The following is a 57,671-nucleotide window of genomic DNA, read 5'->3' as shown; positions in this document are numbered from 1 at the left end:
GCGCTCGGTCTCGGCGACACCGAATTCGAACAGGAAGCGCGCCCGGGCTTCGGAGATCATCGCGATCATCGATTCGTTGCCAAGGTGATTGGCGGCGTTGATGTCGGTGACCCGTACTGTCAGCTGCGTCGAATAGTAAAACTGGTCTTCGGGAAGATTGAGTTGTAAGCGTGCCATCTGTTTATTCTAAACTCATTGCGGGGCACTGCGTCCAATTTTATGGATGGCTCCGCCACCCGTGAGTAAGTACAGCTCGCCTTCGGCATCCTGGCCGAAGGAGACGACGCGGCCGATATCGTCGATGTCCCAGTCGCGCTGTTCGGCGACGCCGCTGCTGTTGGCAAGGAAACTCTTCAGGTAGCCGCCGCAGAAATCGGAGTAGAAATAACGGCCCGCCAGCTCGGGCAGGGCGCGGCCGCGGTAGACGAAGCCGCCGGTGATCGAGCAGCCGTTGGCATTGCCCGTGCCGTGGTCGTATTCAAAGACCGGCAGGGTCAGGCCGGTGCGGTCGCAGGTGGACGCGCCGTGGCATAGCGTGCCTTCCATGGCGTTCCAGCCGTAGTCCACGCCGGCCTGGCCGGCGGCAACGATATTGACCTCTTCGCGCCGGTCCTGGCCGACGTCGGGCAGATACAGCCGGCCGCCATCGAAGCTGAACCGCCATGGGTTGCGCAAGCCAAAGGCCCAGATTTCGGGCCGGCGTCCGGCCATGTCGCGGTAGGGATTGCCGGCCGGGATCGTATAGGGTTGGGCCGTCGTGGCGCCCGCCACGTCGATGCGCAGCAGCTTGCCAAGCAGGTTCGACAGGTTGCGCGCATTGCCCTGCGGGTCGCCCGCGCCTCCGCCGTCGCCTGGCGCCAGGTACAGGTAGCCGTCCGGGCCGAAGGCGAGCTGGCCGCCGAAATGGTTTTGGTAAGTGGGGTGCGGGATGCGCAGGATCACCAGGCCTGACGTGGGATTGGCCGCCGTCGGGGTGGCGCCGGCGCTGAAGCGCTCGACCACGATATTGCGCTGCAAGTCGGTGTAATAGACGTAGAAATAACCGTTGCGATCAAACTGTGGATCGAAGGCGAGCGACAGCAGGCCGCCTTCGCCGCCGGTGGATACGCGCGCGCGGATGTCGAGGTAGGGCAGGTCGCGCGTGCTGCCGTTCTCGATGATGCGCACCCGGCCCGGGCGCTCGGTGACGAACAGCCGCCGGTCGCCGGGCGGCGCGGTGAGCCAGGTCGGATTGTCGAGGTTGGATGCAACCAGGGTAAGGGCGAGGCCGAGCGCGCCGGTGGCATAGCGCACGCTGGCGCTGGCCGACCGCGGCGGCTTGCGCGCCCGGCGTGGCGTGGTAGACGACGCCGCCGCTCGTCACCGGCGAAGCGGCGATGGCATAGCTGCCGGGCGCCAGGTTGCCGAGGGTTTGCGACTGCGTGAGGTCTTGCTGGTAGTTGGCGGGGCCGGTGACGCGCACGATGGCATCGACGCCGGCAGGCAGGCCGCTGACGCTGATGGCCAGCGATCCGGTGCCGGCCGGTGGTGTGACCGGCCCGGGTGCGCCGGGACTGCCGCCGCCGCCACCGCAGGCAAGCAGGCTCATACTGATGAGCAACGCTCCGAACAGCGACAGCATCTTTTGCCAATGCCCGATCTGCATGCCCGCCTCCATGAGGTAGTGTTCGCTTGCGCCATTGTGCCAGCGAATGCCGGCACTGCCGTGGCGCGCCGGCTACAAGGCGCCGCTCAGTCCTTGATGTCGGGCTCGACCAGTTTCTCCAGCTGTGCGAACGACTCTTGCCAGCCAAGGTAGCACAGCTCGGTCGGGATCTGCGGCGGAATGCCGTCTTGCGTGACGTGCACCTCGACGCCGCCCAACACCTCGCGCATGTCCACCGTGGTCTGCATCCGGCCGGGAAACTGCGGATCGTCGAATTGGGTCCAGTAACGTACGCGCTTGCCAGGGTCCAGCTCCAGGTACTCGCCGCCGAAGGAATGGCTGTGCCCGTTCGTGAGGTTGGTGAACGCCATGCGGTACCGGCCGCCGACGCGGGCATCCATCTCGTGGACCGTGCCATAGAAGCCGTACGGCGGCAGCCATTTGGCGTAGGCGCCGGCTGTGGTGAACGCGCGGTACAGGCGGTCGGGCGTCGTCTTGATCACGCGGTGCAGCGCGACGGTATTGGTGGACATGCTGATGATCTCCTTGTGTGGTAGCGGCAGAGGACGTTCCTCTGATACTACGACGAAGCAGCGGTCCAGGATTCGACATCGGCGCACGATTTTTGATGCACCAAACGACAAATGGTTTGGAACAGCACATATCGCGCCATCCCAAACCATTGTTTTTGCCCAATAACAGGCAGCTGACAGTGCTGGAAGCTTATTTCTTCGCTTCAACGCCCGGGGTCGCCGAACGTGCCAGGAAGGCCTGGGTCACCTGCGGCAGGTGATCCAGCAGCCAGGCCGCCATCGCCTTCTCTTGCTCCAGGATTTGCTCCAGCTGGGCCTGGGTCGCGGTATCGCCGACGGATTTCGCCGCCGCGATCAGCGCGGTATAGCTCGAGATCTCGACGTTCTCGAACACATAACCCGCCATGGCGCCCTTGACGACCTCGTCGCTCGCCGCCATGCCGCCCACGGCCTGCCCGAAGGCTGCGAGGCGGCCGCCGATATCCTTCAGGACCGAATTGTCGGTGCCGCGGCGGGCCAGGATCTCGTCGAGCACGCTATGCTGCCAGCGGGTCTCGTCGATGTGCTGCACGATGCGCGCGCGCAGCTCGGGATAGTGTTCGAGACGCTCGGCTTGCGCCGTCAGCATCTGCTCGGCCTGCTTTTCCATCGCGTGGGCATCGCGCAGCCAGTCGTTGAAGTTGTCGTCTGCAGTCGTCGTCATGATTCCTCCGTGAATGTTTGTACAGGTGGCGTTGTCGCCCTGCCGATACCTTCGCAGAGTTAAGTAATCATGTTTGTTAAGTGCTACACACTGACGCTGAATCCGGCGCACCGGATCTTCATTTTCGAGATGGCGCGCGTGTGCGCGTCTTGCTGACGATGCCCGACGGGTCGATCAGCACGACGAACTCGGCAAATTGTCCGCCGCCGACCGGCGACTGATAGACCCAGGCCTCGTAGCCGCTGTCGAAGCGTACGTTTTGCGTCGGGCCGAAGGCGGCCAGCAGTTCGGCTTTGGTGGTGCGCCCAGCCACCACGGTCGCGGCCAGCCGCTCGGCGGCGACGACGGAACCCGGCGGCGCCGGCTGCGTCACGCAGCCGGACAGCAGCGCCGCGCCTAAAAGCAGGCCCAGCTTCATGGCGCCACCTCGCCTGGCGCGTCGACCATGTACGCGAATTCGACCAGCGTGTCATCGGGCCAGCTCGCATCCCATAGCGGCACATAATAGGTGCGGTCGAGCAACACCTGGCAATCGCAGAAGGGCAGCATGTCGGGAGTCTGGTCGCCGCCGGCATACAGCATATTGAAAGGCAGGGTTTTGACCCGCTCGCCCGCACGCAGGGTGACCGCGAAGATCGGCCGTTCGGCGAAGAACAGGTAGTTGCCATCCGGGCTGGTACACACGCCCTCGGGCGTGTTCAGGGCGTCCGAGATCCAGCCGAACAGCGGCGAGCTGTTCGACACCAGTCCGGCCTCCTTGCCGACCCGGCATTCGAGGCGCAGGTCGCCCAGGCGCCGCGTGCCGGCCGGCAAGCCGGGCGTTTCAATGCGCGCGCGCCAGGTCATGCTGGCGGTCTTGCGGCTGGCGAGCACGGCGGCGTCTTCCTGCAGGGCCTGGGCATTGCGTGGCAGGACGAAATAATTGTGTTCGTCGATCTCGACCGGCACCGACACGGTATCGCCCGCGATGCGCAGCGTGATGCCGCGCATGTCGACCGACGGCAGGCGCGGCAGCAGCTGGAAGCGCAGGGTGGCGTTGGGAGCGAAGGCGCGTTCGCGTTCGAAGCGCTCCATCCCCCTGATCATTTTTCGGTAGGACTTGTCGACCGGATCGCGGGTGGACTTGACGGTGACGGTGCTCTGCCCGGCGGCATGCGCAGGCAGGCACAGCGATGCCGCCATGAGCACGGAGCCCATGGCGACTGACGCGGCGACGCGGACGACGTGCCGCGCGCCCATCTCACCAATACCGGACGCGGCCGGTATCCATGTGGACGAACTGCGAGCTGGCGTAGTAGCCCACGCCGCCGCCCTTGAGCGACATCGCCGCTTTTTGCAGCGTGCGCAGGTCGGTGCCCGGCAGGCGGATGTCGATGGCCTTGCCGTCCATGTGCAGGCTGCGCTTGGCGACGCCGCCGCTGCCGTGGCTGCGCAGGAAGGCGTTCGACTCGGGTGCGCGGTAGCCCGAGATGATGTGCAATTCCTTGCTGTTGTCGAGCTTGCCATTGAGCTGGCCGAGCAGCAACAGCAGTTCAGGGTCGATTTCAGCAATCTTGTTGCTGCGGTGGTCGCGCAGCACTTTATTGATGTCTTTCAGGGCATCCTGGTCGAACTCGCCTTCAGCCCAGAACGTGCTCTTGAGCTTCTCGCCAGTGTGCGTGTTATAGAAACGCAGGCAGCATTCGCCGGACAGGATCCCGGTGTTGGCTGATGTATTCTTGGCAAGGGTTGGAAGGGCGAGGGAGGATGAAGCGAGGAGGAGTGAGCTCTTGAGGAAGGAGCGTCGTTGAATCATTGAAGGAAGTCCTTACGCTGGTTCATTGAACCGTCAATGATACGCCCATTACGCCGATCGTGCAGATAAAGTGAAGGAAATTGCGGCAAATCGGCTACGATGTCAAGTGTTCAATGTTTTTAAGGAGACATCATGGTGCCGAGTATGATCCCGAAGTGCGTGAGCTTGACACTGGCCCTGGCCACCACGCTGGCGTCGGTCGGTGCGACCGCCATCGCGCAGGAAGTGACGCCGGTCGACAAGCCGCCGCTCGCCAAGGGCTGGAAGCTTGAAACCGTCGCCACCGGCGCCCCGCAACCCTGGGGCATGGCCTGGCTGCCGGATGGCCGCATGCTGGTCACCGGCAAGCAGGGCAGCTTGCATCTGTTGAACGGCAAGAGCTTCCAGCAAATTCCTCTCGACGGTTTGCCGAACCTGTACACCAGCGGCCAGGGCGGCTTGCTCGACATCGTGGTCCATCCCGCCGATACGACGAATCCGCGCATCTACATGACGATGTCGAGCGGCACCGATGAAGAAAACCGGACCGTGCTGGTGCAGGGCGTATTCGACGGCAAGCGCGTGACCGACATCAAGCAGCTGTTCGCGGTCAACCTCGGCAAGAGCGGCGGCCAGCACTTCGGTTCGCGCCTGTTGTTCTTGCCTGATAACACGCTCCTGATGAGCATCGGCGATGGCGGCAATACGCCCCAGCGCATCGGCAATATGCTGGCGCGCGACCACGCCCAGAGCCTGGCCTCGCACACGGGCAAGATCCTGCGCCTGACGGATGCCGGCCAGCCGGTCGGCCAGGGCGCATTTGCGGGGCAGGCCAATGCCCGTCCTGAAATCTTCAGCTACGGCCACCGCAACGTGCAGGGCCTGGCACGCGATCCAAGAAGCGGCCGCGTCTATGCCAACGAACACGGTTCGCGCGGCGGCGACGAGATCAATGTGATCGAGGCAGGCAAGAACTACGGCTGGCCGCTGCAAAGCTACACGCTGGACTACGGCACCCGCGAGCCGATCGGCATGAAGGTAGTGCCGGGCACGGCGCAGCCGATCGTCGTGTGGACCCCGTCGCCGGCGCCGTCGGGCCTGGCTTTCTATACGGGTAAGGCTTTCCCGCAGTGGCAGGGCAGCCTGTTCAGCGGCAGCCTGGCCGGCCAGGACGTGCGCCGCGTGCAGCTCGACGCCCAGGGCAAGGTGACGGCCCAGGAGTTGCTGCCGGTGGGCAAGCGCGTACGCGACGTGCGCCAAGGCCCGGATGGCCAGCTGTATGTATTGACCGACGAAGCCAAGGGAAGTTTGCTCCGGATTGTTCCTCGCTGAGGTCGCGCAGTGATGCGCGGCGCATGAAGTGACGCCGGCGCGGTGTATGCAAGCGTATTTTTGTTTGTTGGCAACGTGAAACCTGCCTAGAATGAATATTGGGCAAGGCGCGTCTCCCGAGGCGCGCCTTGCCGTTTCATTCCCGTCCTTCCCCGACTTTTCCAGGAGGAGCAGCATGGCAGTTTCCGTTCGTCGCAGCATCCAGTTGGCGGCAGCATTCGCGCTCGCCACCGGCGTATCTTCGCTCCACGCCGCGCCAGTGAAACCGGCCGCCGCGCCGGACATCCCGATCCCGGATATCAAGTACACCAAGTTTACGCTCAAGAACGGGCTGACCGTGCTGGTGCACGAAGACCGCAAGACGCCGGTGGTGGCGATCAATACCTGGTACCACGTCGGTTCCAAGAACGAGAAAGTGGGCAAGACCGGCTTCGCCCACCTGTTCGAACACCTGATGTTCAGCGGCAGCGACAACTTCAACCACACCTACCTGAACGCGATGGAGCGCATCGGCGCGACCGACCTGAACGGCACCACCAACCAGGACCGCACCAATTACTTCCAGAACGTGCCGACCTCGATGCTCGACTACGCGCTGTTCGCCGAGAGCGACCGCATGGGCCACCTGCTGGGCACGGTCGACAAGAAAAAGCTCGACATCCAGCGCGGCGTGGTGCAGAACGAGAAGCGCCAATACGAAAACCAGCCCTACGGCATCGCCTGGGAACTGCTGACCACCAACACCTACCCGGCCGGCCACCCGTATTCCTGGACCGTGATCGGCAAGATGGAAGACCTCGACGCGGCCTCGATGACCGACGTGCAGGACTGGTTCAAGCAGAACTACGGCCCGAACAACACGGTGCTGGTGCTGTCGGGCGACATCTCGCCCGAAGAGGCGCGCAAGAAGGTCGAGCAATACTATGGCGCGATCCCGCCGGGCCCGCCGCTGGCCAAGCATGACGCCTGGATCGCCAGGCGCAGCGGCACCCACCGCACGGTGGCGCAGGACCGCGTGCCGCAATCGCGCGTCTACCGCACCTGGAACGTGCCCGGCGCCCATACGCAAGAAGAGGCGCTGCTCGACCTGGCCGCCCGCGTGCTGGGCGGCGGCAAGACTTCGCGCCTGTACAAGCGCCTGGTGTACCGGGACCAGCTGGCCACCAGCGCCACCGCGAGCGACAGCTCGTCCGAGATCGGCGGCCAGTTCAGCATGACCCTGACCGCGCGTCCGGGCGGCGACGTCGCGCAGATGGAAAAGGTCGCCGACGAAGAGCTGCGTGCGCTGATGAAGAGCGGCCCGACGGACGCCGAACTGCGCCTGGCCAAGACCGCGATCCTGGCCCAGTACACGCGCATGATCGAGCGCGTGGGCGGCTTCGGCGGCAAGAGCGACCTGCTGGCCTCGTGCGAGACCTATACCGGCAATCCGGATTGCTACAAGGTCTACCTGCAGCGCATCAAGGATGCGACCCCGGCCACGGTCAGGAAAGCGATGAACGACTGGCTCGGCGACGGCGACTTCGTGCTGCAGATCGATCCGTTCCCGACCGGCCTGGCCGCCAGTGCGCCCACCCTCAACCGCAGCAAGGCGCCGGAAACCGGCAAGGCGATGTCGCTCAAGCTGCCGCCGATGCAGCGCACCACGCTGTCGAACGGCCTGAAAGTCGTGCTGGCCGAACGCCATGAAGCGCCGGTGGTCAACCTGCAACTGCTGGTCGACAGCGGCTACGCCTCGGACAGCGCCGACATGCCCGGCGTGGCCAGCCTGGCGCTGCGCATGCTCGAAGAAGGCACGCGCACCCGCAAGTCGCTGCAGATCGGCGAAGAGCTGGAAAGCATAGGCGCGAGCTTCGGCGCCAGCACCAACCTCGATGGCGCCTTCGTGGGCATGAACGCGCTCAAGGCCACCTTGCCGCAGGCGCTGAACCTGTACGCCGACCTGGTGCTGAACCCATCCTTCCCGCAGAATGAGTTCACGCGCCTGCAGCAGGACCGCCTGGCCGCGATCGCGCGCGAGAAGGCCGATCCGCAGTCGATCGCGATCCGCCTTGCGCCGGCGCTGCTGTACGGCCAGGACCACGTGTACGCCAAGCCGGGCACCGGCAGCGGTACCGAGGAAGCCGTCAAGCGCATGACCCGCGCCGACCTGGCCAAGTACCACGCGACCTGGTTCAAGCCGAACAACGCCACCCTGCTGGTCGTGGGCGACGCCACGCTGGCCGAGATCAAGCCGCTGCTCGAGAAGGCGTTCGCTTCGTGGAAAGCGGGCGACGTGCCGAAGAAGGCGATCGCCGAGGTGGCGCCGCGCGCCGCGCCGGTGGTGTACCTGGTCGACCGTCCGGGCGCGCTGCAGAGCGTGATCCTGGGCGGCCAGCTGGCGCCGCCGCGCAACAGCGCTGATGCGCTGCCGCTGGAACTCGTCAACGACGTGTTCGGCGGCACCTTCAGCTCGCGCATCAATATGAACCTGCGCGAGGACAAGCACTGGTCGTACGGGGTGCGCAGCCTGGTGTCGCCGGCGATCGGCCAGCGCCAGTTCATGAGCATCTCGCCGGTGCAGACCGACAAGACCGGCGACGCGCTCAAGGAACTGGTGGCCGAGTACCGCAATATCGCCGGCGCCAAGCCGATCGCGAACGACGAGCTCAAGTTCGCGCAGGACAATAAAACCCTGCGCCTGCCGGGCAGCTTCGAGACCGCGGGCCAGCTGGCCGGGGCGTATTCGACGATCCTGCAGTACGGCCTGCCAGAGGACTACTACAATACCTTTACCGAGAAAGCGCTGGCGCTCACGCCGCAACAGGCGAATGCCCTGGCGGCGCGCAGCTTCGTCGCGCAGCGCCTGGTGTGGGTGGTGGTGGGGGACATGGCCAAGGTCGAGAAGGACATCCGCGCCCTGAACCTGGGCGAGGTACGCCGGATCGACGTGGACGGCAAACCACTGCCGTAAATGTCATCATGACGGCCTGCCCGGCCTGTGCGCCGGACAGGCCGGGTTTCGGGGACACTATCGGCAGGAGGACTGCCCATGGACCAACAACTCACCCTGGACCCGGCGCATACCGCGCTGGTCCTGATCGATCTCCAGAACAGCAACGTCAAGCATGACCTTGCGCCGCACAGCGCCGAGGACGTGGTCGGCAACTGCGTGCTGCTGGCGCAAGAAATGCGCGAGCGCGGCGGCCTGGTCATCTACGTGCACGTGCTGTTGAACGAATTGCCGCAAGTGCCGGCCGATGCGCCGCTGCGGCCGCAGGGAGCGCCGGCGGCGCCACCGGATGCGTCATGGCTGGCGCCGGAGGCCGGCGTCGAGGCGCAAGACCTCGTCATCGTCAAACGCCAGTGGGGCGCCTTCTATGGGACCGAACTCGAGCAGCAACTGCGGCGGCGCGGCATCGATACGCTGGTGATGGGCGGCATCGCCACCAATTTCGGCGTCGAATCGACGGCGCGCGCGGCCTACGATCTTGGCTTCAAGCTGGTGTTCGCCGAGGATGCGATGAGCAGCTTCGAGGCGGACGCCCACCATTTCGCGTGCGGTACGATGTTCCCGAAAATGGGGAGGGTGCGCGCCACGCGCACCCTGATCGACGTCTTGCAGGCGGGGACCGGCGCCGCGTGACGCCGGGCGCTGATGGTCAACCGGCGCGCTGGATATCGGCCGTGATCTCGTAAGCCCGCAGGCGCGCCGCGTGGTCGTAGATCTGCGACGTGATCATCAGCTCGTCGGGCTTGGTCTTTTCGATGAAAGCACGCAGCTGGTGCGCCACCGTCACGCGCGAGCCGATCGCCGAGCACGACAGCACGCTGTCGAGCATCATGCGCTCGGGCAGGTCGAGCGCTTCGAGGTAGCCGCTCACCGGCGGCTTGAGCTTGGCCGGACGGCCGGTGCGCAGGTTGACGAAGGCCTGCTGCATCGAGGTCGCCAGGAAGTGCGCTTCCTGGTCGGTCTCCGCGGCGAACACGTTAAAGCCCAGCATGATGTACGGTTTGTCGAGCTGTTCCGATGGACGGAAGTTGCTGCGGTACATATCGATCGCCTGCATCATCATTTGCGGCGCAAAATGCGACGCGAACGCATACGGCAGGCCGAGGTGCGCCGCCAGCTGTGCGCCGAACAGGCTGGAGCCGAGAATCCAGACCGGCACGTCCAGGCCGGCGCCAGGCACGGCCTGCACCGGGCGGCGGGTCGAACCGGCGAAATAATCCATCAGCTCCACGACGTCTTGCGGGAATTCGTCGGCATCCGATGCCAGGTTGCGGCGCAGCGCGCGCGCGGTGGTGTGGTCGGAACCGGGCGCGCGGCCCAGGCCGAGGTCGATGCGGCCTGGATGCAGCGCCTCGAGCGTGCCGAATTGTTCGGCGATCACGAGCGGCGAGTGGTTCGGCAGCATGATACCGCCGGCGCCCACGCGGATGCGCGAGGTGCCGGCCGCCACGTGGCCGATCAGCACCGCGGTGGCGGCGCTGGCAATGCCCGGCATGCCGTGGTGTTCGGCCAGCCAGAAACGGTTGTAACCCCAGCGCTCGCCATGTTGAGCGAGGTCGAGCGAGCGTTGGAACGAGGTGGCCGCATCGCTGCCTTCAGCGATCGGCGAGAGGTCGAGTATCGAGAAAGGAATCATGGATCCATGATACGCCGATGGAAAAAAACGCGTGCGCGACCACCCAAAAACGCCGCGTCCGCTGCTTGGTAGTACTATTTCTTCATGATGCTGAGATATTCTTTTCGTATTCTTCCCGCTGCCATGCTGCTCGCCAGCTGCGTTCACCCATCGACGCCCGCCACCATGACGGCCGACACCCATGTCGAACCCGCTCGCGTGACGGCGGTCGACCACGCCATCGAGGCCGCGATCGCCGCGCGCAAGCTGCCGGGCGCGGTCTACCACCTCGAGCGTGGCCCGGCCATGCGTGGCCCGGCCATGCGTGGCCCGGCCCTCTACCAGCGCGGTTACGGAAAGCTCAGCTATGAAGAAGGGGCGGCTGCCGTCAGGCAAGACACCGTGTTCGACGTCGCCTCGCTCAGCAAGGTGCTGGTGACGGCGCCCGCGGTGCTGATGCTGGCCGAGGAGGGCAGCATCGACCTGGAGGCGCCGATCACGCGGTACTTTGCGCAATGCACCGGCGGCGGCAAGGAAGCGATCACGGTGCGCCAACTGCTGACCCATACCTCGGGCCTGGCGTCCGGCCTGCCGGCCAAGCCGGCATGGCAGGGCAAGGCGGCCGCGCTGGCGCTGGCCTGCGCGCAGGAAGTCACCCATCCGCCCGGCAGCTTCTTCCGTTATTCGGACATCAATTACATCCTGCTTGGCCTGCTGGTCGAGCGCACGTCCGGCATGCCGCTCGACCGTTTCGCCCAGCAGCGCATTTTCGCACCGCTGGGCATGGCCAGTACGGGCTACCGGCCCCTGGAACGCATGCCGGCGGCGTCGATCGCGCCGACCCAGCGCGGCACCACCGAAGCGTCACAGCTGCCGACGGCGCATGGCGACCTGGCGCCGGGTGCGCTGCTGCAGGGCGTGGTGCACGATCCGACCGTGCGCCGCATGGGCGGCGTCGGCGGCTCGGCCGGGGTGTTCTCGACCGTGGGCGATGTCGCCCGCTTTGGCCGCATGCTGCTTGGCAATGGAACACTCGACGGGACGCGCATCCTGGCCCCGGAAAGCGTGCGCCTGCTGACGACGGTGCAGTCGCCATCCGGCGTCGCCTCGCTGCGGGGGATGGGCATGGACATCGATTCGCCGTATGCCAAGCGTCCGCGCGGCACGATCTACCCGGTGGGCAGCTATGGCCACACGGGATTCACCGGCTGCATCCTGTGGGTCGATCCGCAGTCACAAAGTTTCTACGTCTTCCTGTCGAACCGGGTTTATCCGGACGACCGCAGCGTGGTGCTGCCGCTGTACACGCAGCTCGGCACACTTTCCGCGCTTGCAGTAGTGGGAGCTCTGCAATAAGCGAAAGATGAGCTGAAGATAAAAGAAAATAAGCGACGATAATGTATTTCTGTGCGGCTATCGTGCGCTCCCATCTGTAGCTTGTTCATACACTGGATTCCTCACTCGACGCAAAACGCCAACCAATAATTGCGTTAGCGCCGGGTACCGCCCCTGATACTTTATGAAATTGAGGAAATCGCCATGAAAATGAATACGCTACTCAAAGGAATGCTCGGCGCATCGGTCGCCGCCGCCATGTTCGGCGCCACTGTGGTGCACGCCCAGACCAGCACCACCGGCACGTCGGCAACCGGCAGCACCAGCGGCAGCACCAGCGGCAGCACTACCGGCCAGTCCAATACCATGCGTGACCGCAGCGGCACCATGAGCGACCAGACCAGCGGCAGCTCGTCGACCGGCGCGACCGGCAGCATGCAGAGCACCGACCCGCAACACCAGCGTGACCGCGACCGCCGCAGCAAAACCGGCACCAGCAGCGGCACGTCGGGCACGAGCGGCACCACCGGTACGTCGGGCATGACGGGTACCTCGGGCACGACCGGAGCGACCGGCACGACCGGTACTACCGGCACCTCGGGAGCCACCGGCACCACGGGCCGGACCGGCACTACCGGCACTACCGGCACGACCAGCGGCTCGAGCGGGTCGATGGGTACCGGCACCAGTGGTTCGAGTGGGTCAAGTGGTTCGACGGGCACCGGCGCGAGTGGTTCGATGGGCACCGGCAGCAGCGGTTCGAGCGGCACCATGGATGACACCAACCGTAGCGGCACCTCGACCGGCACCTCGGGTACGACCGGTACCACCGGCACGGGTACCGGCACTACCGGCACCACCGGTCGCGGCTATTGATCCAGTCGTAGCGCTTCAAGCAGCAAGGGCGGCATCCCCGGCCGCCTTCCCGAACACCGGCTCGCGCCGGTGTTCACGCTTTTACGTTCGTGGCGCAGCGTTCACCGCAGGCCCCGCCGCGCAGCGCCGCGCCGCTCTTGTGGCGCAGAAACATCTGCCGGCGCCAGCGCGATGGTTGCCAGCGGCGCCGGCGCCGGCCCATGCAGCACATTGCCTTCGATGTCGAAGCGCGAGGCATGGCAGGGGCAATCCCACGATTGCTCGGCGCCGTTCCAGTGCACCGCGCAGCCAAGATGGGGACACCTGGCCGACAGCGCATGCAGTCCGCCGTCGTGATCGCGATACACCGCCACCTTGCGCAAGCCTTCGCGCAGCACCGCCCCTTCGCCGGGCGCGATCGCCTGCACCGAATCGACTTCGCCGCCGCTCAGCCATTCTCCGTAGCGCGCCGCCACATCGGCTTGCGCGCTGGCGAATTCGCCGAACCCGTGCACGGGCTTTCTCGCCGGATCGTACAGCGCGCTCCATGGATTGGGCCGTTCCATGATCAGGTCGGTCACCAGCATGGCGCCGATGGTGCAGTGGGTCATGCCGTTGCCGGAGTCGCCCGTGATCAGGTAGACGTTGTCGTCGTCCATCGGATTGCGGCCCAGGAAGGCCAACCCATCGTTCGGTTCCATCACTTCGCCCGACCAGCGCCACGCAAGCTCGCGCGCCAGCGGGAAGCGTTCGCGGGCCCAGCGCTCCAATTCATCGTAGCGGTGGCCGGGATGCCCGTCCTGGCCCGTCTTGTGGTCGGCGCCGCCGACGAGCAAGACCTCGTCGCCGTCGCTGCCGGCCGCCAGCCGCACATAGTGGTAGGGATCGCCCAGGTCCCACAGCAGCAGGCGGGGCAACATGCCCTGCGGTACGCGCAAGCCGATCACATAGGTGCGGTAACCGGCCTGCTTGGTATGGATCACCACGCGGTCGTTGAACGGCGTGTGCGTGGCCACCACCACGTGCCGGGCCCGGATTTCGCCGTGGTCGAGCGAAACGACCTGGCGCCGGTGGTCGCCCCGGATGCGGCGGGCGTGGCTCGCGCCGTGGATGCGCCCGCCGCGCCGGAGGAAGGCGCGCGCCAGGCAATCGAGGTATTTGAGCGGGTGGAACTGGGCCTGGCCCGGATAGCGCACTGCGGGGCCGGTGTCATAACCCAGCCCCGGCACGCGTGCGACGATTTCGGCCTGCACGCCGGCGCGCACCGCGGCCTCGCATTCGCGCTCCAACGTCGGCTGATCGTTTGCATGCTGCGCGACCAGATAGCCGTCGAGGTGTTCGAATTCGCAGGCGATGCCTTCGCGGCGCACGATGGACTCGACCGTCTGCAGGGCATGGGCATAGCTGCCGGCCACCAGTTTCGCCTGCGCGCGGCCGAAGCGCCGCTCGATGCCGTGGTACCACTCGTCGGGCGGGAAGAAGTGGGCTGTGGTGCGGCCCGTCTCGCCCGCGCCGATGCCGAGGGCGTCGATGACGACCACGTCCAGGTCTTGCAGCGCCAGCAGATAGGCGGCGGTGAGGCCGGCGATGCCGGCGCCGATCACGCAGACCTGCGCCTCCTGCGCACCCACGAGGGGAGGGAAGACAGGCACCGTCGCGGTGTCCATCCAGACTGAAGTCGAGCTGCCGTTCGTCGCGCCAAGCATGGTCGGACCTCCCGGTGAGTGCGGACCAATCGTCAAAGCAGTTTAACGCGTGGACACGAAGCAGGTAGCACGATGTGGCGCCAATGCCCGCATGCCGTGCCATTTATGGACGGGGACACATGGGTGTGCCGAATTCACCGGGACGATCCTCGGCCGCATCGGGGCGTTTTTGCGAACTGGCGGCGATCGCCGGCGACCATCACGAGCGGCTCGATCGCGGCCCGTTGCCCGCGACCTGAGCTGCAGCGCCTGCCTGGTCCACCCGGCAGGCAGGGGGCGCCCGCGTGGCCAGGCCGCCACGTGCAGCTGTCATCCGAATGAAAAATTGCAGATTGGATAGCAAGATTTGACAAAACCGCCATGTCCGATGCCGCCAGAATGCGTTCATAACAGACACCAAGAGACGCCCGAACGTCCAGCAAGTCCGACCGCAAGGGTGTAGAACAACCAACCTGGTTTTGGAGAGGCACATGAACGAGTTGATGGCACGGCAGTACCAGCGCACCGCGATCGCGGCGGCGGTGGCGGGGGTGGCGATGTCGATGGGGCAGGCGCAAGGACAGGAGGCGCCGATTGCCGGTCCCCAGACCGTCGTGGTGACCGGCGTGCGCGCCGCGCTCGAGCAGTCGCTGCGCCAGAAGCGCAATGCCGACGCGGTGGTCGAGGTCGTGACGGCCGAAGACATCGGCAAGATGCCGGATAAAAACGTGGCCGATGCGATCCAGCGCCTGCCGGGCGTGAACACGCAGTCGTCTGCGGGCGGCGAGGGCGGCTTCGGCGAGAACGACCGCGTCAGCCTGCGCGGCACCAGCCCCAGCCTGCAGCAGACCCTGTTCAACGGCCACGCGATCAGCACCGGCGACTGGTTCGTGCTGAACCAGATCGGCGGCAACGTCGGCCGCTCCAGCAGCTTTTCGCTGCTGCCGTCCGAACTCGTGGGCTCGATCGTGGTCCAGAAAAGCCCGACCGCCGACCTGGTGGAGGGCGGCGTCTCGGGCGCCATCAACGTCATCACACGCCGTCCGCTCGACTTCAGGCAGCAGTTGACGATCGAAGCGTCGGTGCAGGCCAATTACAACGATTTGTCCAGCAAGACCGAGCCGCACCTGTCGGGCCTGGTGAGCTGGAAAAACGCCAGCAATACCGCCGGCATCCTGATCCAGGGCTTTTCCGAGAAAGCCGCCGTGCGCCGTGACGGCCAGGAAATCCTGGGTTACACCCCGATCAGCGCCACCAGTGCGGCGGCCATCGCCAACCCGGCGCTGGCCGGCGTGGTCGTCCCGACCTTCATCGGCGCGGCGCTGTTCGAGCAGACCAAGAAACGCGAAGGCGGCGCCTTCGACATCGAGGTGCGTCCGAACCGCGACCTGACCCTGGACCTGAACGGCTTCTATTCGAAACTGGAAGCGCCGCACCAGAACACCAACTCGCTGGCGGCGCCGGCCAACTCGATCAACAGCCTGGGCCTGATCCCCATCAATCCCGTGGTGCGCAACGGCACCCTGGTGGGAGCAGGATTTACCCGCAATGCGGGCGAGGTCGACAACATCTACCGCCCGGATGCGGGCGGCGAATCCTGGTATCTCGACTTCAACGGAAGATGGCGCGTGAGCGAGCGCCTGAGCCTGTCGGGCAAGGTCGGCAAGACCCACGGCGTGGGTTGGGACCGGGATGACGTGTATTACCAGAACAACGTCGACGGGGGCATGGTGTATGCGTTGAATGGCCTCTCTCCGGCATCGGTCGGCTACCCCGGCGGCAATACCGCCGTACCCGGCTCGACGGCCTGGGCCGGCGGCGGCGAATCGCAGTCGGTCGACAAGGAAGAATACGCCCAGCTCGACGGCGAACTGCGCCTCGACAACCCGACCTTCCAGGCGCTGCGCTTCGGCGCGCGCTGGACCGACCACCAGCGCACCGCCGAGCACCCGTTGGAAACCCGTCCCGGGCCGGTCGGCTTCACCAATCCGCAGCCGGCCTGGAACGGCCAGATGTACCCGGGCGACTTCGGCAGCGACATCGGCGGCTACAGCGGGATCCCTTACTTCAAGTACGACGGCGCGGCGCTCGGCGCCTGGGGCGCGATCCCCGGCAACCGCCTGCTCGACTACGTTCTGCGCCATAACTGGATGAACGAGTTCCAGGTGGCCGAGAAGACGGCGGCGCTGTACGGCATGGTCGACTTTGGCGGCGACGGCTGGAGCGGCAATATCGGGCTGCGCGCGATCGAGACGCGCCAGACCACGACCGTCAACCTGCCGGGCGGCCCGACGCCGGTCACGGGTTCTGCCTTCGGGCCCTACACCCCGACCACGTTCAAGCGCACCTACCGCGACTACCTGCCGAGCGCAAACTTCAAGTACAACGTGACGCCCGACCTGACCATCCGCACCGCGCTGGCCAAGACCATCGCGCGGCCCGACTACAGCGCGCTGGGCGGCTCGGTCTCGCTCAACGATGACGCCCTGAGCGGCAGCGGCGGCAACGTCAATCTCGACCCGGTGCGCTCGACCAATTTCGACCTCGGCGCCGAGTGGTACTACGCGCCGAAGGCGCTGTTGTCGGCCGGCCTGTTCTACATGGACCTGCGCTCGATCGTGGCCCAGGGCACCTCGACCGGCAGCTACTACAACAACAAGCGCGAGACCTTCACCGAGTACCAGATCACGTCGCCCTACAACACCAGCGGCAAGAACAGGGGCGTGGAACTGAGCTGGCAGCAGCCGTTCCTGGACAACTTCGGCATGCTGGTCAACTACACCTATGCCGACGGTGAGCTGGACGATGGCGGCGAGCTGCTCAACTCCTCGAAGAACACCTATAACGTGACCGGCTACTTCGAGAACGAGCGCTTCTCGGCGCGCCTGGCCTACAACTGGCGTTCGAAGTACAAGGCCGGCGTGGACCGCGGCGCCAGCCAGCACGTGGACGACATGCCGTCGCTGGCGGCGTCGGTCAACGTCAAGCTGACCGACAAGCTGACCCTGACCTTCGATGCGCTGAACCTCACCAACGAAACCATCAAGATGTACGCCGAAAACGAGGACCGGCCGCGCGCCTTCTACTCGAACGGCCGTACCTTCTATCTCGGCCTGCGCGGCAAGCTGTAATCGAACGGGGAGGCGGCCACGGCGGCCTCCCCGAATCTGGAATCACACCCATGACGGACCGACCCAAAGACGGCCCGGCGATCGCGATCGCCTGGGAATGCCTCTCCAACTTCACGCGCGACGACGCGTTCACGGCGCGGCTCACGCTGCGCAACGACGGCCAGGCCGCGATCGCCCCCGGCTGGACCCTGTGCTTCAATACCTGCCGCAAGATCCTGCCCGAGACGGTGGGCGGGGGTTTTCGCGCCACGCACCTGAACGGCGACCTGTTCAGCCTGGAGCGGCCCGGCGGCGGCGCCTGGCAGCCCGGCAAGGAATACGAGATCGTCTACGACTCCCTGCACTGGGCGATCAGCGTCACCGATGCGCCGCTGGGCTTTTATTTGCTGGACGCGGCCGGGCATGCGTTCGACCTGGGCGACCCGGACATCGCGCCCTTCGTGCGGCCGGAACAGCGCCACCGCATGCGCGGCGACCTGCTGCCGACGGCCGATGCGGCCTGGCGTTACCAACAGGATGCGGCGCTGTCGCTGCTGGATGACGACGCGGTCGGCCGCATCACGCCGCGCCCGCGCATGGCGCGTTTCGATGGGCGCGGCGGCCAGCTCTGGCAGTCCACGCCGGTCGACAGCAGCGCAGGACTCGAGAACGAAGCGGCCTTCCTGCACGCGCTGCTGGCGACGCTGCCGGAAGGCGAGGGCGGCGCCCGCGTCGTGCTCGAGATCGATCCCGGGATGGAGATCGAAGCGTATGTGCTGGAGATCGCGCCCGAGCGGGTGACGGTGCGCGGCGCCGGCGCGCATGGCGTATTCAACGGCCTGCAAAGCCTGGCCCAGCTGCTGACGCCGGATGGCATGCTGGCGTGTGGACGGGTAGCGGACACGCCGCGCTTCGCCTACCGCGGCATGATGCTCGACGTGGCGCGCCACTTTTCCAGCGTCGACACCGTGCTGCGCCTGCTCGACTGCATGGCGCTGTACAAGCTCAACCGCTTCCATTTCCACCTGACCGACGACGAGGGCTGGCGCCTCGCGATCGCCGCGCTGCCCGAGCTGACCGAAGTCGGGGCCCGGCGCGGCGTGTCCGCGCCAGGCGCGCCGCCCTGCCTGCCGCCGTCGTTCGGCTCCGGGGCCGATACCCGTTCGTCCGCCGGCAGCGGCTTTTATACGGCCGACGAATTCGTGACCATCCTGCGCCATGCGCAGCGCCTGCACATCGAGGTGATCCCCGAATTCAATATGCCGGGCCACGCGCGCGCGGCGGTCGAGGCGATGCGGGTGCGCCATGCGCGCCTGTCCGCGGCGGGCGACCTTGCCGGCGCCGAGGAATATCTCCTGAGCGATCCGGATGACGCCTCGGTCTACGAATCGGTGCAGCTGTGGCACGACAACGTGATGTGCATCGCACTTCCTTCGGTCGAGCGCTTCATCGACACCGTGGTGGCGGAGGTCGCGGCGCTGTACCGCGCCGCCGGCGTGCCCCTGCGCGTGCTGCATACGGGTGGCGACGAAGTGCCGCCCGGCGCCTGGCTCGGCTCGCCCGCCTGCCGGGGGAGCATGCGCGAGCACGGGTGGGTCGAGGCGCGCCAGCTGCGCGACGACTTCCAGGCGCGCTGCCGCGCGCTCCTGGCGCGCCACGGTGTCGCGTTCAGCGGCTGGGAAGAGACCGCGCTGACCTCGAGCCCGGACAGCGCGGGCCAGGGCGAAGACGTCTATGTCTGGAACAACGGCTGGGGCTCAGGCCAGGAAGACTGCGCCAACCGCCTGGCCAACGCCGGCTACGCGGTGGTGCTGTCCAACGCCGCCAGCCTGTACTTCGATTTCGCCTACGCCAAGCATCCGCAGGAACCGGGTTATTACTGGGCCGGTTTCGTCGATACGCGCGAACCCTTCGGCATGGTTCCCCTTGGCGCGCCACTGCTGCCGGCGCACGACGCGATGGGTCGTGCGCCGGCGCCCGAAGCCGTGGCGGCGCTGGCGACGCTCGCTGCCGCGGGCCGCCAACGCATCCAGGGCCTGCAGGGACAGTTGTGGGGCGAGAATGCGCGTTCGCGCGAGCGGGTCGAATACCTGGCGTTGCCGCGCCTGATCGGCCTGGCCGAACGGGCCTGGAGCGCCGATCCTGGCTGGAAGCATCCCTCCGACCTGGCAGCCGACTGGAACGAATTCGCCAATCGTCTCGGCCAGCGCGAACTGCCGCGCCTGGATCGCCTGCCGCAGCCCTGGCACTACCGCCTGCCGCCACCTGGTGCGGTGGTGGTGGATGGCTGGCTGCATGCGAATATCGCCCTGCCGGGACTGGCCGTGCATTACACTCTGGATGGCAGCGAGCCCGGCGCACACAGTCCGCGCCATACGGCGCCGGTGGCGCTGAATGGCAGCCGCACCGTCAAGCTGGCCAGCCTCGATACCCGGGGCCGCGCCAGCCGCATCGTCACACTGCATGTGCAACCACCCCTGGAACAGCCATGACCGCGATGAACGACGCCCCTGCCGCCAAGCTCCAGCGTCGCCATCCGCTGATCTGGGTCCCGACGCTATACCTGGCCCAGGGCCTGCCGTTCTACGCGGTGGCGCTGGTGGCGGGCCAGATGCTCAAGAGCATGGGCGTGCCGAACGACCAGATCGCGCGCTGGACCGGCCTGCTGGGCCTGGCCTGGGCCTTCAAGGCCTTGTGGAGCCCATTCATGGAGCTGGCCCCCAGCCGGCGCCTGGCGGTGGTGGCCTGCCAGCTGATCGGCGGCGCCTGCCTGGCGCTGGTGGCGCTGGCGCTGCAACTGCCGCTGACGTTCGCCGCCGTGTTCGCGCTGTGCGTCGCGCTGCTGGCGATCGTCTCGCTGGCCTCCAGCACCCACGACATCGTCGCCGACGGCATCTATATCGCCAGCCTCGATGCGCGCGAGCAGGCCGCCTATGCGGGCTGGCAGGGCGCCTTCTTCAATGCGGCCAAGTTCATCTCGCTGGGCGGCCTGCTGATCCTGGCCGGCGCGCTCGAACAGCACGTCGGCATCGAGGCCGCCTGGACCACGGTGTTCCTGCTGCTCGGCGGCCTGATGGCGCTGCTCGGGCTATACCACGTGCGCGCCCTGCCGGCCACGCCCAAGGCGGGCGGCGCGGCGCGCACGCTGGGCGCCATCAAGGACCTGCTCGTCGACGTGATCAAGACCTTCTTCGCCAAGCCCGGCATCTGGATGGCGATCCTGTTCATCATCCTGTTTCGCGCCGGGGAAGGGCAGATCCAGTCGATCGGCCCGCTGTTCCTGCGCGACGCACGCGAGGTCGGTGGCCTGGGCTTGACGACCGCCGAAGTGGGCTGGGCCTACGGCACCGTGGGCACCGCCGCCTTTTTGGTCGGCAGCATCGCCGGCGGCTATTTCACGGCCTGGCTGGGCTTGAAGCGCGCGCTGCCGCTCCTGATCCTGGCCATGAACCTGCCCAATGCGGCGTTCTGGTACCTGAGCCATGCGCAACCCGAATCGCTGCCGGCCATCGTGGCCCTGCTGGGAATCGAGATGTTCGGCTACGGCTTCGGCTTCGTCGGCGTGATCCTGTTCATCATGCAGGTCGTGGCCAGCGGCCGCTACCAGGCAGCCCACTATGCGCTGGGCACCGGCTTCATGCAGCTGGGCTTCGTGCTGTTCCGCACGATCAGCGGCGACATCCAGCAGGCGCTGGGTTACCGCGATTTCTTCCTGTGGGTGTTGCTGGCCAGCGTGCCGGTGCTGGTCCTGAGCCGGTTCATGAGGCTGGAGGCGGAGCCGACCCGCGCCCATGAAGCCGTGGGCTAGCGCTTCTTGACGGGCAGGGCCAGCCAGCCGCGCCAGCCGCCGTCGCCGTCGCCGTCGCGTTCGACCTGCTGGATATGCGGGCGGGTGGCGTCCAGGCGCCACACCGCCTGGCGCTCGAGCCAGTCCTCGTACATGGCGCGAAAGCGCGGCCACTCGCCGTGGAAGTCGAGGCAGGCGTAGGTTCCGGCCGGGAGCAGGCGCAGGCCGAGGGTCTGGTCGTCGTCCGGCGCATCGGCCCCGAAGCCGAAGTCGTAGCAGTACTCACGCTCGCCCGTGAAGCCCGGATCCTCGTCGAACACGCCGTACCAGGGCGTGCCGCGCGCCAGTCCTGCGCGCTCGCGTTCGCAGATAAAGGCGTGGCAGGCCAGCGACAGCGTGGCGCCGGACTGGCCGAAGAAACGCTGGTAGCGCAGCCTGATGCCGGGCAGGGTGCGCAGCGTGACGCGGGCGGCGACGCTACCCGGTTCGGGCGGGCAGTAGGGCGCCTGCAGGGCCGCCAGGTTGCTCGGCTCGGCCACGAAGAAGCTGACGTCGCTCTCGCGCCCGACCTGGGCATCCATATAGGCGCGCCAGCCGCCGTCGCGCCACTCCTTGGCCGACATCGCGAACTGCTGGCGGAAGGCCTTCGAGAAGGCCGCGTTGGACGGGAAGCCGCAGTCCTGGGCGATGCGTCCGACCGGCACGTCCGGCTCGTGGCGCAGCAGGTGGGCGGCGCGGCGCAAGCGGCGCTTGCGCTGGTATTCGACCGCCGAGAAGCCGGTCAGCTCGCGGAAGATGCGGTCGAAGTGGTAGCTCGAATAGCTGGCCGAGGCGGCCAGGCTGCCCAGGGCGAGCGGGTCGCCGACCGAATCGAGCATCAGGTCCATCACCTCGTACAGGCGCGAATCGCGCGACACTGCCCGCGAGGCGACGCGCGCGCGTGGTGTGATGGATTCGGCGGACAGGGCGGGAGCGGACATCGCGTAATGTCATGACAAGACTGAATGAATTATGCGGCCAAACGCCCTGCCGTGGCGAACACTGTGTATCCCCGACAACAGTGCGGGCTCGGCGCCGTCCGTCAGCTCCCGTACGGCTGGTAGGCGACGCCCTGGCCGATCGGCGGCGCCACCGCCTCCACGTTCTCGGCGCTGTCGCTGAACGCGGCCGGTACGGTTGGCCAGGTCGGCGCGCTTCGCATCGAGCACGTCGACCCAGAATTGGTCGGGGCGAAGAACGAGAGCAGATCTAGTGCGTCACCGCCGGCGCCGCCAGTCACCATGACCTGGCGCGGCGCCTTGTGGTTCGAAAACAGAGGCTGTCGTTGCCGTCGCCGGCGCCGATCTCGAGCAGGGGCGCGCCGGCCGCGTCGGCGCCGGCGTCGCCGCTGGCGCGGATCGCGCGCGTGATGACCGGTAGCGGCCCTGTCTATTGAAACTGCGATTTCTTACGAAAGGGTTAAGATCATTTTGCTACACCAGAAAACCTGCTGCGCTGCAATTATGTAATAAATCACTTACAATGATGAATTACCTTGAACTATAAGAAACGCAGACGCGCGTTAGTGTCTACGGAGAAGATATGCAGACAGCACTCTCGGCGGGTTTCATCCTTGTCATCGTTTTGTGGGGCGTCATCGCCCCCGACAACATGGGCGCGGTCTTTGATACCGTGCTCGCCTCGATCACTCGCAACTTCGGCTGGTTCTACCTGTGGGTCGTGCTGGGCATGGTGGTCTTCGTCGCTTTCCTGGCGTTCAGCCGCTATGGCAACCTCAAGCTCGGCGACGACGACGACGAACCCGATTTCTCGCTTGGCAGCTGGTTCTCGATGCTGTTCGCCGCCGGCATGGGCATCGGCCTGGTGTTCTTTGGCGTCGCCGAGCCGATCTCGCACTACATCGATGCACCGCCCGGCACCGTGTCGGCCACCCCGGAGGCGGCCGGCGTGGCGATGCGCTATACCTTCTTCCATTGGGGCATCCATCCATGGGCGGTGTACAGCGCGGTCGCGCTGGCGATCGCCTTCTTCCAGTACCGGCGCGGCGGCGATGCGCTGGTCAGCACAGCGACCAGCGCGCTGCCCTGGCCCATCGTCAAGCGCATGGGGGGATTATTCAACGGACTGGCGGTGGTGGCCACGGCCTTCGGCGTGGCCGCGTCGCTGGGCGTGGGCGCCCTGCAGATCAACAACGGCCTGAACACCGTGTTCGGCCTGGAAGTGAGCGAGGTCGCGCAGATCGCCATCATCCTGGTCGCCACCGTCCTGTTCCTGACCTCGGCGGTCAGCGGGGTGGAGCGCGGCGTCAAGCTGCTGTCGAACACCAATATGATCACGGCCGGCCTGCTGGCGCTGGCAGTCTTCCTCATCGGCCCGACCGTGGCGATCATCGATACCCTCACCAGCACCCTGGGCAGCTATGTGACCGAATTCGTGCGCATGAGCCTGCGTGCGACGCCGTTCCGCGACAGTACCTGGGTCGGCAGCTGGACCATCTTCTATTGGGCCTGGTGGATCTCATGGTCGCCGTTCGTCGGCCTGTTCATCGCGCGCGTCTCGCGCGGACGCACGATCCGCGAATTCATCCTCGGCACCATGCTGGCGCCCACCCTGGCCGCGTTCATCTGGTTCTCGATCTTCGGCGGCACCGCGCTGCACATGCAGATCTGGCAGCAGATCCCGATCGCCGACGCCGTGCGCGCCGACACCGCCACCGCGCTGTTCGCCATGTTCGACGCGCTGCCGTTCGGCATGATCATGTCGGCCGTGGCCACGGTCCTGGTGGTGGTGTTCTTCGTCACCTCGGGCGACTCGGCGGTGCTGGTGCTGGGCATGATGAGCAGCGGCGGCAATCCGAATCCGTCCACCAGGACCAAGCTGATGTGGGGCGGCCTGATCGCCGGTATCGCGATCAGCCTGCTGCTGGCCGGGGGACTGAAGGCGCTGCAGACGGCGACGATCGTGTTTGCGGTGCCGTTCTCGCTGGTGATCATCCTGATGCTGGTGTCGCTGTATCGCGGCGTATGCGAAGACTGGACGGCGCAAGACAAGCGCGAGCGCGAGTTGCGCCGCCGCGTGCGCCAGATGGTCGAGAAATAGGAGAACACAACGCGCCCCGGGCAGGGCGCGTGCGAACTCGCGCGGCCGGTATTACGTGGCCATCGCGCGCAGCAGCAGGCCGGTAATGTAGGCGCCGTAGGTGCCGAGCGCATAGCCGAGCACTGCCAGCAGCACCCCGACCGGGGCCAGCGCCGGATGGAAGGCGGTGGCGATCACCGGCGCCGAGGCCGCGCCGCCGATATTGGCCTGCGAGCCGACCGCCATGAAGAACAGCGGCGCCCGGATCAGCTTGGCCACCAGCAGCATCAGGCCGCCATGCACCGCGATCCAGATCAGGCCCAGCAGGAACAGCCATGGCCGGTCGAGCAGGGCGTTCAGGTCCATGTGCATGCCGATGGTCGCCACCAGCACGTACAGCATGGCCGAGCCGATGGTCGAGGCGCCGGCGCCTTCCAGGCTGCGCGCCCGCGTAAAGCTCAGCAGCAGGCCGAAGGTGGTCGCATACACCACGATCCAGAAGAAGTTCGAGGTCAGGCTGTAGTCCTGCAGGCGCCATTCGGCCGGCAGGCTGGCGATCCAGGCGACGGTGGGCCCGGTCAGCGCATGCGACAGGCCGGTGGCGCCGAGACCCACGGCCAGCACCACCATCACGTCGGTCAGGGACGGGATGCGCGCATGCTCGGCCTGGTAATGCTCGATCTTTTCCTTGAGCGCATTGATGGCCGAGAGGTCGGCGCCGGTCCAGCGGTCGAAGGCCTGGGCGCGGCTGGCCAGGAACAGCAGCACCGCCATCCAGACATTGGCGACCAGGACGTCGACCGCGACGAACTGGCCGAACAGGGTGGCGTCGACCTCGAACACTTCCTTCATCGCCGCCTGGTTGGCGCCGCCGCCGATCCAGGAACCGGCCACCGTGGTCATGCCGCGCCAGGTCTCGCCGGCCACGGTCTCGGGGTGGATGAAGCCCATCGCGGTGAACGACACGATGGCGCCCAGCATGACGCCCAGGGTGCCGGTCAGGAACATGATGATGGCCTTGGGACCGAGACGCAGCACGGCGCCGAAATCGATCGCCACGCACAGCAGCACCAGCGCTGTCGGCAGCAGGTAGTCGCGCGCCACCGGGTACAGGGAGGAGGCGTTGCCATCGATGATGCCGGCAGTGTTGAGCAGCGCCGGGAGCAGGTAGCACAGCAGCAGGGCCGGCACATAGGTATAGAACCTGCTCCAGGCGCCCGATTTGCGGGAAGAGGTCCAGAATACAGCGCCGAGGATGACGGCCAGCATGCCGAGCACGACGGCATCGTTGGTGACTAGCGGAGAGACAGATTGCATCGTGGGTCCAGGTAGAAGGTGGATCAAGCGTCCCGCCGCCACGGCTGGACGCGGCAATTCTACCTATCAATTTATAAAAATCATGTACTTACGGCAAGCGCCGTAGCAACCAGGAGGGTCGGTTTGGCATTGGCTACAACACATCGTTATCACAAATATTTTTTGGCAGGACTTGCCTGCACGGCATTCGGCACGGCGCCCGCGCTGGCGCAAAGCCAGGTGCAGATGTACGGCAGCCTCGACATCGGGCTCAAGAAGCGCGCCGGCGATCCTTTGCAGGTCGGGCGGGGATTCAACAACTGGCTGGGCTGGCGGGGCAGCGAGCGCCTGGACGGCGGCCTGGAAGCGACGTTCGTCGCCGAGATGCGCTTCAACCTCGATGACGGCAGCCAGGAGCGGCCCAACAACCTGATGCAGGGCGAAACCACGGTGGGCCTGCGCAGCAAGGAGCTGGGCAGCGTACGCCTGGGACGCGCGATGACGCCGCTGTGGTGGGAGATCTGGAAATACGACCCGTGGATTAACAGCGGCGAGAACGCCTCGATGTTTGCCTACCAGACCGGCAGCTATACCAGCGACGGCGTGCGCGACCTCGAGAACGGCTATGCGAACTTCTCGCGCTTCGAGAATGCCGTGTTCTACACCAGCCCGACGGTCGGGGGCTGGCATGTGCATGCGGCGGCCGAGGCCGAGCGCGACCCGCTCGATGTGCGCCGTCCGGCCGGGGTATCGTTCAACTATGCGAAGGGAGGCATACTGGGGCACCTCGCGCTCGAGCGCAATTCGAACGACGACCGCATCGGCGTCGTCTCGCTGTCCTGGGAAACCGGCAAGCTGCGCCTGATGGCGTCCACCGCGCGCCACCTGCCGCGCACCGGCGCCACCGAGAAGGTCGCGATGGTCGCGGCCAACTACCGGGTCGGCGCCCTTACCTGGCGCGCCGGCTATGGCCGCAACTTCCTGCTCGGCCACGACAAGCTGGGCCTGGGCGCGATCCATCACCTGTCGCCGCGCACCGGCCTTTATGCGGACGTCTACCGCGAGCGCGCCGGCACCGACGCCAATGGCGCGGCGGTCGGGATCATGCACACGTTCTGAGACGGGCGCGCCGGCGGCCCGAAGTATGATGGAATCGGCGCTTCATCCAGCGCAGAGGAGTCGATCATGACAACGACGTTCAAGACAGGCGACAAGGTGGAATGGAAGTCGTCGCAAGGCGCGGTCACGGGCAAGGTCAAGAAGAAGCTGACCGCACCGACCGAGATCAAGGGCCACCATGTGGCGGCGTCGAAGGACAACCCGGAATACCTGGTGGCCAGCGCCAAGACCGGGGCCGAGGCGGCGCACAAGCCGGGATCGCTCAAGAAAAAGTGATGGCCCAGGCTTAAGATTCGCTTCACCTTCGCGCGGCATGCTCGGCGGCGAGCAGTTTACGCCATACTGGCGTTTCCTCGTTGCCGAAAATCCCGCATGCGCATCCTGTTGGTCGAAGACGATATCTCCCTTGGCGAAACCATCCAGGCCTGGCTGCGCCTGGACCAGCACGCGGTGGACTGGGTCCAGCGCGGCGACTCGGCCGACACCGCCCTCAAGGCCCATCACTACGACTGCGTGCTGCTCGACCGCGGCCTGCCCGGCCTGACGGGCGACGCGCTGCTGGCGCAGTTGCGCAAGGCCGGCAATGGCGTGCCGGTCATCCTGATCACCGCCTTCAATGCCTTGGCCGACCGGGTCGAGGGCCTGGACCTGGGCGCCGACGACTACCTGGTCAAGCCCTTCGAGCTCGAGGAAATGTCGGCCCGCATCCGGGCCGCCGTGCGGCGCGGCGCCAACCAGGCCGGCAATGAATTGCGCCACGCCGGCATTGCGCTCAACCTCGACACCAAGCAGGCGAGCCTGGAAGGCCAGCCGGTCGCGTTGACCGCACGCGAATACAACGTGCTGTATGCCCTGCTGCTGAGGAAAAACAGCATCGTGACCCGGGCCCAGATCGAGGAAACCCTGTATGGCTGGGGCGACGAGGTCGAGAGCAATGCGATCGAGGTCTACATCCACAACCTGCGCAAGAAATTCGGGGGCGAGGCCATCGTCACCGTGCGCGGCCTGGGCTACCGGCTGAAGAACGATGGCGAATAAGGCGCGGGACAAGGGCGCGCCGTGGTCGCTGCGCCGACGCCTGCTGGCCGTGATCGTCGCCGCCAGCACCGTGCTGTGGCTGGCGAGCCTGGGTATCGTCACCGTGATCGCCTGGCAGGAAACCAACGAGGTGTTCGACGACGCGCTGGAAGAGTCGGGCTACATGATCATGGCGGCGACGACCGACTGGAACGAACGCGGCCTGCTGCCGCAGGCGGGAGCGAGCGGCGCGCATGGCCGCAAGGTCGACATGCAATACCAGATAGTGGTCGACGGACGCGTGATCCAGCGTACCGGCGACGCGCCGCTGCGACCCTATGTGTCCAGCTTCGACGACGACCACGGCTTCGCCGAAGCGCTGGCGGGCGGCGAGCGCTGGCGCGTGTTCGTGGTGCGCGACAAGACCCGCAACTTCGAGGTGCAGGTCGGCCAGCAAGTGGACAAGCGGTATGACATCCTGGAAGAACTGGCCGATTCGCTGTGGTTGCCCGTGCTGGGCTTCCTGCTGTTGCTGGCGCTGGTGTGCTGGGTCTTGACGGGCCGCGTGTTGAGGCCCTTGCGCCAGACCGCGTCCAGCATCGCGGCCAAGACGCCGGACGACCTGACCCGGGTCGCGACCGCGGGCCAGGCGCGCGAAGTGCTGCCGATCGTGCAGGCATTGAACGGCGTGCTGGGACGGCTGGAGGCGGCCCTGCAGGCCGAGCGCCGCTTCACGGCCGACGCCGCCCACGAGCTGCGCACGCCGCTGGCCGGCCTGCATATGCATGTGCAACTGCTGCAGCGCCAGCATCCGGAACTGGCCGCACCATTTCACAAGCTGCGCCAGGACATCGCGCGCCTGACGGCGCTGGTCGACAGCCTCCTGACGCTGGCGCGCCTGGATCCGCTGGCGCGCGAGGAGCTGGTGCGCCAGCCGGTCCTGCTGCCGCTGCTGCTCGAACGCGTCGTGGGCCTGCATGCGCAGGAAGCGGCCGGGCGCGGCATCGCGCTGGCGCTGCGCTGCGACGTCCCAGAGGTGCAGGCCGATCCGCAGATGCTGGAGATCGTGCTGCGCAACCTGGTCGACAATGCGCTGCGCTACTGCCCTGGCGGCAGCCGGATCGAGATCGACGCCGCGCAACACGCCGGCCGCCCGCGCATCGCGGTGCGCGACGACGGCCCCGGCGTCGACGCCGACAGCCGCCAGCGCCTGACCGAGCGCTTCTTCCGTGTGCTGGGGCAGGGGCAGCAGGGCAGCGGGCTCGGCTTGTCGATCGTCCAGCGCATCGCCGACCTGCACGGCATCGAACTCACGTTCGGTCCCGGGATCGATGGCCGTGGCCTGGGGGTGGCGCTGGATCTGCCTGCCGCGTAGTTCATGTGTTTTGGGTAATAGTTGGCTCTTGTATTGCCTCGATTCGGCCCGATGTGCTGGGACATGCTAAAACAGAAACTGAACTGGAAGCGGCCCCTGTTTTACTTTCTTCTGCCGATCTTTTTCGTGATGGCTTTCCTGGGCTTTCCCTTGCCCGTCGCCCCGCCACCAGCCACCAAGCCGGCGCAGGAGCAAGCCGTCGTCGTGAAAAAGAAGAAGAAACTTGTCGGACTGTTGATGCATGAAGAGGATCGCCGGGACGACGCATCCTGAGCCAGCTTCCGGGCTCCTTAAGATCGGTTTAATGTCCGGCCGTTGTAATGCGCCTGTGCCTGTCAACACAGTGCAGGCAAACCCGACAGACCAAGACAAAGGACCGACCATGAAACGCATTTTCCAGTTCTCCTGCATCGCCGCACTGCTTGCCGGTTCGGCCGTCGCCCTTGCCCAGAATGGCGCGACCGCAACCACGACCGCAACCACGACCGCAGCGCCGGTTGCGGCGCAGCCGGCCGCTCCTGCCGCCGGCAGCGCACCCGCCACCAGGCCTGCGACTTCCGGCTACACCGGCCCGTCGGGCGCCCCGCTGATGACGGCCAAGGACCTGCTGGCCAAGGGCAAGGACGACCAGTACGTGCGCCTGAAGGGCAAGCTGACCAGCCACAAGGGGGACGAGGACTACGAGTTCACCGACGCCAGCGGCAAGATCACCGTCGAGATCGATGCCGACCGTTTCCCGCAGGGTGTGACGGTCGACCACAACACCACGGTCGAGCTGACGGGTGAGTTCGACAAGGAGATGTTCGGCGAATCCAAGGTCGACGTCGAGCAGATCAAGGTCGTGAGCAACTAGGCGCCGCGACCGGCGGCGTGGGCGATAATAGCGGTTCGACCGCCTCGCCACGCCGCCCATGTACTACGATCACGCCGACCTGACACGCCACTTCGATGCCGGCACGCTGCAGCGCGGGGAAGACTACGCGCGCAAGGGCAAGGTGCGCACCGCGCGCCGCGACCACGACAAGCTCGTCGGCGAAGTCGGCGGCAGCGGCGGCGAGTTGTACCGCCAGACCATCCGCTTCAGGTCGGACCGCCGCGGCATCGATTTCCAGGGTAGTTGCAGCTGTCCCATGAGCTACAACTGCAAGCATGTGGTGGCGCTGCTGCTGGTCGAACTCGACCGTTACCAGCATGAGATGGCGCAGTCGCCGGCGGCGAGTGTGGCGCGCTCCGAGGCCTGGCTGCAGCAGATGGCGCTGTTGTCCCAGGCGACGCCGAGCGACGCCCCGTCGGTTGCAGGCGGCCCCTTCAAGCTGGCCTGGGTGCTGGCCCCCGACGCTGCCGGCGGCCCGCCGCGCCTGCACCTGCGCCGCGCGCGCCTGCGCAAGAACGGCGACATCAGCGGCACCACGCCGATCCACGACGTCCACGCCCTGCTGCGCGCGCTGCCGGCATTGCATGACCCGGGCGCCGAATTATCGCTGCGCCTGTTTGCCGCACTGCAGGCGGGCGGCCTGGTCGCGAGCGATGCCGAGGCGTCGGGACCGGTCGGCGCGCGCCTCATGGTCCGCCTGTGCGCCGACGAAAACCTGCTGCTGGCGTGGTCCGAAGCCGACCTCCGGGGCGACAAACTGTTCTACCTGCGTCCCGGCCCGCGCCGCGAGGCGACGCTCGGATGGTGCTCGTCCACGGACGACGACACCGTCCAGCTCGACTGGGTGTTCCGGGATGCCGGCTCCCCCATGGGCGTACTGCCGACCGATCCGCCGCTCTACCTCGACGACGGCATGCTGGGAGAGCTGGCGCTGCCCGAGGCCATGGCGGCGCTGCCACCGGCAAGCCTGGTGAACCTGGTTGCCCGGGCGCCGCGGCTCGGCGCCGACCAGCGTGCCGGCATGGCTGCGCGGCTCGCCGACCTCGGCCTGGAGCGTCTCGTGCCGCTGCCGCAGGCGGTCGAGACCCTTCGCCGCACCGACATCGTCCCCACGCCTTGCCTGCTGCTCGACAGCGCGGATATCGGCTGGGGCCGCAACGAAGCCTGGCTCGACTACGCGCTGCCGTACTTCGAGTACGCCGGCCAGTCCACCGAAGGGAGCGACGAACCGGCGCTGCGCTCGGTGCAGAACGGCATGCTCCAGCTTATCGAGCGCGATCTTGCCGCCGAGGCCGCCGCTGCCGCCGTCCTCGCCGGACTCGGTTTCCACCAGCGGCCGGCCGGCTCGCCGCTGGACGATTTTCCCGGCGCGCTCACACTGGCCGATGAAGCGGCCTGGGTCGCGTTCGCGCGCCGCGACATTGCGCGCCTGCGCGCCGCCGGCTGGCAGATCGAGATGGAGGGAGCTTATCGCTTCGACCTGGCCGAGGTCGACGACTGGTATGCCGAGCTCGACGAAGAAGGCGAGGGCGGCAACGCCTGGTTCTCGCTCGAACTCGGCATCGTCGTCGACGGCGAGCGCCATGCGCTATTGCCCTTGCTGGTGCAGATGGTGCGCGCCGCGCCGCGCGATTTCGCGGCCGATGCGCTGGCCGCGCGTGGCGACGAGGACGCGCTGCTCGTCGAGCTGACGAACTCCGAGCGCGTCGCCTTGCCCTGGGGCCGGGTCAAGCCGATCCTGTCCACGCTGGGCGAACTGTATTTCGGTGAGCGCCTGGGCGCCAGGGTGCGCCTGCCGGCCATGGACGCCGCGCGCCTTGCCGAACTGGAGCGGGCCGCGCGACTACGCTGGATGGGCGGCGAGCGCCTGCGTGAACTGGGCCGCAAGCTCGATGCCTTCGGCGGCATCCAGGCCGTCGCGCCGCCAGCCGGCCTGCAGGCTTCGCTGCGGCCTTACCAGCTGGGCGGCCTGGCCTGGCTGCAGTTCTTGCGTGAATATGGTTTCGGCGGCATCCTGGCCGACGACATGGGCCTGGGCAAGACCATCCAGACCCTGGCCCACATCCTGGCCGAGAAAGAGGCCGGGCGCCTCGACGCGCCGGCCCTGGTCGTGGCGCCGACCAGCCTGATGCCGAACTGGCAGGCCGAAGCGGCGCGCTTTGCGCCCGGCCTGCGGGTGCTGCTGCTGCACGGCAAGGAACGCAGCGCGCAGTTCGACGCCATCGGCGAACACGACCTGGTGCTGACGACCTATGCCTTGCTGGGCCGCGACGAGGACGCGCTGCGGCGGCACCGCTACCATCTGTTGATCCTCGACGAGGCGCAGTACATCAAGAATAACCGCACCAAGGCGGCGCAGACCGCGCGCCTGCTCGACGTCCGCCACCGCCTGTGTCTGACTGGCACGCCGGTGCAGAACCACCTGGGCGAGCTGTGGTCGCAGTTTAATTTCCTGATGCCGGGCCTGCTGGGCGACGAGCGATCGTTCAAGGCACATTACCGCAAGCCGATCGAGCAGCAGGGAGACGTGTTGCGCCAGGACTTCCTGGCGCGGCGCGTCAGACCCTTCATGCTGCGCCGGACCAAGAACAAGGTGGCGACCGAGCTGCCGTCCAAGACCGAGATCATGTTGCCGGTCGAGTTCGGCAGCGCGCAGCGCGACCTGTACGAGACGGTGCGGGTAGCGATGGACCGCAAGGTGCGCGCCGAGATCGACCGCAAGGGCCTGGCGCGCAGCCATATCGTGATCCTCGAAGCCTTGCTCAAGCTGCGCCAGGTATGCTGCGACCCGCGCCTGATCGAGCCGGCAAGCACGACCGGCTCGGCCAAGCTCGATACGCTGATGGAACTGCTCGACACCTTGCGCAGCGAGGGCCGCAAGGTGCTGGTGTTCTCGCAGTTCACCAGCATGCTGGCGCTGGTCGGCGCGGCCTTGCGCGAACGCGGCGCCGATTACGTCGAGCTCACCGGCGGCACGCTCGACCGCGCGGCGCCGGTCGCCGCCTTCCAGGAAGGGAAGGTGACTGTATTCCTGATCAGCCTGAAGGCCGGCGGGGTGGGGCTCAACCTGACGGCGGCCGATACCGTGATTCACTACGATCCCTGGTGGAACCCGGCCAGCGAAAACCAGGCCACCGACCGCGCCTGGCGCATAGGCCAGCAGCAGCCGGTCTTCGTCTACAAGCTGATCGCGCGCGGCACGCTGGAAGAAAAAATCCAGGAAATGCAGCGCCGCAAAGGAGAGTTGGCGGATGCGGTATTGACCAATGAGATCGATGCCGGGCTGGCGCCTGGCCTGCGGGCGGACGACTTGCGCGCCATCTTTTCGCTGCCGGCAAGACAGGCGCCTAGTCCTGCACCACGCTGACCCTTGCGAAGCGCAGGTTCTCGAACACCTTGATGCGGCCCGTGAGCGGCCACCAGTCGTACAGGAAGATCTGGGCCGGCCGCCACATCGCGACCCAGCCGATGATGTTCAGGCTTTCGCGCGCGATCTTCGCGGCGTGGCCGGCCACCGCGCTGTCGATCGCCTCGGCCAGCAGCAGGCAGCTGGCGACGAAGGCGATGCCGATCATCAGGCTGACGCGGCCCTGGCGCAGCAGCTGTTTCAGTTCACCCCGCACCAGCTCCACCTTGTAGCCATAGTAGTTGTGGATCGCGTCGGCGACCATCTCGCCCGCCTGTCCGACCGGCGGCAGTTGCGCGACATGGATGTTCAGGTGCAGGCGGCTGGCGGGCGGCAGCGACAGCGCCCAGTTCTCGATATACGCCTCGCAGGCGTGGTCGAGGTCCTTGTTCAGGAAGGGCGCCGGGTCGAGCGAGTTGAACAGCTGCTGCAGTTCGCGCACCCGCAGGTCCAGCGTGTGGGTCGGTAGTTCGTTGATGTGCATGCGGCTAGCGTAACGCAGCACATTCAGATGGGCAACTACAGGCGCTTGCCGGCGCGATGGCTGAAAGCCTCGACGATGCCCGGTCGGCCACGGCGGCGGCTGGTCGTCGATGGCGGCATGGTCCAGGTGCCAGGCATCTCGCGAAAAAAAGGCCCGCCGACAAGGGCGGGCCTTTCGGCGCGCAAGCGGCAGCGCTGGCTTACGCCGACTTGTCCTGGTGCGCGTCGAGCTGGGCGCGCAACTCCTGGCCGTTGGAATGCGTGTAGTCCTTGTTCACTTCGCGCTTGATCGCCGACTTGAGCTGTGGATCGATGTTCGCGCGCAGCACGCCGAGGAATTCAGGCGAGGCCGACAGCACCAGATGCTGGAAGCGGCCTTCCTGTTGTGCCTGCAGCAGATAGGCCACGATATCCTTCGCGAACTTTTCTGCTTCACGCTCCGTGGGCGTCTGGGCCGGCTGGTAGGTCTTGCCGGGCGCTCCGGCTTTGCCGTTATGTTCAAAGGCGACGCCCTGGGTGCCGCCGATATTGTGTGTGGTATTGGTGGCCGCCGTCTGGCCCATCTTGTCGGTGACCAGGTCGAGCTCGCGAGCGTGCGCCGCCGGATTCACCATGTCTTCGATTTCCTGCAACGACTGTGCCGACTCGGCGTCGGAAAAGATCCGTGCGCGGCCGGAATTGGCTGCGATAGTCCAGGTTGTTGGCATATTACCCCCTGTAAAAATGGTGTGATGGCAATCGCCAGCGTCAGCCCGGTGACTTTGAGCCAGGACTGCTGCATGGCGACAGATGATGACTCAGTATAGCCCTGCATAAAAAAGCCCGGCGCACTGCCTTCGCAAGCGCAGACCTTGCACTGCTGAAACAACATTGCCTCAATTTGTTCTTGGACGTGCTGCAACTAACGGACCGCATGCCGTGTGCCCGGCAACATGGACTCATGCAAACAAGCGTGCGAAGGAGTTCCATCATGGGTAAATATTTCATCGGTTGGCTGCTTGGTATTCCTGCAGTCGTGCTCGTCATCCTTTACTTCATTTTCGGCTAAGCTCGACCGTCAAAAGAAAGCGCCACCCGCGGGTGGCGCTTTATCGTTAACACGTCCTTGCTACGCGCTTGCGATCGATGCGGCCACGGCGCAGTGGGCCGTGGCCGTGATGTCGATTACCAGCCGACGTCTTTCAGCAGCGGCAGTGTCAGGTCACGCGGCGGCTTCACCTCGAGGGTCAGGTCGCGGCTGATGGCCGGTTCCATCAAAAGGTTCGGCGTGGCCGACGTGTCCCAGTGCGACACCGAGGAGCCCGGAGCCAGCGCGCTCGGCGTGTACAGCAATGGACGACCCTGGCGGTCGGCGCCGGCCTTGCGGTTCGGATCGGTGGACAGCGATGCCGTGACGGCCCCAGGCTGGGACCGCGAGCCGAACGGCTTGGCCGCTGCGACTGCCGCCTTCAACACATTGCCGTCTTCCAGCGAGATGCCGACGGAAGGAATGGCGACGGTCGGATCGTCGCCGCCAGGTGCGAAGCCGCCGCTCACATTGTTTTGCAGCAGCACCCCGACGGCGCCGGCGTCCTGTGCATTCTTCACCTTGACCGTGAAGTTGCAGCCGCCGCGGCTGATGATCGGCACTTTGCCCTTCACCGCGGCCGCATTGGCAGCGTTGAATGGCGAGCACCCCGGACCGAGTTCGCCGGCCTGGGTGGCGATCGTCGCGAGCGCACCGAGCTTGGCGTTGACGGGAAGCGCCGGGCCGAACGGCGACGCCGTGTAGGCCGTCGTCGGCACCGCACCCGCCGGGCTCGACGACTTGACCACCGGCAGCTGACCCAGCAGGCGTGCACCAGCCACCGCATTCGGGCCGGTCCAGGCCAGTTGCAGGTTATTGACTGCCGAGCGCGCGCGTTCGGGGGAAGTCATGTCCAGCCAGCGTTTTCCAATGGAGTTATCGTACATGAACTCTTCCCAGAAGCTGGGCGCGCCGCCTTCGACCACATAGGCGGTGCCGGCGGCGTTGATGCGGTAGCCGTACTGGGTATTGGTCGTGGTCAGCGCAAAACCAAGGCCGTGACCCAGTTCGTGCAATAGCGTGGCGGCGAAGTCGACTTTGCTGCCTTCGTTCCCGTCCAGGCCGAGGTAGAACTCGCTGCCGTCCAGGCAGCCCGTCTTGCCGAGGTTGATGTTGAACTGGGTCTTGATGTCGACGTTGTAATAGCCGCTGCCATCATCTTCCTGGCCGGCGCTGAGGTTCTCACCGGCCAGCTTGTTGGCCAGCGCCTGCGGGTACCAGGTGTTTGGCTTACCGCCTGGGAAATTGATCCAGATATTCCATGCGCCGGCGCTGCCCAGTACGGCCGAATCGGCGGTGCATTCCAGGGCCTCCCAGCCGGCCGAGACCGTGATGTCGACGGTGCTGTCCAGGTTGCGTCCCCAGATATCGGCCACGTGGCGGTAGACGTTCATGCGCTGTTCACCGAGCGTGGTGCCGGGATTGCCGCCGACCGGCTTCACCGGCGTCCTGTCGTTGAAGCCGATGCCTTCCGGGTCGCGGTTCTGGATCGTGATGGTAGCGGCAGCCTGGGCCGCCATGCAGGTCAGGAGACTCGCTGCGGCGAGCAGCGACCGTGCGGCGATTCGCGAAGATGGTTGGGTGCGCATGTTTACTCCGTGACAGCTTTGGTGGCGTGGACGTGGCCGGTCGCGATGGCGCCGCTGGCGTCGCCGTGCGATTCGAAGCACTGCTTTTCGATGCTGCCGTCAGCCTTGCGTACGGCGACCGACGAGCTGATGAAGCCATCGGTCAGGCGGACGCCACGGGCGCCACTGGCGTGGGTTTTTTGCTTGACCTGCTGGGGGGCGACGCGTGCGGCACGCGCCTTCGACGCGGCCTGGGCTTTCAGCGCAGCCTGTTCGGCGGCGGTGGCGTTGCGCAGCTCGCCGGTTTCGCGGTCGCGGACGACGGTCAGCGATTTGTTCGCCTGCGCGTGCACTTCGTTGAACGGGATTTCCTGGGCAATGGCGGACTGGCCCGCAAGGCCCAGCAGGGCCGCGGCGATGCCGGCGCGCAGCAGGCGTTGGCCGGACTGGATGGTGTGATGCATGATGATCTCCTGGAAAAGGGGAGAGAAGCGGGAGAGCGAAGCGCAGTGCGCTTCGGCTTGCAGCGTTGGTCGGTCAGGCGCGCTTGCGGCGGCGCGTGGCGGCCAGGCCCAGCGCGCCGGCAGCCAGGATCAGGATGCTTGCCGGCTCCGGTACCTCTTCGATGCGCAGGCTGTCGAGGCCGATATAGTTGGCGTTGTCGGCCAGGCCGGTGTACTGGATCGCGAAGCGGGCGGTACCAGCGGTTGGTTCGAGATTGAATACGTACTTCGTCCATTCGCCGGTTTGCACCGTGATCGCCTGGGACAGCACGAAGTCGCCCAGCGCGCTGCCGCCGGTGCTGAAGCCGAACGCCACCTGGTCGAAGAAGTTGGCGTCTTCGGCGCCGCGCAGCCAGAACGACACGCTGGTGTTCATGGCGGTGGAAAATTCGGGTGTGATGAGCCAGTTATTGATTTGTCCGCCCACGACGCCGCTGCCGTAGTTGACGGCGGCGTAGCTTTCGGGCGCGCCGGCCTGGGACTCGAACTGGCTCTGGTCTCCCTGGTACCAGCTCAGGGCACCTGCCGGATTGCTGGCATTGTTCAGGATCCAGCCCCGGTCATCGAGCGTGGATACGTCATCGAATCCCTCGTCGACCAGAACGTCGAGGACATCGGCCTGGGCGGTTGCCATGGCGCCGGAAACGACTACTGCAAATAAAGCTTTCTTCATCATGCTGATACGCTCCAATAAGGTATGCGGTGGGCAGCGACTCGATAAGGCGGCGCGAACCTTGGTGCTTTCACGGGTTTGTGTCGGCATGATGACAATGAGCATTTAATGTGCCAGCAATGCAGATGCTTGATTTCTAATAGAAATATTTCAAAACGCAAATTCCAGAGTAAAAAATGTAAGATTTCTCGACATTTTCTTACAGTTATTAACAACTGGTGAAACTTTGTTCAAAGGCTTGCACAGGTCCCCGACTGTGCTGCGGCCTGGGTCTGAACGGCGCTGGTATGGCGCCGGTCAGACCTCCATAAGGTAGGCTGTTACCGACCAGGAGGACGGTGGCCGCGGGTGAAGCTGATGCGAGTCTACAAAGCACATAAAGTGGATATTCCATCTTCCACGCATGCGTCGCGCTTGGCAAGCGCGCTCACCTGACCATGCCAATGCGAAACGCGCCCGGGCGCCGTGCTAGGCTTGCCAGTCATCCAATACAACCGGGATTCCCATGCAAGCCATTCTTCCTCTCCTTGCCGTCACTTCCCTGGCCGCCGGCTGCGCCGCCACCCCGGCGCCGGTCGACCCGCGCGACGGCTTCATGGCCACCCTGCAGGGCATGTGCGGACAGCGCTTCGAAGGCGCGCAAGCCTATGCGGCCGACCCGGACAATGCATTCGCCGGCAAGAAGATTTCTACCCAGGTCGACTGCAGCCCGACCGAGATCCGCATGCCGGTGCAGGTCGGTGCAGATCGTTCGCGCACCTGGATCTTCACCCGCCCACAAGCCGGACTGGAACTGCGCCACGACCACCGGCACGCCGACGGCACGCCGGACAAGGTGACAATGTATGGCGGCATGGCGAAGGAGGGCGGCACGGCGCGCTCCCAGGCTTTCCTGGCCGACAAATACACCGCCGACCTCGTGCCCGGCGCGGAAACGAATGTCTGGACCGTCAGCCTGAGTGAAGACGGCAAGACCCTGACCTATCGCCTGGAGCGCCATGCCAGGCCGCGCGCCGAATTCGTCCTGCAGCGCGTGCCGGGATAAAGGCGCCGGGGCCTGGCGTCCCGTCCACCTGCCGGTCTGGCCGATTTCATGGTGCAGTGCGCAACGTTGCGACATGATAATTTGCAAATAGCTATACTTGGATGGTCGGCGACGTCGTCCCATCTTGAAGGAGCTTCATGCAGTTCAGATCGGCACAACTGTCCGTGCGCTTCATCGTTCCGCTGGCCCTGGTGCTGGCGCTGTTCGGTTATTTCGCGATTCCATGGATGGAAAATCTCACCGTACGCTGGTTCGTGCGGGATCTCGATACGCGTTCCCAGCTGGTATCAAGCACGCTGCAACAGCCGCTGCTCAATTACCTTGAGGATAATGATTCCGCGCGCATCAACGACGCGTTCAGCCGCGCGATCCAGGACGAGCGCCTGTATGCGCTTGGCTTCTGCGCGCCCGACGGAACGCTGCTGTACAAGACCGATACCTATCCGCTGTCGCTCGGTTGCCGCCAGGGCGCGGACGGCGAAGACGCCAATCCCGTCGTGCGCCTGCCGCGCGGACCGGTGCATGTCTCGAGCCGCGATCTGATCCAGGACGGCATTTCCGCCGGACGCCTGGTGCTGGTGCAGGACATGAGCTTCATCGAGCAGCGCAGCGAAGACACCCAGAAATACATCATCGGACTGTTCGTCGTGCTGGCCGGTGCGATCTCGCTGATCACGGTGCTGATCGCCCACCTGAGCTGGCACGGCTGGCTCAACGGCGTGCGCGAAATGCTGCGCGGCGAATTGTCGCCGCGCCGGCCTGGCCCCATGCCGCCGGAAATCGCGCCGCTGGCCAGCGAATTGCGCGCCCTGCTCAACGAATACAACCGTGAATTGCAGGGCAGCGGCGTCGAGTCGCAGACCTGGGGCGCCGACACGCTCAAGACCTTGCTGAACCAGGACCTGGCGGGCGACGAGATCCTGGTGGTCTCGAACCGCGAACCGTATATCCACGTGAACACGCCGGGCGGCGTCAAGGTGCAGCGCCCCGCCAGCGGCCTGGTGACGGCGGTCGAAGCGGTGATGCGCGCCTGTTCCGGCACCTGGATCGCGCACGGCGCCGGCTCGGCCGACCACGACACGGTCGACGCCAATGACCATGTCCGCGTGCCGCCCGACAACCCGAGCTATACGCTGCGCCGCGTCTGGCTGTCGAAGGAAGAAGAGCAGGGCTACTACTACGGCTTCGCCAACGAGGGCCTGTGGCCGCTGTGCCATATCGCCCACGTGCGGCCGGTGTTCCGCTCGTCCGACTGGGCCGAATACGTCAGGGTCAACCAGCGCTTCGCTGACGCCGTGATCCAGGAAGCGCGTTCCGACAACCCGGTGGTGCTGGTCCAGGATTACCACTTCGCCCTGCTGCCGCGCATGGTGCGCGCGGTGCTGCCGAAGGCCACCATCATCACCTTCTGGCACATCCCGTGGCCGAATCCGGAGTCATTCGGCATCTGCCCGTGGCGCGAGGAAATCCTCGACGGCATGCTGGGCAGCACGATCCTTGGCTTCCATACGCCGTTCCACCGCAAGAACTTCCTCGATACCGTCGACCGCTATCTCGAGACCCGTATCGAGAACGAGGCCTCGACCGTCAGCTATGGCAACGAGCTGACCCAGGTGAAGCCGTACCCGATTTCGATCGCCTGGCCCGAGGCCGCGCCGGACGAGTGCGACGTGGCGGCCTGCCGCGCCGAGATCCGCCAGGCGCTGGCGCTGCCGGCCGACCAGTTGCTGGGCATCGGCGTCGACCGCCTCGACTACACCAAGGGCATCATCGAACGCTTCCAGGCGGTCGAGCGCATGCTCGAGCTGCATCCGGACATGGTCGGTAAGTTCACTTTCGTGCAGATCGCGGCGCCGACCCGCTCTTCGCTCGACGAATACCAGAATTTCGAAGCGCGGGTGCGCGCGCTGGCCCAGCGCATCAACCAGCGCTTCTCCAGCGGCAGTTACCTGCCCATCATCCTCAAGACCGAACACCATGAACAAGCACAGTTGCGTACGTATTTCCGCGCCTCCGAAGTGTGCAGCGTGACCAGCCTGCACGATGGCATGAACCTGGTGGCCAAGGAATTCATCGCCTCGCGCGACGACGAGCAGGGCGTGCTGATCCTGAGCCAGTTCACCGGCGCCGCGCGCGAGCTGCATGAGGCGCTGATCGTCAATCCTTACCACATCGAAGAGGGCGCCGAAGCGCTGTACCGCGCGCTGCGCATGCCGGCCGACGAGCAGCGCGAGCGGATGCGCACCATGCGCGTGCGGGTGCGCGACTTCAATGTGTATCGCTGGGCGGGCCGCATGCTGCAGGACGCAGCCCGGCTGCGCCAGCGCGAGCGCGTGCGCTCCAGGATCAACTCGCTCAGCCAGAACCGGGTGCGCAAGGGGGAGGCATGAAAGAGCAGATGAGCATCGACACCAACGAACAGGAAGCGCTGGACCTGCTCGCCGCGCCCGGTTGCGCGCTGTTCCTCGACTTCGACGGTACGCTGGTCGATATCGCGCCGCGGCCCGACCAGGTGGTGGTGACGCCGCAATTGCTGGCCGCCCTGGGCGCCTTGCAGCAGCGGCTGGGCGGCCGGCTGGCCATCGTCTCCGGCCGCCCGGTCGCCGAGCTCGACCGGATGCTGGCGCCGCTGGTGCTGCCGGCAGCCGGCGTGCACGGCATGGAGCGACGCGGCCTCGATGGCGTGCTGCGCCAGTTGCCGGCGCCGGATTTCAGCGCGGTGCGCACCCAGGCCCACGCCCTGGCCGCGCGCCACCCCGGCCTGTGGGTCGAGGAAAAACACGGCGCGCTGGCCCTGCATTACCGCCAGGCGCCGGAACTGCAGGCGCTGTGCGTCGAGACCATGACCGATGCGGTGCGCACCAGCCTGGGCCTGCTGCTCATGGAGGGCAAGATGATCGTCGAGATCAAGGCCGCCGGCGTCAGCAAGGGGACGGCGATCCGCGACTTCCTGGCCGAGGCCCCGTTCGCCGGCCACCGGCCCCTGTTCATCGGCGACGACACCACCGACGAAGCCGGCTTCGAACACGTACAGCGCATCGGCGGGATCGGCCTCAAGGTCGGACCTGGCCCGACGGTGGCCGGCTGGCGCATCGCGTCGAGCCAGGCCGTGCGCGAGGCGCTTGCGCGGGCCGCCGCCACGTCAACCCATTGAAAGGACACAGCATGAACGATGTTTCCCAGCACCCCGGTTCGACCGCCGTGAACGAAGCGCCGGGCTCGCTCGATTGCGGCGTGGTCGGCAATTGCGCCTTCAGCGCCATGATCGACCGCATGGGGCGGATGGTATGGTGCTGCCTGCCGCGCTTCGACGGCGATCCGGTATTCAACGCCTTGCTCGACCCGAGCGAGAACGGCGGCTTGTGGAGCATCGAGCTGGAAGACGTCGTGCGCAGCGAGCAGGTCTATGAGCCGAACACGGCGGTGCTGCGCACGCGCCTGATCGATGGCGCCGGCAACGGCATCGAGATCACCGATTTCGCGCCGCGCTTCCTGAGCCGCGACCGCATGTTCCGGCCCCTGATGCTGGTGCGCCGCGTAAAGCCGATCGGCGCCGGCGTGCGCGTGCGCGTCAAGCTGCGGCCGCGCTTCGAGTATGGGGCCAAGCTGCCCGAGATCACGCAGGGCAGCCACCACATCCGCTACGTCGGGCCCGACCAGACCCTGCGCCTGAACACCGATGCCTCGCTCAGCTATGTGCTGGCCGAATCGTATTTCCTGCTCGACCGGCCGGTTAACTTCATGCTGGGGCCGGACGAAACGCTGGCCGACGGCATCCAGGACACCGCCCACCGCTTCGAGAAAGAAACCATCGGCTACTGGCGCACCTGGTCACGCCGCCTGGCCTTGCCGCTCGAGTGGCAGGACGTCGTGATTCGCGCCGCCATCACGCTCAAGCTGTCGTTGTATGAGGACACCGGCGCCATCATCGCCGCCATGACCACCAGCGTGCCGGAAGCCCCGGGCAGCGAACGCAACTGGGACTACCGCTACTGCTGGCTGCGCGATGCCTTCTTCGTGATCCGGGCCCTGAACAGCCTGTCCGAAGTGGGGACCATGGAAGACTACCTGCGCTGGCTGAGCAATGTGGTGGCGCGCGCCAAGGGGGGGCATATCCAGCCGCTGTACGGCATCGGGCTCGAGGAACAACTGCCCGAGTCGATCGTCGATCACTTGCCCGGCTACCGCAACCACCGACCGGTACGTATCGGCAACCAGGCGCAGGAACACTTCCAGCACGATGTGTACGGCAATATCGTGCTCGGTGCGGCCCAGGCCTTCTTCGACCACCGCCTGTTCCGGCGCGCCGGCCTTGCCGAATTCCAGCAGCTCGAAGCGGTGGGCGAGCAGGCCTTCCGCGTCTGGGCCGAGCCGGACGCCGGCATGTGGGAACTGCGCACGCGCGCCCGCGTGCACACCTCGTCGGTGCTGATGAACTGGGCGGCCTGCGACCGGCTGGCCAAGATCGCCGAAGAGCTGGGACTGCCGGACCGCGCCGCCTTCTGGGGTGAGCGCGCCGAACTGATCCGCAATCGCCTGCTGGCCGAAGCCTGGAGCGACGAGCGCCAGGCCTTCGCCGAAAGCCTGGGCGGACGCGACCTCGACGCCAGCGTGTTGCTGATGGCCGAGATTAATTTTATCGACCCAAAAGATCCGCGTTTCGTCGCCACCGTCGACGCGCTCGAAAAATCCCTGTGCGACGGGCCGTACATGCGCCGCTATGAAGCGCCCGACGACTTCGGCCGGCCAGAGACCGCCTTCAACATCTGCACCTTCTGGCGCATCGATGCGCTGGCACGGATCGGACGGACAAAAGAAGCGCGCGAAGTGTTTGAAGCGATGCTGGCGGCACGCAACCACCTGGGGCTGTTGTCGGAAGATACTCATCCGGACACGGGTGAAATGTGGGGCAATTTCCCGCAGACCTATTCGATGGTCGGCCTGATCAATTGTGCCATGCGACTGTCCAAGTCGTGGAACAGCGTGGTGTAAATACGACGTGACAAACGGTCAATAACGCAACACGTAGAGTGTTGCGTTATTGATCACGTAACTTTATTATTTTACTTCTAAGGGATGCGGTAGTATCGCAGATACCTTGACGTCCAGCACTCTTAGTGGAGGCACGCAGACGAGTTGAAATGCTTTCCAATGGGAACGCACGATTGAAATTTCAACTAGATTGCTTGGGGTATAATTTCCTAGACAAAAAATTATCCGGCAAGAAACAGCTGTCGCTCACGTCTTAAAAATTGCAACAGCACATTCATACCGCCCCGCCGCCTCATTGGTAGTAATAATATAGATGACTATAAAAGTTCTTACCGTTTTCGGAACGCGACCGGAGGCAATCAAGATGGCTTCCGTCGTGCGCGCGTTATCGGATTCGCCGGATATCGACGTCAAGGTCTGCGTGACCGCCCAGCACCGCCAAATGCTGGACCAGGTATTGGACCTGTTTTCGCTCACGCCCGATTTTGACCTGAACCTGATGACACCGGGCCAGGATCTGTCGGATATCACATCCAAGGTGCTCACCGGCATGCGCGGCGTGCTGCGGGAGTGGCGCCCGGATTATGTTTTCGTCCATGGCGATACTACCACGACTTTTGCAACCAGCCTTGCCGCGTATTACGAGCGGATACCGGTCGGCCATGTAGAAGCGGGATTGCGTACTGGAAACATCTATTCGCCGTGGCCGGAAGAGGTCAATCGTTGCCTCACCGGCGTGATCGCCAGCCTGCATTTCGCGCCGACCGACCACGCGCAACAGAATCTGCTCGATGAAGGGGTACCGGCCGCGAATATCTGCGTCACGGGTAATACTGTGGTGGATGCCCTGCTCGACGTGGTCGCGCGCCTGGAAAGCGATATCCAGCTCAAGCGCGAGATGGAAGCCCGGTTCGACTTCCTTGACAGCAAAAAGAAACTGATCCTCGTGACAGGCCACCGGCGCGAGAATTTCGGCAGCGGCTTCGAGCAGATCTGCCGCGCCCTGGATGAAGTCAGCCGCATGCCGGATGTCGAAGTGCTGTATCCGGTGCATTTGAACCCGAATGTGCAAGAGCCGGTGCAACGCATCCTCAAGGGCAATCCGAATGTGCACCTGATCGATCCGGTCAGCTACCTGCCTTTCGTGTACCTGATGAACCGCGCATCGATCCTGCTGACCGATTCCGGCGGCATCCAGGAAGAAGCGCCATCGCTGGGCAAGCCGGTGCTCGTCATGCGCGACACCACCGAGCGGCCAGAAGCGGTGGCGGCGGGCACGGTGCGCCTGGTCGGCACCGGCATCGATTCCATTGTCGGCGGCATCCGTACACTGTTGAGCGACCCGGCCGAATACCAGCGCATGAGTTCGGCAACCAACCCGTATGGCGACGGCACCGCCGCTACCCGCATCCTCAATTTTTTAAGAGAAAAACATGAGCAGCACCTTTGATACCATCTCGATGATCGGTCTGGGTTACATCGGTCTCCCAACCGCTGCGATGTTTGCGTCGCGTAAAAAGAACGTCATCGGCATCGACATCAACCAGGATGCGGTCGACACCATCAACAGCGGCCAGACCCATATCGTCGAACCCGATCTGGACATGATCGTCGCCGCCGCCGTGAACCAGGGCTACCTGAGGGCCTCGACCACCGTGCAGCCGGCCGACGCCTTCCTGATCGCGGTGCCGACGCCGTTTCGCGGCGACCACGAGCCCGACGTCACCTACGTCGAGGCGGCCGCGCGCTCGATTGCGCCGGTGCTGAAAAAGGGCGATCTCGTCATCCTCGAATCGACCTCGCCGGTGGGCACCACCGAAAGCCTGGCGAAATGGCTGGCCGAAGAGCGCCCCGATCTTAAAATCCCGCTGGGCCCGGACGACGAAGCGGACATCAATCTCGCCTACTGCCCCGAGCGCGTGTTGCCGGGCAAGGTGATCCACGAGCTGGTCTCGAACGACCGCATCATCGGCGGCATCACCAAGGCCTGCTCGGCGCGCGCCATCGAGTTGTACCAGACCTTCGTGCAGGGCGAGTGCATCGAGACCAATTCGCGCACGGCCGAGATGTGCAAGCTCACCGAGAATTCATTCCGCGACGTGAACATCGCGTTCGCCAATGAGCTGTCGGTCATCTGCGGCAAGCTCGGCATCGACGTGTGGGAACTGATCGCGCTGGCGAACCGCCATCCGCGCGTGAACGTGCTGCGTCCGGGCCCGGGCGTGGGCGGCCACTGCATCGCGGTCGACCCGTGGTTCATCGTGCACAGCGCGCCGGAGCAGGCCAAGCTGATCCGGGCCGCGCGCGAAGTCAACGACTACAAGCCGCACTGGGTGCTCGACAAGGTGCGGGAAGAGGTCGACAAATACCTCGCCGCCAACCCGACTCGCAAGGAATCCGATGTCACGATCGCCTGCTTCGGCCTCGCCTTCAAGCCCGATATCGACGACCTGCGCGAAAGCCCGGCCCTCGACATCGCCGCCGAGATCGCGAAAACCCACAGCAGCCGCATCATCGTGGTCGAGCCGAATATTTCGGCGCTGCCCGCGAGCCTCGACAAGGGCGAGCTGCGCACGCCGCAGGATGCGCTGGCGCGCGCGCAGATCGTGGTCATGCTGGTCAACCACAGGCCGTTCATGGCGCTCAAGGAAGCGCTGTTCGCCGACAAGGTGATCATCGACACCTGCGGCTACCTCAGCGCCACTGGCCGCTGACCTCGCAAAGGAATCCGTCATGCGTGTACTTCACGTCCTGGATCATTCGATTCCGCTGCACAGCGGCTATACCTTCCGCACCCATTCGATCCTGCGCGAACAGCGCGCGCTTGGGTGGGAAACCTTCCACGTGACGGGTTCCAAGCAGAACTCGGGCGCGTTGCGCGAGGAAACCGTCGACGACCTGCATTTCTACCGCACGCCGCACGCCGACAATCCCCTGGCGAAATGGCCGGTGCTCAAGCAGAAACAGGTGGTCGACGGTCTCGTGCGCCGCCTGTCCGAGATCATCCCGCAGATCAAGCCGGACGTCCTGCATGCGCATTCGCCGTCGCTGAACGCGATCGCGGCGCTCAAGGCCGGCAAGAAATTCGGCATCCCCGTGGTGTACGAGGTGCGCGCCTTCTGGGAAGACGCCGCGGTCGACCACGGCACCGCGACCGAGGGCGGCCTGCGCTACCGCCTGACGCGCGCGCTGGAAACCCACGCGCTCAAGCGCGCCGACGCCGTCACGACCATTTGCGAAGGCCTGCGCCGCGACATCGTGGCGCGCGGCATCCCGGCCGACAAGGTCACCGTGATCCCGAACTCCGTCGACATCGACAAGTTCGCCGTCGGCGGCGTGGCCGACCAGGACCTCAAGACCAGGCTCGGCCTGCAAGGCGCGCGCCTGATCGGCTTCATCGGGTCCTTCTATGCCTACGAGGGCCTGGACATCCTGCTGCGCGCGGCGCCCGCCCTGAGCGCCGAGCGGCCCGACCTGCGCATCCTGCTGGTCGGCGGCGGCCCGGAAGACGCGCGCCTGCGCCAGATGGCCAAGGACCTGGGCATTGCCGACAAGGTGGTGTTCACGGGACGGGTGCCGCACGACCAGGTGCAGATGTACTACGACCTGCTCGATGTGCTGGTCTATCCGCGCCTGTCGATGCGCCTGACCGACCTCGTCACGCCGCTCAAGCCGCTCGAGGCGATGGCCCAGGGCCGGGTGCTGGCCGCGTCCGACGTGGGCGGCCATCTCGAACTGATCGTCGACGGCAAGACCGGCGTGCTGTTCAAGGCCGACGATCCGCAGGCGCTGGCCGACAAGGTCGGGGCCCTGGCCGACGCCCAGGACGACTGGCCGGCGCTGCGCGCGGCGGGCCGCCAGTTCGTGGAAAGCGAGCGTAACTGGAAAGCCAGTGTCGGCCGTTACAAGAGCATCTATGGCCGCCTGACGGGCGCCGCGGCCTGATGAAGATCCTGACGTTCAGTACGCTGTTCCCCAACAGCGAAAAGCCGGGCCACGGCATTTTCGTCGAAACGCGCTTGCGCCACCTGGTCGCCAGCGGCCAGGTCGAGGCGCGCGTGGTGGCGCCGGCGCCGTGGTTCCCGTCGAAACATCCGATGTTCGGGCAGTATGCGCGCCAGGCCAAAGTGCCGCGCAGCGAAGTGCGCCATGGCATCCGGGTCGAGCATCCGCCCTACCTGGTGGTGCCCAAGGTCGGCATGAACGTGGCGCCGGCGCTGCTGTTCCAGTCGGCCAAGGGAACGATCGCGCGCATGATCGACGAAGGTTATGACTTCGACCTGATCGACGCCCACTATTTTTATCCGGACGGTGTGGCGGCGGCGCTGCTGGCCCGTTATTTCAACAAGCCGTTCGTGATCACGGCGCGCGGTTCGGACATCACGCTGTTTCCCAAGTTCGCGCTGCCACGCAGGATGATCCATTGGGCCGCCAGCCGCGCTGACGGTATCATCACCGTCGCCAGTGCGCTGCGCGATGAAGTGATCGGCCTGGGCATCGACCCGGCCCGCGTCGTCGCGCTGCGCAATGGCGTCGACCTGCAGCTGTTCCGGCCACCGGAACGACGGGAAGACAAGCCGTTCACGCTGGTGACGGTGGGCCACCTGGTGCCGGTCAAGGCCCAGGAATTGAGTATCGGCGCCTTGCCCCTGTTGCCGGGCGTGCGCCTGGTGATCGCCGGCGAAGGCCCGAACCGGGGGATGCTCGAAAACCTCGTGCGCGAATTGAAGCTCGAGGACCGGGTCACCTTCCTCGGCGCCGTCTCGCAACAGGAGCTGCGCGTCCAGTACGGCGCCGCCGATGCGATGGTGCTGTCGTCCAGCCGCGAAGGCTGGGCCAACGTGCTGCTCGAATCGATGGCGTGCGGCACCCCCGTCGTGGCCAGCCGCGTGTACGGCACGCCCGAAGTGGTGGCGGCGCCCGAGGCCGGCGTGCTGATGAACGAACGCACGCCCGAAGGCGTGGCCGAAGCCGTCAACCGCCTGCGCGCCAACTATCCCGAGCGCGCCGCCGTGCGCCGCTACGCCGAAGGCTTCAGCTGGGACGACACCACGGCCGGGCAGCTGCGGCTGTTCCGCTCCATCCTCGAGCAGGGCGAATCGCTGGCTCTCGCATAAGCGCTCACCCGCCGTCATGGGCGGGTCATATTTCGCGATTACATTCGCCTGCATACCGTGACCCGGGGGGGCGTGCATGGCGTGGGGTGATTCGACAGTCAGGACGGCGCGCATGGCCGCCGCAAGGCGCGCCGCATGAGGCAGGGCGACATTCAACAAGGCATCGCCGGGAAAAAGATTCTCGTGCTCAGCGTGCCCGCCGGCGCCGGTCATACCCGGGTCGCCGAGGCTATCCGTTCTTGCGCGGCGATCCACTATCGCGACGTCGACGTGATCCACCTGGACGCGATGGCCTTCGCCGCGCCGCGCCTGCGCAAGGTGTACACCGAGTGCTACCTGCTGCTGATCAAGCGCATGCCTGGCCTGTGGCGCCACGTGTACCGGCTGACCGGCGAAGCCCGGCCGGATGGCTGGTGCAACCGCCTGCGGCGCTGGATCGAGCGACGCGACTGCCGCCCGCTGGCGGCACGAGTCGCCGCGCTGGCGCCGGACGCCATTATTTGCACGCACTTTCAGCCGGCCGAGATCCTGTCGCAGCAGATCACGGCCGGCGCCTTGACCTGCCCGCTCTGGGTGCAGGTGACCGATTTCGACCTGCACCGCATGTGGATCCATCCGCACGTCGCCGGCTATTTCGCGGCCAGCGACGAGGTGGCGTTCCGCATGCGCGAGCAGGGCATCCCGGCGCACGCGATCCACGTGGCCGGCATTCCCACCATGCCGGCCTTTTCGCAGTTGCACGACCGCGCCGAATGCGCGCACGCACTGGGCCTCGATCCCGCCGTGACGACTTTGCTGCTGATGGGGGGTGGCGCCGGGCTGGGAGGCTTGAGCCGGGTGGCGGAAAAATTGCTGGCCATCCCCGGCGACTTCCAGCTGATCGCGCTGGCCGGCAAGAACGCGGCCGAACTGGCAGCCCTGCAGCGCCTGGCCGTGCGTTATCCGGGCCGGCTGGCGGCGCAAGGTTTCACGGACCGGGTCGAGCGCCTGATGGCCTGCGCCGACCTGGTGGTGAGCAAGCCGGGCGGCGCCACCAGCGCCGAATGCCTGGCGATGGGCCTGCCGATGATCGTCAACGCGCCGCTCCCGGGACAGGAAGAACACAACGCGAATTACCTGCTCGAGCATGGCGCGGCGCTCAAGGCGTCCGACCTGTCGACGCTGGCATACCGGGTGCGGCACCTGCTGGCGCATCCCGACCAGCTAAGGGCGATGGCCGGGTGCGCTCGGGCGCTGGGCCGGCCGCACGCGGCCATGCAGGTGCTGGAAACCGTGCTGGTGCGGTGCAAACGGCAGTCTGAATGTCAAAGTGAAAAGGCTTATGGTTGAATTGTCGGATGGCGGCAGGGTCGTAGCGATGGTGGGGGCAGTACTGGTGGCGGCCTACCTGTTTGCGCGGGTGGAGGTGGAAATCGAAGGCGAAGCCGGCTGGGCGGCGAACCTGCCGACCTGGCGCATCGAGCAGCACCCGCTGCTCGATATCGTCATGGGCGGCCGGGCGCTGACCGGCTACCATCTGTGGATGTTTTCCTTCATCGGACTGATTTTCCACTTCCCGCTGTTCTTCATGGGGCAGTGGTCGCTCGAGCTCGAAGCATGCGTGGCGGCCTCGATCATGCTGTTCTGGATCGTCGAGGATTATCTCTGGTTCGTCATCAATCCCGCCTTCGGCTGGCGCCGCTTCAAGCAGGAGCTGGTGCCCTGGCACAAGCACTGGGCGTTCTGCGCCCCGGTCGACTACTGGATATTCGGCGCCGTCAGCCTGCTGCTGTTCTGGTACGGCGCCTGAGCCAGCACACCCAGGTCGAGCCCATGCCGGATCCGGCAGCACAGCTCGGTCGAGGTGCGCGAGATCAGCTCGTGCGGGATCCCGAACCTGGTTGTCAACCGGTCGTGGTCTTCGAAGCCATACGACACGATGAACGGGTGCATGCCGGTGCCGACCGCCGCTGCGAAATCCTTGTGCTCGTCGCCGCAGATATACGCGCGCGCCGGGTTGATGCCGAACTGTTCGCGCGTCGCGCGAAATTGCGCGGTCTTTTTTTCCTTGAGCGGAATGTGGACCATGAAGTCGAGTTCGGCGATATCGATATCGTGGCGTATGAACAGCTGGCGCAGGGTCTCCAGCGGATCGAGCGTGATGTTGCGGGTCACGATGCCGACCGTGATGTCGGGCGCGGCGATCAGTTCGCGGATCAGGTCGGCGATGCCGTCATAGAGCCGTGCTTCTTGCCGGTAGATGCAGGTCAGGGTGTCGATCAGTTGCGCGCGGCTGTTCTTGCGCAGATTCTTGCGCAGGATTGACGGGAACTCTTTCAAGCCGCCCAGGTACTTGAGCAGGTTGTGCCGCTTCTGGAACCGGGTCTCTTCTCCGATCACCAGGCCGTGGCGGGAAAATGCCGTCTCGATCGCGGAGAAGGCATCGATGGTGGTGCCGTCGGCGTCGAGGATCAGGAGCTTCTTGTCGCTTTTGTACATGATGTCTGCGTATCCGGTTAGCGTTGGCCGATCCGGCGTGAACACGTGCCGGAGCTCACTGTTGACCATCATCCGCCCGCGCAATGACAGGCGTGTGACAAAACAACTGTTGTGGCGCGTGGCCGACCCGCCGGCGGCGTGGAACAGGCAAGATTCACTCGGCCGAGCCGTCATCCGCCGAATTGGTACACTGGCCTATCGACAAGGCAGGCGGGACCAAAATGCGTTATATGGATTTCAGTTCGTGGCAAGGCGCGATGACGACCATCATCGGGCTTGCCGTCTTTACCTTGCTGGGCGTGGGCATCCGTCTCCTCATGATGCAGACCATCCAGCAGCGTCGCGAGCGCATGAACCGCCAGATCAATGAGCGCCTGAAAACCCTGATTGCCGCCTATCGCACCCTGGGTGGTTCTTTCACCGGCCAGTTGACGGTCGATCCAACGCATCTGCGCAATGTGCGCGAGCGCGCGCAGTCAGGCGATGAGGGCGCGGGCGAGGGGATGGCCAGTTCAGACCGTGCGCGCCGTATCCGCGACGCCGTCGAAGCCGCGCTGGCGGATATCCTGCTGCTCGGTACCGAAGAACACTGCCGGCTGGCGGCGCAGGCGGCGACCGACCTGGCCGCGGGGAGGCCGATCCACACGGCGGAGCTGGTGGTGAGCCTGCGCACCTTTATCCGCACCGCGCTCGATCTCGATCCGATGCCGGACGAGGTAGTGATCCCGCTGCAGGGGCCGACACGCACCCAGGGCGGTGGCGGACGTGCGAAAGGCGAGGCCGGCGGCGCTGGAAGCAGGAGTGGTGGCGGCGTGGAGGGAGGAGCCGGCATGGCCATACCGTTCGGGCCGGGCGCGAAAGACGGCGGACCATCAAGTTGACCTCGCGATCAAAAGCGCGCGATATACTTGGGCTCTCTCTTCTCACTGACTTCGCGATGTCAAACCTGCTGCCGAATGGTCTCTATGACCAGTTACTCACTGATGACCTTTCGGAACAAATTGGACAGCATGGAAAAAATCAGCTCACTCTCAATGCCGTTGGCGTGCAGGCCGCACCACAGTTGCTCGTCGATGCGTTGTCCGAGCAGCTCGGAAGGATCCTGCACGGTATGCCCAAGACCTTCGATGGCGACGAGGAAGAGGAAGGACGACAGGCGCGAGTAGAAACGCAGTTAGAGCTTATCAACGGTTTATTGGTAAATCTGCGCAGTCAGTTGGATGAGCGCTTTCCAGAGCTTGATCACGCGGACAATATTCGCCTGTTGACCAGTCCTGCAAGACATTTGACTTCGATCCATCGAGAACGATCGGCACCAGCCATGCCCGATATCGGAGTTGCAGCGCCCTGGTTGTTCGCCGCATCTAAGTCATCACCATCGTTGCTGAATGAATTGCGACATGAATTAAGCAGTAGTGATCGCGTTGACATACTGATGAGTTTTATTACTGTATCGGGGATACGCAAGATACGTGACATCTTGCAGACTATTACTTCGACCGGCGGATGCGGGCAATCTCGAACCCTCCTGAGAGTGCTGACAACGACTTATATTGGCGCCACTGAAGCCCAAGCGCTTGACGAGCTAGCACGGCTGCCGGGGTGCGAGGTGCGTGTATCCCTCGATGGCCGGCGCACGCGACTGCATGCGAAAGCATGGATCTTCGAGCGCGACAGCGGCTTCGGTACGGTTTACGTCGGCAGTGCTAACTTGACCCAGGCTGCTTTGGCAGGTGGGCTTGAGTGGACGGCTAAATTTACCGAGCGTGGGCAGTTAAACATGTTCACGCAGGCACGCGCACATTTCGAGACGCTGTGGCATGACAATGAGTTCTTTCCCTATCATCCGGACAGGGATGGGCATCGTGCAGCACTCGACCAAGCAATTCTACGTGAGCGCGGGACGTTCAAAGAAGATGCCACCCCGCAAGTCTTGAATTTTTTCGACCTGCAACCGAAAAACTATCAGCGTGAGATGCTCGAACAGTTGCAAACCGAACGAGAGCATGGCCGCAAGCGCAATCTGATTGTGGCAGCCACCGGGACAGGCAAAACCGTTATCGCGGCCTTCGATTATCAGCGTATATGTGCGGAGCATGGCGGCCGTCCTCGTCTGTTATTCGTTGCACATCGTCTGGAGATCTTGCAACAGGCAATCCGTACGTATCGCGAGGTACTGAGAGATCCAAGTTTCGGTCAGCAACTAGCGGGCGGCATCAGGCTCGATAGTCCCGATCATCTGTTTGTGACGATCGACAGCTTGCACTCTCAGGATCTTCTGGGGCGATACGGAGAAGACTACTGGCATACAGTTGTATTCGACGAATGCCATCGCATGGCCGCCGCCAGCTTCGACAAGGCCGCGCGCCGCATTAAACCGGAGATCCTTCTAGGCTTGACAGCCACACCAGAGCGCAGTGACGGGAAGCCCGTCCTTAGGTACTTTGATAGCCGGGCCGACGGTAGCCCTGCCGTGGAGATGCGGCTGTGGCATGCGCTCGACTTGCAACTGTTAGCGCCATTTGAATACTTTGCCTGCGATGACGAGACGGACTTGAAAAACGTTCCTTGGAATCGAAGCGACGAACAAAAGGCACTGGATGGTCTCTTGACGGGGAATCACTTTCGAGCCCGCCTGATCGTCAATGAGTGGCGGCGCTTGTGTGCAAATCCGCGGGAAAGCCGGGCTATCGCGTTTTGTGTAAGCATTGACCATGCCCGCTTCATGACAGAGCACTTCATCCGGGCTGGCCTGCCAGCGCTGTGTCTTACCGGCCAATCAAGCCGCGAGGACCGGGCTTCTGCTCCACATAGGCTAGAAAGCGGCGAAGTCTGCGTCTTGGTTACCGTGGATCTTTATAACGAAGGCGTTGATTTACCGATCGTCGATACCTTGCTCATGCTTAGACCAACCCAGAGCCCGGTGGTGTTTCAGCAGCAGATCGGTCGTGGGCTTCGGCTCCATAAAGGCAAGGAAAGCTGCCTGGTGCTCGACTTTGTCGGACAGCTGCAAAAGGAATTCCGATTCGATCGCTTACTTGGCCAGCTCACAGGACTTAGTCGACGCGAGCTCATTGAGGGAGTGGAGAATGGATTCAGCAAACTTCCAACAGGTTGCTATCTGCAACTGCAGAAGCAGACTCGCGACCAGGTGCTGGCTAGTTTGCGTAACCTGATTCAGCAGAACTGGCGTCGGCTGATCCGTGAATTGCAGACTTTTGTCAGCCTGCATGGGCGCTCGCAGCTCAGCATGCCCCTGTTCTTGCACGAACAGGCGCTGAATCTCAGCGATATTTATCGAAGTACAGGCCGAAGTGGATGGACTGCACTCCAACGCTCGGCCGATTTACTGCCAGTGGACGAGGAGCCGGAAGAGTCGTACTTCGGCCACCGCTTCAGTGCGCTTCTGCATATCGACGATCCCGAACAGATCGCACTGATGCAGGGGTTGGCAAGCCTTCAGTTGGAAAGGCTTGCCGACGATCCGTACACCGAGCTTCGGCTGCAAATGCTGGCTTACCAAGTGGATGGCACTGCAAATCGGGTGGGAAGTGGCAAAGATTTCTTGCAGCGGCTTGAAAGAAATCCGCATTGCTTGAGAGAGCTGGCTGAACTGGCTGACGTCCTGGATATCACACGTCTTGCTCGTCATATGCCAATCCCCGGCCTTGAGGATGCCCCGCTGTGCCTGCATGCGCATTACCGGGTGAACGAAATCCTGACTGCGGTGGGATATCTGACGGCGGAAAAGCGGCCTCGCTTTGGCGAGGGAGTGCTGCGGCTCAAGCCACGAAAAACAGAATTGCTATTCGTTACTCTCGATAAGCGCAGTGGCTATCACGATGCGATTTCTTATCAAGATTACGCACTCAGCCATACGCTATTCCACTGGCAGACGCAAAACAGCTGTAGCCCGCAGAGTGCAAGTGGGCTGCGTTATTTGCAGAGCGTAGGCCAGGACGCGAATGGTTGGCGCTTCCAGCTGTTCGTGCGCAACGATAAGGACAGTGCTTACCTGGCATGTGGACCGGTCGTGCTCGAAAATGCCCACGGAGCGCATCCAATGAACATTACCTGGCGATTGGAACATCCACTCCCGGCTGCGGCTTTTGCACAGTTCAGCATCCTGCGAGCCGCTTGAATTGGCCAAGAACTCGGGCTGCTATGTTCAGGCTTCGTCCGGCAACGGCAAAGGCAGCGGCGTCACCGTCACCTGCACGTCGAGCTCCTGCTTGCCGCCGCCGAGCACGATGCCGCGCAGCGGGGTGACGTCGCTGAAGTCGCGTCCCCAGCCCAGCGTGACGTGCTCATGCTGCACCAGGCAGCGGTTGGTCGGGTCGAAATCGACCCAGCCCAGCGCCGGGCAGAACACCGACACCCAGGCATGCGAGGCGTCGGCGCCGACCAGGCGCGGCTTGCCTTCGGGCGGGTGGGTCAGGATGTAGCCGCTCACATAGCGCGCCGGCAGGCCGATGCTGCGCAGGCAGCCGATCATCAGCTGGGCGAAATCCTGGCACACGCCGCGCCGGCCGCGCAGCACCTGCTCGAGCGGGGTCGAGATATCGGTCGCCTTGGCGTCGAATTCGAAGTCGTCGAAGATCCTGTACGTCAGGTCGAGTGCGGCGTCGAGCTGCCGCCGTCCCGGGGTGTAGCTGGCGCGGGCATAGGCTTCGAGCTCGGGGAAGCTGGTGACATGGGGCGACGCGTACAGATAGCGGCAGGCTTCCATCGTGGCCGCGCTTTTCTCCTTGCCCATCATGTCGCGCACGCATTCCCAAGGCAATGTGCCGGCGATCTGCGCCAGCGTGTAGCGCGCGCGCAGCGAGACCGTCGATTCGGCGTGCACCAGCAGGCTGTCATGCGGCACGGTCAGCGCCACGTGGCGGGTCAGGTTGCCGAAGTAATCGACACCGTCCTTGCTGTCGTTGACCACCGGGTCGAGCCAGATCAGGTGCGACTCGGTCTGCTGGCAGGGAAAGGAGCGCGGGGTCAGGTGCAGGTATTGCTGCGACAGGGTGACCGTGCTGCTGTAGGTGTAGCGCGTTTCATGCACCACGCGATAGCGTGCGCATATTCCGGCACCCGGCGGCGAATCGATCATGAGCTGCGGTTCCTTTGGCGGCCGTTATCGGTATAGCTGAAAAATTGCACGCTGATCTGCTCGGACAGGGTCGCGCCGGCCTGGCCGATCCGTTGCAGCAGGCCGCCCAGCAACGCATTGCCGTGGTTCAGGTCGGTACCCGGGTCGAGCGCGATCAGCTCGTCCTTCAGGGACGCCAGCGTGTCCGCGCCGCAAGCGCCCTGGGTTTGCGCGACCTTGGCCAGCGTGCTCAGGATGCCGTTGAGCTGGAACAGGATCGAGCGCGGATTGCTTTCGTCGAGCAGCAGCAGGTCGAGCACAGGCAGCCACTCGGGCTGGGTCCGGTAGCGCGCGCGGTAGGTGACGATGCTGTCGGACAGTTCAAGCAGCCATTCCAGGTTGCCGTTCGCATCCATCGCGAGCGCGCGCTGCAGCACCAGGCTCTGGAACTGCAGGCGTTCCAGGCGGCGGCCGATCGACATGAAACGCCAGCCAAGGTCGCGCGTCATTCCGTCCATGGCGAAGCCGGCCAGGGTCATCAGCGCGGCGGTGGCGTCGTCGAGGATCGTCATGACGCCCGACTGCGATGGACGCTCGCCCGGCGCCAGGGCCGGCTGCACCATGCGGTTCAGCGCGCGCCAGTTGTCGACCGAGAACCGCTCGTGCAACTGGCCGGCGATCCGGTGCAACTGCTGCTGCTGGCGCGCCAGGCCGGGCACATTCGGCGAGACCACGGCCAGCAGCAGGGCCGACTCCATCTCGGCGTCGGTGAAGATGGCGCTGGCCTGGCCCGGGCTTTCGCCAGGGCCGGGCGGCGGCGCTTTCTTTTCGGCGTCGATCAGGCCGAACCAGATGCACAGCGCTTCGACGGTCGGCCACTCGGCGCCGCGCTGGTCGAAGCGCACGTTGAACAGGAAATTGAGCGCGACCCGCAGCAGGCGCGCGATATTGTCGCAGCGCTCGGCATGGCGCCCGAACCACAGCAGGTTCTCGGCCACGCGGCTCGACAGGTTGCTGTCCTCGCGTACCAGGTCGGCGCCCGTGATGCTGCGTTTTTGCAGGTGGTGCACCTCGACCGGGGAACGCGCCTGGACCCAGGTATCCTTGCTGGCGCCGCCCATCTGCATCGTCAGCA

Annotated in this window: 47 protein-coding genes (2 of these 47 only partly in view); 28 read left to right on the top strand and 19 right to left on the bottom strand. The window is 65.2% G+C overall.

Annotation, left to right across the window (positions count from 1 at the left end; genetic code table 11):
• From AC56KW_RS20900 to mepK, 7 genes are all read right to left on the bottom strand, one after another.
• Window positions 1–177 carry the beginning of a thioesterase family protein gene (locus AC56KW_RS20900; RefSeq protein ID WP_497172599.1) on the bottom strand. The gene continues 267 nt to the left of window position 1, outside the view, so only the first 177 of its 444 coding nucleotides appear in the window; the start codon lies at window positions 175–177; its stop codon lies off the left edge, out of view.
• A gap of 15 nt (window positions 178–192) precedes the next feature.
• Window positions 193–1,293, bottom strand: coding sequence for a PQQ-dependent sugar dehydrogenase (locus tag AC56KW_RS20895; protein ID WP_497172598.1), 1,101 nt, complete (start codon window positions 1,291–1,293; stop codon window positions 193–195).
• Window positions 1,294–1,731: 438 nt separating this feature from the next.
• Entirely contained in the window at window positions 1,732–2,178 is a 447-nt protein-coding gene (locus AC56KW_RS20890) for an SRPBCC family protein (RefSeq protein ID WP_497172597.1), read from the bottom strand.
• Window positions 2,179–2,368: 190 nt separating this feature from the next.
• On the bottom strand, window positions 2,369–2,881 hold the full coding sequence (locus tag AC56KW_RS20885; protein ID WP_497172596.1) for a ferritin-like domain-containing protein: 513 nt from the start codon (window positions 2,879–2,881) through the stop codon (window positions 2,369–2,371).
• A 118-nt stretch (window positions 2,882–2,999) separates the two neighbouring features.
• Window positions 3,000–3,299: a hypothetical protein gene (locus AC56KW_RS20880; protein ID WP_497172595.1), complete on the bottom strand. Its 300-nt coding sequence runs from the start codon at window positions 3,297–3,299 to the stop codon at window positions 3,000–3,002.
• Window positions 3,296–4,078 (bottom strand): hypothetical protein, encoded by a 783-nt coding sequence (locus AC56KW_RS20875; protein WP_497172594.1) that lies wholly within the window; start codon window positions 4,076–4,078, stop codon window positions 3,296–3,298. The genes AC56KW_RS20880 and AC56KW_RS20875 overlap by 4 nt, the downstream gene beginning before the upstream one ends.
• Window positions 4,079–4,121: 43 nt before the next feature.
• Window positions 4,122–4,676 carry a peptidoglycan L,D-endopeptidase MepK gene (gene mepK, locus AC56KW_RS20870; RefSeq protein ID WP_497172593.1) on the bottom strand — a complete coding sequence of 185 codons (555 nt, stop codon included), beginning with the start codon at window positions 4,674–4,676 and terminating at the stop codon, window positions 4,122–4,124.
• Between the two features lie 132 nt (window positions 4,677–4,808).
• Here mepK and AC56KW_RS20865 point away from each other — a divergent pair, with 132 nt between their 5' ends.
• The 3 genes from AC56KW_RS20865 (at window position 4,809) to AC56KW_RS20855 (ending at window position 9,612) form a co-directional block, all read left to right on the top strand.
• Complete coding sequence (locus AC56KW_RS20865; protein ID WP_497172592.1) at window positions 4,809–5,987, top strand: PQQ-dependent sugar dehydrogenase; 1,179 nt, start codon at window positions 4,809–4,811, stop codon at window positions 5,985–5,987.
• Between the two features lie 175 nt (window positions 5,988–6,162).
• Window positions 6,163–8,940 carry a M16 family metallopeptidase gene (locus AC56KW_RS20860; RefSeq protein ID WP_497172591.1) on the top strand — a complete coding sequence of 926 codons (2,778 nt, stop codon included), beginning with the start codon at window positions 6,163–6,165 and terminating at the stop codon, window positions 8,938–8,940.
• A gap of 78 nt (window positions 8,941–9,018) precedes the next feature.
• Entirely contained in the window at window positions 9,019–9,612 is a 594-nt protein-coding gene (locus tag AC56KW_RS20855; protein WP_497172590.1) for an isochorismatase family protein, read from the top strand.
• A gap of 16 nt (window positions 9,613–9,628) precedes the next feature.
• On the opposite strand, the gene AC56KW_RS20850 is transcribed toward AC56KW_RS20855, so the two are convergent.
• Window positions 9,629–10,615, bottom strand: coding sequence for an LLM class flavin-dependent oxidoreductase (locus AC56KW_RS20850; RefSeq protein WP_497172589.1), 987 nt, complete (start codon window positions 10,613–10,615; stop codon window positions 9,629–9,631).
• Window positions 10,616–10,738: 123 nt separating this feature from the next.
• On the opposite strand from AC56KW_RS20850, the gene AC56KW_RS20845 reads away from it, so the two are divergent.
• Together AC56KW_RS20845 and AC56KW_RS20840 are read left to right on the top strand one after the other, a co-directional pair.
• Window positions 10,739–11,950, top strand: coding sequence for a serine hydrolase domain-containing protein (locus AC56KW_RS20845; RefSeq protein ID WP_497172588.1), 1,212 nt, complete (start codon window positions 10,739–10,741; stop codon window positions 11,948–11,950).
• A 183-nt stretch (window positions 11,951–12,133) separates the two neighbouring features.
• The gene (locus AC56KW_RS20840) at window positions 12,134–12,805 is read left to right on the top strand and encodes a hypothetical protein (RefSeq protein WP_497172587.1); all 672 of its coding nucleotides are present in this window, start codon (window positions 12,134–12,136) and stop codon (window positions 12,803–12,805) included.
• Window positions 12,806–12,906: 101 nt separating this feature from the next.
• Here the strand turns inward: AC56KW_RS20840 and AC56KW_RS20835 are convergent, their stop codons facing one another.
• On the bottom strand, window positions 12,907–14,490 hold the full coding sequence (locus AC56KW_RS20835) for an FAD-dependent oxidoreductase (protein ID WP_497172586.1): 1,584 nt from the start codon (window positions 14,488–14,490) through the stop codon (window positions 12,907–12,909).
• A 470-nt stretch (window positions 14,491–14,960) separates the two neighbouring features.
• Between AC56KW_RS20835 and AC56KW_RS20830 the strand changes: the two genes are divergently transcribed.
• From AC56KW_RS20830 to AC56KW_RS20820, 3 genes are read left to right on the top strand one after another with little or no spacing between them, the layout of a single operon-like run.
• Complete coding sequence (locus AC56KW_RS20830) at window positions 14,961–17,600, top strand: TonB-dependent receptor (RefSeq protein WP_497172585.1); 2,640 nt, start codon at window positions 14,961–14,963, stop codon at window positions 17,598–17,600.
• Window positions 17,601–17,650: 50 nt separating this feature from the next.
• Window positions 17,651–20,071, top strand: coding sequence for a family 20 glycosylhydrolase (locus AC56KW_RS20825; RefSeq protein WP_497172584.1), 2,421 nt, complete (start codon window positions 17,651–17,653; stop codon window positions 20,069–20,071).
• On the top strand, window positions 20,068–21,387 hold the full coding sequence (locus AC56KW_RS20820; protein WP_497172583.1) for an MFS transporter: 1,320 nt from the start codon (window positions 20,068–20,070) through the stop codon (window positions 21,385–21,387). Before AC56KW_RS20825 ends, AC56KW_RS20820 begins: the two co-directional genes overlap by 4 nt.
• On the opposite strand, the gene AC56KW_RS20815 is transcribed toward AC56KW_RS20820, so the two are convergent.
• Entirely contained in the window at window positions 21,384–22,346 is a 963-nt protein-coding gene (locus AC56KW_RS20815; protein ID WP_497172582.1) for a helix-turn-helix domain-containing protein, read from the bottom strand. The two genes, AC56KW_RS20820 and AC56KW_RS20815, sit on opposite strands and share 4 nt — an antisense overlap.
• 601 nt (window positions 22,347–22,947) lie before the next feature.
• Here AC56KW_RS20815 and AC56KW_RS20810 point away from each other — a divergent pair.
• Window positions 22,948–24,465 carry a BCCT family transporter gene (locus tag AC56KW_RS20810; RefSeq protein ID WP_497172581.1) on the top strand — a complete coding sequence of 506 codons (1,518 nt, stop codon included), beginning with the start codon at window positions 22,948–22,950 and terminating at the stop codon, window positions 24,463–24,465.
• A gap of 51 nt (window positions 24,466–24,516) precedes the next feature.
• On the opposite strand, the gene AC56KW_RS20805 is transcribed toward AC56KW_RS20810, so the two are convergent.
• Window positions 24,517–25,761 carry a DUF819 family protein gene (locus tag AC56KW_RS20805; protein ID WP_497172580.1) on the bottom strand — a complete coding sequence of 415 codons (1,245 nt, stop codon included), beginning with the start codon at window positions 25,759–25,761 and terminating at the stop codon, window positions 24,517–24,519.
• A gap of 162 nt (window positions 25,762–25,923) precedes the next feature.
• On the opposite strand from AC56KW_RS20805, the gene AC56KW_RS20800 reads away from it, so the two are divergent.
• The 7 genes from AC56KW_RS20800 to AC56KW_RS20770 all read left to right on the top strand — a co-directional run bounded on the left by AC56KW_RS20800 (window position 25,924) and on the right by AC56KW_RS20770 (window position 33,492).
• Window positions 25,924–26,859 (top strand): porin, encoded by a 936-nt coding sequence (locus AC56KW_RS20800; RefSeq protein WP_497172579.1) that lies wholly within the window; start codon window positions 25,924–25,926, stop codon window positions 26,857–26,859.
• A 66-nt stretch (window positions 26,860–26,925) separates the two neighbouring features.
• Entirely contained in the window at window positions 26,926–27,135 is a 210-nt protein-coding gene (locus tag AC56KW_RS20795; RefSeq protein ID WP_497172578.1) for a hypervirulence associated TUDOR domain-containing protein, read from the top strand.
• A gap of 96 nt (window positions 27,136–27,231) precedes the next feature.
• Entirely contained in the window at window positions 27,232–27,897 is a 666-nt protein-coding gene (locus tag AC56KW_RS20790; protein ID WP_497172577.1) for a response regulator, read from the top strand.
• A complete protein-coding gene (locus AC56KW_RS20785; RefSeq protein ID WP_497172576.1) occupies window positions 27,887–29,251 on the top strand; it encodes an ATP-binding protein in 1,365 nt (454 codons plus the stop codon). The genes AC56KW_RS20790 and AC56KW_RS20785 overlap by 11 nt, the downstream gene beginning before the upstream one ends.
• A 63-nt stretch (window positions 29,252–29,314) precedes the next feature.
• Window positions 29,315–29,524, top strand: a complete 210-nt coding sequence (locus AC56KW_RS20780; RefSeq protein ID WP_497172575.1) for a hypothetical protein — start codon at window positions 29,315–29,317, stop codon at window positions 29,522–29,524.
• Window positions 29,525–29,633: 109 nt separating this feature from the next.
• Window positions 29,634–30,104: a YgiW/YdeI family stress tolerance OB fold protein gene (locus AC56KW_RS20775; RefSeq protein ID WP_497172574.1), complete on the top strand. Its 471-nt coding sequence runs from the start codon at window positions 29,634–29,636 to the stop codon at window positions 30,102–30,104.
• 58 nt (window positions 30,105–30,162) lie between these two features.
• Complete coding sequence (locus AC56KW_RS20770; protein ID WP_497172573.1) at window positions 30,163–33,492, top strand: DEAD/DEAH box helicase; 3,330 nt, start codon at window positions 30,163–30,165, stop codon at window positions 33,490–33,492.
• On the opposite strand, the gene AC56KW_RS20765 is transcribed toward AC56KW_RS20770, so the two are convergent.
• From AC56KW_RS20765 to AC56KW_RS20745, 5 genes are all read right to left on the bottom strand, one after another.
• The gene (locus AC56KW_RS20765) at window positions 33,473–34,015 is read right to left on the bottom strand and encodes a hypothetical protein (protein ID WP_497172572.1); all 543 of its coding nucleotides are present in this window, start codon (window positions 34,013–34,015) and stop codon (window positions 33,473–33,475) included. The two genes, AC56KW_RS20770 and AC56KW_RS20765, sit on opposite strands and share 20 nt — an antisense overlap.
• 199 nt (window positions 34,016–34,214) lie before the next feature.
• On the bottom strand, window positions 34,215–34,721 hold the full coding sequence (locus tag AC56KW_RS20760) for a host attachment protein (protein WP_497172571.1): 507 nt from the start codon (window positions 34,719–34,721) through the stop codon (window positions 34,215–34,217).
• A 457-nt stretch (window positions 34,722–35,178) separates the two neighbouring features.
• The gene (locus AC56KW_RS20755) at window positions 35,179–36,669 is read right to left on the bottom strand and encodes a PA domain-containing protein (RefSeq protein ID WP_497172570.1); all 1,491 of its coding nucleotides are present in this window, start codon (window positions 36,667–36,669) and stop codon (window positions 35,179–35,181) included.
• Window positions 36,670–36,671: 2 nt separating this feature from the next.
• A complete protein-coding gene (locus AC56KW_RS20750) occupies window positions 36,672–37,112 on the bottom strand; it encodes a post-PEP-CTERM-1 domain-containing protein (RefSeq protein WP_497172569.1) in 441 nt (146 codons plus the stop codon).
• A 73-nt stretch (window positions 37,113–37,185) separates the two neighbouring features.
• Window positions 37,186–37,827 (bottom strand): choice-of-anchor J domain-containing protein, encoded by a 642-nt coding sequence (locus AC56KW_RS20745; RefSeq protein WP_497172568.1) that lies wholly within the window; start codon window positions 37,825–37,827, stop codon window positions 37,186–37,188.
• Window positions 37,828–38,329: 502 nt separating this feature from the next.
• Between AC56KW_RS20745 and AC56KW_RS20740 the strand changes: the two genes are divergently transcribed.
• The 10 genes from AC56KW_RS20740 to AC56KW_RS20695 all read left to right on the top strand — a co-directional run bounded on the left by AC56KW_RS20740 (window position 38,330) and on the right by AC56KW_RS20695 (window position 50,767).
• Entirely contained in the window at window positions 38,330–38,869 is a 540-nt protein-coding gene (locus AC56KW_RS20740) for a hypothetical protein (protein ID WP_497172567.1), read from the top strand.
• Between the two features lie 137 nt (window positions 38,870–39,006).
• Window positions 39,007–41,259 carry an alpha,alpha-trehalose-phosphate synthase (UDP-forming) gene (locus AC56KW_RS20735; protein WP_497172566.1) on the top strand — a complete coding sequence of 751 codons (2,253 nt, stop codon included), beginning with the start codon at window positions 39,007–39,009 and terminating at the stop codon, window positions 41,257–41,259.
• Window positions 41,256–42,023 carry a trehalose-phosphatase gene (gene otsB / locus AC56KW_RS20730; RefSeq protein ID WP_497172565.1) on the top strand — a complete coding sequence of 256 codons (768 nt, stop codon included), beginning with the start codon at window positions 41,256–41,258 and terminating at the stop codon, window positions 42,021–42,023. Before AC56KW_RS20735 ends, otsB begins: the two co-directional genes overlap by 4 nt.
• Window positions 42,024–42,034: 11 nt before the next feature.
• The gene (locus AC56KW_RS20725; RefSeq protein ID WP_497172564.1) at window positions 42,035–43,861 is read left to right on the top strand and encodes a glycoside hydrolase family 15 protein; all 1,827 of its coding nucleotides are present in this window, start codon (window positions 42,035–42,037) and stop codon (window positions 43,859–43,861) included.
• Between the two features lie 313 nt (window positions 43,862–44,174).
• On the top strand, window positions 44,175–45,311 hold the full coding sequence (gene wecB / locus AC56KW_RS20720; RefSeq protein WP_497172563.1) for a non-hydrolyzing UDP-N-acetylglucosamine 2-epimerase: 1,137 nt from the start codon (window positions 44,175–44,177) through the stop codon (window positions 45,309–45,311).
• Window positions 45,295–46,575, top strand: a complete 1,281-nt coding sequence (gene wecC / locus AC56KW_RS20715; protein WP_497172562.1) for a UDP-N-acetyl-D-mannosamine dehydrogenase — start codon at window positions 45,295–45,297, stop codon at window positions 46,573–46,575. Before wecB ends, wecC begins: the two co-directional genes overlap by 17 nt.
• A 19-nt stretch (window positions 46,576–46,594) precedes the next feature.
• Complete coding sequence (locus tag AC56KW_RS20710) at window positions 46,595–47,806, top strand: TIGR04063 family PEP-CTERM/XrtA system glycosyltransferase (protein ID WP_497172561.1); 1,212 nt, start codon at window positions 46,595–46,597, stop codon at window positions 47,804–47,806.
• Entirely contained in the window at window positions 47,806–48,978 is a 1,173-nt protein-coding gene (locus tag AC56KW_RS20705) for a glycosyltransferase family 4 protein (RefSeq protein WP_497172560.1), read from the top strand. The genes AC56KW_RS20710 and AC56KW_RS20705 overlap by 1 nt, the downstream gene beginning before the upstream one ends.
• Window positions 48,979–49,113: 135 nt before the next feature.
• Window positions 49,114–50,307: an MGDG synthase family glycosyltransferase gene (locus AC56KW_RS20700; protein ID WP_497172559.1), complete on the top strand. Its 1,194-nt coding sequence runs from the start codon at window positions 49,114–49,116 to the stop codon at window positions 50,305–50,307.
• Window positions 50,300–50,767, top strand: coding sequence for a hypothetical protein (locus tag AC56KW_RS20695; RefSeq protein ID WP_497172558.1), 468 nt, complete (start codon window positions 50,300–50,302; stop codon window positions 50,765–50,767). The genes AC56KW_RS20700 and AC56KW_RS20695 overlap by 8 nt, the downstream gene beginning before the upstream one ends.
• On the opposite strand, the gene AC56KW_RS20690 is transcribed toward AC56KW_RS20695, so the two are convergent.
• Window positions 50,716–51,456, bottom strand: a complete 741-nt coding sequence (locus tag AC56KW_RS20690; RefSeq protein ID WP_497172557.1) for an HAD family hydrolase — start codon at window positions 51,454–51,456, stop codon at window positions 50,716–50,718. The genes AC56KW_RS20695 and AC56KW_RS20690 overlap by 52 nt on opposite strands.
• Before the next feature lie 221 nt (window positions 51,457–51,677).
• Between AC56KW_RS20690 and AC56KW_RS20685 the strand changes: the two genes are divergently transcribed.
• A complete protein-coding gene (locus AC56KW_RS20685) occupies window positions 51,678–52,337 on the top strand; it encodes a hypothetical protein (RefSeq protein ID WP_497172556.1) in 660 nt (219 codons plus the stop codon).
• Between the two features lie 56 nt (window positions 52,338–52,393).
• Window positions 52,394–55,597 (top strand): DUF3427 domain-containing protein, encoded by a 3,204-nt coding sequence (locus AC56KW_RS20680; RefSeq protein ID WP_497172555.1) that lies wholly within the window; start codon window positions 52,394–52,396, stop codon window positions 55,595–55,597.
• Between the two features lie 27 nt (window positions 55,598–55,624).
• Here the strand turns inward: AC56KW_RS20680 and AC56KW_RS20675 are convergent, their stop codons facing one another.
• Complete coding sequence (locus AC56KW_RS20675) at window positions 55,625–56,557, bottom strand: transglutaminase family protein (RefSeq protein ID WP_497172554.1); 933 nt, start codon at window positions 56,555–56,557, stop codon at window positions 55,625–55,627.
• On the bottom strand, window positions 56,554–57,671 hold the 3' end of the coding sequence (locus AC56KW_RS20670; protein WP_497172553.1) for a circularly permuted type 2 ATP-grasp protein. 1,435 nt of this gene lie beyond the right edge of the window; only the last 1,118 of its 2,553 coding nucleotides appear in the window; the start codon falls outside the window, past its right edge; the stop codon is at window positions 56,554–56,556. The genes AC56KW_RS20675 and AC56KW_RS20670 overlap by 4 nt, the downstream gene beginning before the upstream one ends.

This window comes from Telluria sp. RT2P19, assembly GCF_059685725.1.
This window is presented reverse-complemented; position numbering and strand designations above follow the sequence as displayed.

Excerpts from the sequence above, each read along its gene's own strand:
- AC56KW_RS20675 (WP_497172554.1), bottom strand. The coding sequence starts at position 56,557 with ATGATCGATTCGCCGCCGGGTGCCGGAATATGCGCACGCTATCGCGTG.
- otsB (WP_497172565.1), top strand. The coding sequence starts at position 41,256 with ATGAAAGAGCAGATGAGCATCGACACCAACGAACAGGAAGCGCTGGAC.
- AC56KW_RS20755 (WP_497172570.1), bottom strand. The coding sequence starts at position 36,669 with ATGCGCACCCAACCATCTTCGCGAATCGCCGCACGGTCGCTGCTCGCC.
- AC56KW_RS20695 (WP_497172558.1), top strand. The coding sequence starts at position 50,300 with ATGGTTGAATTGTCGGATGGCGGCAGGGTCGTAGCGATGGTGGGGGCA.
- mepK (WP_497172593.1), bottom strand. The coding sequence starts at position 4,676 with ATGATTCAACGACGCTCCTTCCTCAAGAGCTCACTCCTCCTCGCTTCA.
- AC56KW_RS20750 (WP_497172569.1), bottom strand. The coding sequence starts at position 37,112 with ATGCATCACACCATCCAGTCCGGCCAACGCCTGCTGCGCGCCGGCATC.
- AC56KW_RS20765 (WP_497172572.1), bottom strand. The coding sequence starts at position 34,015 with ATGCACATCAACGAACTACCGACCCACACGCTGGACCTGCGGGTGCGC.
- AC56KW_RS20795 (WP_497172578.1), top strand. The coding sequence starts at position 26,926 with ATGACAACGACGTTCAAGACAGGCGACAAGGTGGAATGGAAGTCGTCG.
- AC56KW_RS20860 (WP_497172591.1), top strand. The coding sequence starts at position 6,163 with ATGGCAGTTTCCGTTCGTCGCAGCATCCAGTTGGCGGCAGCATTCGCG.
- AC56KW_RS20785 (WP_497172576.1), top strand. The coding sequence starts at position 27,887 with ATGGCGAATAAGGCGCGGGACAAGGGCGCGCCGTGGTCGCTGCGCCGA.
- AC56KW_RS20705 (WP_497172560.1), top strand. The coding sequence starts at position 47,806 with ATGAAGATCCTGACGTTCAGTACGCTGTTCCCCAACAGCGAAAAGCCG.
- AC56KW_RS20830 (WP_497172585.1), top strand. The coding sequence starts at position 14,961 with ATGAACGAGTTGATGGCACGGCAGTACCAGCGCACCGCGATCGCGGCG.
- AC56KW_RS20680 (WP_497172555.1), top strand. The coding sequence starts at position 52,394 with ATGTCAAACCTGCTGCCGAATGGTCTCTATGACCAGTTACTCACTGAT.
- AC56KW_RS20740 (WP_497172567.1), top strand. The coding sequence starts at position 38,330 with ATGCAAGCCATTCTTCCTCTCCTTGCCGTCACTTCCCTGGCCGCCGGC.
- AC56KW_RS20805 (WP_497172580.1), bottom strand. The coding sequence starts at position 25,761 with ATGCAATCTGTCTCTCCGCTAGTCACCAACGATGCCGTCGTGCTCGGC.
- AC56KW_RS20780 (WP_497172575.1), top strand. The coding sequence starts at position 29,315 with ATGCTAAAACAGAAACTGAACTGGAAGCGGCCCCTGTTTTACTTTCTT.
- AC56KW_RS20845 (WP_497172588.1), top strand. The coding sequence starts at position 10,739 with ATGCTGCTCGCCAGCTGCGTTCACCCATCGACGCCCGCCACCATGACG.
- AC56KW_RS20685 (WP_497172556.1), top strand. The coding sequence starts at position 51,678 with ATGCGTTATATGGATTTCAGTTCGTGGCAAGGCGCGATGACGACCATC.
- wecC (WP_497172562.1), top strand. The coding sequence starts at position 45,295 with ATGAGCAGCACCTTTGATACCATCTCGATGATCGGTCTGGGTTACATC.
- AC56KW_RS20825 (WP_497172584.1), top strand. The coding sequence starts at position 17,651 with ATGACGGACCGACCCAAAGACGGCCCGGCGATCGCGATCGCCTGGGAA.
- wecB (WP_497172563.1), top strand. The coding sequence starts at position 44,175 with ATGACTATAAAAGTTCTTACCGTTTTCGGAACGCGACCGGAGGCAATC.
- AC56KW_RS20770 (WP_497172573.1), top strand. The coding sequence starts at position 30,163 with ATGTACTACGATCACGCCGACCTGACACGCCACTTCGATGCCGGCACG.
- AC56KW_RS20775 (WP_497172574.1), top strand. The coding sequence starts at position 29,634 with ATGAAACGCATTTTCCAGTTCTCCTGCATCGCCGCACTGCTTGCCGGT.
- AC56KW_RS20855 (WP_497172590.1), top strand. The coding sequence starts at position 9,019 with ATGGACCAACAACTCACCCTGGACCCGGCGCATACCGCGCTGGTCCTG.
- AC56KW_RS20710 (WP_497172561.1), top strand. The coding sequence starts at position 46,595 with ATGCGTGTACTTCACGTCCTGGATCATTCGATTCCGCTGCACAGCGGC.
- AC56KW_RS20725 (WP_497172564.1), top strand. The coding sequence starts at position 42,035 with ATGAACGATGTTTCCCAGCACCCCGGTTCGACCGCCGTGAACGAAGCG.
- AC56KW_RS20880 (WP_497172595.1), bottom strand. The coding sequence starts at position 3,299 with ATGAAGCTGGGCCTGCTTTTAGGCGCGGCGCTGCTGTCCGGCTGCGTG.
- AC56KW_RS20700 (WP_497172559.1), top strand. The coding sequence starts at position 49,114 with ATGAGGCAGGGCGACATTCAACAAGGCATCGCCGGGAAAAAGATTCTC.
- AC56KW_RS20820 (WP_497172583.1), top strand. The coding sequence starts at position 20,068 with ATGACCGCGATGAACGACGCCCCTGCCGCCAAGCTCCAGCGTCGCCAT.
- AC56KW_RS20810 (WP_497172581.1), top strand. The coding sequence starts at position 22,948 with ATGCAGACAGCACTCTCGGCGGGTTTCATCCTTGTCATCGTTTTGTGG.
- AC56KW_RS20745 (WP_497172568.1), bottom strand. The coding sequence starts at position 37,827 with ATGATGAAGAAAGCTTTATTTGCAGTAGTCGTTTCCGGCGCCATGGCA.
- AC56KW_RS20890 (WP_497172597.1), bottom strand. The coding sequence starts at position 2,178 with ATGTCCACCAATACCGTCGCGCTGCACCGCGTGATCAAGACGACGCCC.
- AC56KW_RS20865 (WP_497172592.1), top strand. The coding sequence starts at position 4,809 with ATGGTGCCGAGTATGATCCCGAAGTGCGTGAGCTTGACACTGGCCCTG.
- AC56KW_RS20885 (WP_497172596.1), bottom strand. The coding sequence starts at position 2,881 with ATGACGACGACTGCAGACGACAACTTCAACGACTGGCTGCGCGATGCC.
- AC56KW_RS20835 (WP_497172586.1), bottom strand. The coding sequence starts at position 14,490 with ATGCTTGGCGCGACGAACGGCAGCTCGACTTCAGTCTGGATGGACACC.
- AC56KW_RS20815 (WP_497172582.1), bottom strand. The coding sequence starts at position 22,346 with ATGTCCGCTCCCGCCCTGTCCGCCGAATCCATCACACCACGCGCGCGC.
- AC56KW_RS20850 (WP_497172589.1), bottom strand. The coding sequence starts at position 10,615 with ATGATTCCTTTCTCGATACTCGACCTCTCGCCGATCGCTGAAGGCAGC.
- AC56KW_RS20690 (WP_497172557.1), bottom strand. The coding sequence starts at position 51,456 with ATGTACAAAAGCGACAAGAAGCTCCTGATCCTCGACGCCGACGGCACC.
- AC56KW_RS20735 (WP_497172566.1), top strand. The coding sequence starts at position 39,007 with ATGCAGTTCAGATCGGCACAACTGTCCGTGCGCTTCATCGTTCCGCTG.
- AC56KW_RS20790 (WP_497172577.1), top strand. The coding sequence starts at position 27,232 with ATGCGCATCCTGTTGGTCGAAGACGATATCTCCCTTGGCGAAACCATC.
- AC56KW_RS20760 (WP_497172571.1), bottom strand. The coding sequence starts at position 34,721 with ATGCCAACAACCTGGACTATCGCAGCCAATTCCGGCCGCGCACGGATC.
- AC56KW_RS20840 (WP_497172587.1), top strand. The coding sequence starts at position 12,134 with ATGAAAATGAATACGCTACTCAAAGGAATGCTCGGCGCATCGGTCGCC.
- AC56KW_RS20875 (WP_497172594.1), bottom strand. The coding sequence starts at position 4,078 with ATGGGCTCCGTGCTCATGGCGGCATCGCTGTGCCTGCCTGCGCATGCC.